56 protein-coding genes, 1 tRNA gene and 2 rRNA genes are annotated in these 53,981 nt (G+C 36.9%); 3 read left to right on the plus strand and 56 right to left on the minus strand.

Translation table 11 applies throughout. The features are described 5' to 3' along the window. The 18 genes from ACK3CR_RS26565 to spoIIE all read right to left on the minus strand — a co-directional run. Positions 1-85 (minus strand): 16S ribosomal RNA (locus tag ACK3CR_RS26565); the annotation flags it as partial. A 359-nt stretch (positions 86-444) separates the two neighbouring features. Further along, positions 445-1,935, minus strand: coding sequence for a lysine--tRNA ligase (gene lysS / locus ACK3CR_RS26570; protein ID WP_488976348.1), 1,491 nt, complete (start codon positions 1,933-1,935; stop codon positions 445-447). A 112-nt stretch (positions 1,936-2,047) separates the two neighbouring features. Beyond that, positions 2,048-3,046 (minus strand): tRNA dihydrouridine synthase DusB, encoded by a 999-nt coding sequence (gene dusB, locus ACK3CR_RS26575; RefSeq protein WP_268585335.1) that lies wholly within the window; start codon positions 3,044-3,046, stop codon positions 2,048-2,050. Positions 3,047-3,147: 101 nt separating this feature from the next. Further along, a complete protein-coding gene (gene folK / locus ACK3CR_RS26580; RefSeq protein ID WP_268585336.1) occupies positions 3,148-3,678 on the minus strand; it encodes a 2-amino-4-hydroxy-6-hydroxymethyldihydropteridine diphosphokinase in 531 nt (176 codons plus the stop codon). Further along, positions 3,675-4,037 (minus strand): dihydroneopterin aldolase, encoded by a 363-nt coding sequence (gene folB / locus ACK3CR_RS26585; RefSeq protein ID WP_268585337.1) that lies wholly within the window; start codon positions 4,035-4,037, stop codon positions 3,675-3,677. The genes folK and folB overlap by 4 nt, the downstream gene beginning before the upstream one ends. Beyond that, positions 4,030-4,890, minus strand: a complete 861-nt coding sequence (gene folP, locus ACK3CR_RS26590) for a dihydropteroate synthase (protein ID WP_243515966.1) — start codon at positions 4,888-4,890, stop codon at positions 4,030-4,032. The genes folB and folP overlap by 8 nt, the downstream gene beginning before the upstream one ends. Before the next feature lie 6 nt (positions 4,891-4,896). Then, positions 4,897-5,757: an aminodeoxychorismate lyase gene (pabC, locus tag ACK3CR_RS26595; RefSeq protein WP_243515968.1), complete on the minus strand. Its 861-nt coding sequence runs from the start codon at positions 5,755-5,757 to the stop codon at positions 4,897-4,899. A gap of 2 nt (positions 5,758-5,759) precedes the next feature. After that, positions 5,760-6,341, minus strand: a complete 582-nt coding sequence (gene pabA / locus ACK3CR_RS26600) for an aminodeoxychorismate/anthranilate synthase component II (protein ID WP_243515969.1) — start codon at positions 6,339-6,341, stop codon at positions 5,760-5,762. After that, on the minus strand, positions 6,338-7,765 hold the full coding sequence (gene trpE / locus ACK3CR_RS26605) for an anthranilate synthase component I (RefSeq protein WP_488976349.1): 1,428 nt from the start codon (positions 7,763-7,765) through the stop codon (positions 6,338-6,340). Before trpE ends, pabA begins: the two co-directional genes overlap by 4 nt. Before the next feature lie 130 nt (positions 7,766-7,895). Further along, entirely contained in the window at positions 7,896-8,840 is a 945-nt protein-coding gene (gene cysK / locus ACK3CR_RS26610; RefSeq protein WP_019395100.1) for a cysteine synthase A, read from the minus strand. 131 nt (positions 8,841-8,971) lie between these two features. Beyond that, positions 8,972-9,853: an Hsp33 family molecular chaperone HslO gene (gene hslO / locus ACK3CR_RS26615; protein WP_488976350.1), complete on the minus strand. Its 882-nt coding sequence runs from the start codon at positions 9,851-9,853 to the stop codon at positions 8,972-8,974. A 23-nt stretch (positions 9,854-9,876) separates the two neighbouring features. Beyond that, a complete protein-coding gene (locus ACK3CR_RS26620; RefSeq protein ID WP_488976351.1) occupies positions 9,877-10,650 on the minus strand; it encodes a type III pantothenate kinase in 774 nt (257 codons plus the stop codon). A gap of 142 nt (positions 10,651-10,792) precedes the next feature. Then, on the minus strand, positions 10,793-12,733 hold the full coding sequence (gene ftsH / locus ACK3CR_RS26625; RefSeq protein ID WP_243515976.1) for an ATP-dependent zinc metalloprotease FtsH: 1,941 nt from the start codon (positions 12,731-12,733) through the stop codon (positions 10,793-10,795). 97 nt (positions 12,734-12,830) lie between these two features. After that, positions 12,831-13,370, minus strand: a complete 540-nt coding sequence (gene hpt / locus ACK3CR_RS26630) for a hypoxanthine phosphoribosyltransferase (RefSeq protein ID WP_040059959.1) — start codon at positions 13,368-13,370, stop codon at positions 12,831-12,833. Between the two features lie 29 nt (positions 13,371-13,399). Further along, positions 13,400-14,788 carry a tRNA lysidine(34) synthetase TilS gene (tilS, locus tag ACK3CR_RS26635; protein ID WP_488976352.1) on the minus strand — a complete coding sequence of 463 codons (1,389 nt, stop codon included), beginning with the start codon at positions 14,786-14,788 and terminating at the stop codon, positions 13,400-13,402. Between the two features lie 81 nt (positions 14,789-14,869). Beyond that, positions 14,870-15,850: a protein kinase domain-containing protein gene (locus tag ACK3CR_RS26640; protein WP_488976353.1), complete on the minus strand. Its 981-nt coding sequence runs from the start codon at positions 15,848-15,850 to the stop codon at positions 14,870-14,872. After that, on the minus strand, positions 15,816-16,556 hold the full coding sequence (locus tag ACK3CR_RS26645; RefSeq protein WP_019395107.1) for a vWA domain-containing protein: 741 nt from the start codon (positions 16,554-16,556) through the stop codon (positions 15,816-15,818). The genes ACK3CR_RS26640 and ACK3CR_RS26645 overlap by 35 nt, the downstream gene beginning before the upstream one ends. 84 nt (positions 16,557-16,640) lie before the next feature. Next, entirely contained in the window at positions 16,641-19,118 is a 2,478-nt protein-coding gene (gene spoIIE, locus ACK3CR_RS26650; protein ID WP_430240416.1) for a stage II sporulation protein E, read from the minus strand. Positions 19,119-19,382: 264 nt separating this feature from the next. Between spoIIE and ACK3CR_RS26655 the strand changes: the two genes are divergently transcribed. Together ACK3CR_RS26655 and bioB are read left to right on the plus strand one after the other, a co-directional pair. Continuing rightward, a tRNA-Met gene (locus tag ACK3CR_RS26655) sits at positions 19,383-19,456 on the plus strand. A 346-nt stretch (positions 19,457-19,802) separates the two neighbouring features. Next, positions 19,803-20,783: a biotin synthase BioB gene (bioB, locus tag ACK3CR_RS26660; protein WP_243515990.1), complete on the plus strand. Its 981-nt coding sequence runs from the start codon at positions 19,803-19,805 to the stop codon at positions 20,781-20,783. A gap of 99 nt (positions 20,784-20,882) precedes the next feature. Here bioB and ACK3CR_RS26665 read toward each other — a convergent pair whose 3' ends face one another. The 26 genes from ACK3CR_RS26665 to metG all read right to left on the minus strand — a co-directional run bounded on the left by ACK3CR_RS26665 (position 20,883) and on the right by metG (position 45,339). Further along, entirely contained in the window at positions 20,883-21,284 is a 402-nt protein-coding gene (locus ACK3CR_RS26665; RefSeq protein WP_019395110.1) for a S1 domain-containing RNA-binding protein, read from the minus strand. 93 nt (positions 21,285-21,377) lie between these two features. Continuing rightward, complete coding sequence (locus ACK3CR_RS26670) at positions 21,378-21,746, minus strand: FtsB family cell division protein (protein WP_197233069.1); 369 nt, start codon at positions 21,744-21,746, stop codon at positions 21,378-21,380. A 5-nt stretch (positions 21,747-21,751) separates the two neighbouring features. Then, positions 21,752-22,375, minus strand: a complete 624-nt coding sequence (gene yabQ / locus ACK3CR_RS26675) for a spore cortex biosynthesis protein YabQ (RefSeq protein WP_243515999.1) — start codon at positions 22,373-22,375, stop codon at positions 21,752-21,754. Continuing rightward, positions 22,372-22,680, minus strand: a complete 309-nt coding sequence (gene yabP / locus ACK3CR_RS26680) for a sporulation protein YabP (protein ID WP_019395113.1) — start codon at positions 22,678-22,680, stop codon at positions 22,372-22,374. Before yabP ends, yabQ begins: the two co-directional genes overlap by 4 nt. Positions 22,681-22,772: 92 nt before the next feature. Next, positions 22,773-23,039, minus strand: coding sequence for an RNA-binding S4 domain-containing protein (locus ACK3CR_RS26685; protein WP_061803142.1), 267 nt, complete (start codon positions 23,037-23,039; stop codon positions 22,773-22,775). 17 nt (positions 23,040-23,056) lie between these two features. After that, a complete protein-coding gene (gene yabN, locus ACK3CR_RS26690; RefSeq protein ID WP_243516001.1) occupies positions 23,057-24,523 on the minus strand; it encodes a bifunctional methyltransferase/pyrophosphohydrolase YabN in 1,467 nt (488 codons plus the stop codon). Between the two features lie 4 nt (positions 24,524-24,527). Continuing rightward, positions 24,528-26,117, minus strand: a complete 1,590-nt coding sequence (locus ACK3CR_RS26695) for a putative polysaccharide biosynthesis protein (RefSeq protein WP_243516003.1) — start codon at positions 26,115-26,117, stop codon at positions 24,528-24,530. A 193-nt stretch (positions 26,118-26,310) separates the two neighbouring features. Then, positions 26,311-26,847: a stage V sporulation protein T gene (spoVT, locus tag ACK3CR_RS26700; RefSeq protein ID WP_019395117.1), complete on the minus strand. Its 537-nt coding sequence runs from the start codon at positions 26,845-26,847 to the stop codon at positions 26,311-26,313. 301 nt (positions 26,848-27,148) lie between these two features. Then, a complete protein-coding gene (gene mfd, locus ACK3CR_RS26705) occupies positions 27,149-30,688 on the minus strand; it encodes a transcription-repair coupling factor (protein ID WP_488976356.1) in 3,540 nt (1,179 codons plus the stop codon). 71 nt (positions 30,689-30,759) lie between these two features. Continuing rightward, a complete protein-coding gene (gene fin / locus ACK3CR_RS26710; protein ID WP_046218470.1) occupies positions 30,760-30,990 on the minus strand; it encodes an anti-sigma-F factor Fin in 231 nt (76 codons plus the stop codon). Between the two features lie 59 nt (positions 30,991-31,049). Then, positions 31,050-31,610 (minus strand): aminoacyl-tRNA hydrolase, encoded by a 561-nt coding sequence (pth, locus tag ACK3CR_RS26715; RefSeq protein WP_328123925.1) that lies wholly within the window; start codon positions 31,608-31,610, stop codon positions 31,050-31,052. Positions 31,611-31,769: 159 nt separating this feature from the next. Then, positions 31,770-32,393: a 50S ribosomal protein L25/general stress protein Ctc gene (locus ACK3CR_RS26720; RefSeq protein WP_243516009.1), complete on the minus strand. Its 624-nt coding sequence runs from the start codon at positions 32,391-32,393 to the stop codon at positions 31,770-31,772. A gap of 104 nt (positions 32,394-32,497) precedes the next feature. Then, on the minus strand, positions 32,498-33,451 hold the full coding sequence (locus tag ACK3CR_RS26725) for a ribose-phosphate diphosphokinase (RefSeq protein WP_019395122.1): 954 nt from the start codon (positions 33,449-33,451) through the stop codon (positions 32,498-32,500). A gap of 18 nt (positions 33,452-33,469) precedes the next feature. Beyond that, positions 33,470-34,846: a bifunctional UDP-N-acetylglucosamine diphosphorylase/glucosamine-1-phosphate N-acetyltransferase GlmU gene (gene glmU, locus ACK3CR_RS26730; RefSeq protein ID WP_488976354.1), complete on the minus strand. Its 1,377-nt coding sequence runs from the start codon at positions 34,844-34,846 to the stop codon at positions 33,470-33,472. A 185-nt stretch (positions 34,847-35,031) separates the two neighbouring features. Continuing rightward, positions 35,032-35,322, minus strand: coding sequence for a septation regulator SpoVG (spoVG, locus tag ACK3CR_RS26735; protein ID WP_019395124.1), 291 nt, complete (start codon positions 35,320-35,322; stop codon positions 35,032-35,034). 214 nt (positions 35,323-35,536) lie between these two features. Then, positions 35,537-35,911: a RidA family protein gene (locus tag ACK3CR_RS26740; RefSeq protein ID WP_040059949.1), complete on the minus strand. Its 375-nt coding sequence runs from the start codon at positions 35,909-35,911 to the stop codon at positions 35,537-35,539. 21 nt (positions 35,912-35,932) lie between these two features. Next, a complete protein-coding gene (gene purR / locus ACK3CR_RS26745) occupies positions 35,933-36,757 on the minus strand; it encodes a pur operon repressor (protein WP_019395126.1) in 825 nt (274 codons plus the stop codon). A 55-nt stretch (positions 36,758-36,812) separates the two neighbouring features. Continuing rightward, the gene (ispE, locus tag ACK3CR_RS26750; RefSeq protein ID WP_019395127.1) at positions 36,813-37,679 is read right to left on the minus strand and encodes a 4-(cytidine 5'-diphospho)-2-C-methyl-D-erythritol kinase; all 867 of its coding nucleotides are present in this window, start codon (positions 37,677-37,679) and stop codon (positions 36,813-36,815) included. 142 nt (positions 37,680-37,821) lie between these two features. Continuing rightward, a complete protein-coding gene (locus ACK3CR_RS26755; RefSeq protein WP_019395128.1) occupies positions 37,822-37,995 on the minus strand; it encodes a small, acid-soluble spore protein, alpha/beta type in 174 nt (57 codons plus the stop codon). 112 nt (positions 37,996-38,107) lie between these two features. Continuing rightward, positions 38,108-38,365: a biofilm formation stimulator Veg gene (veg, locus tag ACK3CR_RS26760; RefSeq protein WP_019395129.1), complete on the minus strand. Its 258-nt coding sequence runs from the start codon at positions 38,363-38,365 to the stop codon at positions 38,108-38,110. 182 nt (positions 38,366-38,547) lie between these two features. After that, complete coding sequence (gene yabG, locus ACK3CR_RS26765; RefSeq protein WP_488976355.1) at positions 38,548-39,411, minus strand: sporulation peptidase YabG; 864 nt, start codon at positions 39,409-39,411, stop codon at positions 38,548-38,550. Positions 39,412-39,514: 103 nt separating this feature from the next. Continuing rightward, positions 39,515-40,390 carry a 16S rRNA (adenine(1518)-N(6)/adenine(1519)-N(6))-dimethyltransferase RsmA gene (gene rsmA, locus ACK3CR_RS26770; RefSeq protein WP_243516017.1) on the minus strand — a complete coding sequence of 292 codons (876 nt, stop codon included), beginning with the start codon at positions 40,388-40,390 and terminating at the stop codon, positions 39,515-39,517. Position 40,391: 1 nt separating this feature from the next. Then, on the minus strand, positions 40,392-40,946 hold the full coding sequence (gene rnmV, locus ACK3CR_RS26775) for a ribonuclease M5 (protein WP_243516019.1): 555 nt from the start codon (positions 40,944-40,946) through the stop codon (positions 40,392-40,394). A 122-nt stretch (positions 40,947-41,068) separates the two neighbouring features. Further along, positions 41,069-42,283: a ubiquitin-like domain-containing protein gene (locus tag ACK3CR_RS26780; RefSeq protein ID WP_328123922.1), complete on the minus strand. Its 1,215-nt coding sequence runs from the start codon at positions 42,281-42,283 to the stop codon at positions 41,069-41,071. 222 nt (positions 42,284-42,505) lie between these two features. Then, on the minus strand, positions 42,506-43,276 hold the full coding sequence (locus ACK3CR_RS26785) for a TatD family hydrolase (protein WP_328123921.1): 771 nt from the start codon (positions 43,274-43,276) through the stop codon (positions 42,506-42,508). Between the two features lie 98 nt (positions 43,277-43,374). Next, the gene (metG, locus tag ACK3CR_RS26790) at positions 43,375-45,339 is read right to left on the minus strand and encodes a methionine--tRNA ligase (protein WP_328123920.1); all 1,965 of its coding nucleotides are present in this window, start codon (positions 45,337-45,339) and stop codon (positions 43,375-43,377) included. Between the two features lie 647 nt (positions 45,340-45,986). On the opposite strand from metG, the gene abrB reads away from it, so the two are divergent. After that, positions 45,987-46,271 carry a transition state genes transcriptional regulator AbrB gene (gene abrB, locus ACK3CR_RS26795; protein WP_019395137.1) on the plus strand — a complete coding sequence of 95 codons (285 nt, stop codon included), beginning with the start codon at positions 45,987-45,989 and terminating at the stop codon, positions 46,269-46,271. A 27-nt stretch (positions 46,272-46,298) separates the two neighbouring features. On the opposite strand, the gene rsmI is transcribed toward abrB, so the two are convergent. From rsmI to rrf, 12 genes are all read right to left on the minus strand, one after another. Next, the gene (gene rsmI, locus ACK3CR_RS26800) at positions 46,299-47,171 is read right to left on the minus strand and encodes a 16S rRNA (cytidine(1402)-2'-O)-methyltransferase (protein WP_243521016.1); all 873 of its coding nucleotides are present in this window, start codon (positions 47,169-47,171) and stop codon (positions 46,299-46,301) included. Further along, complete coding sequence (locus ACK3CR_RS26805; RefSeq protein ID WP_328123919.1) at positions 47,171-47,428, minus strand: GIY-YIG nuclease family protein; 258 nt, start codon at positions 47,426-47,428, stop codon at positions 47,171-47,173. The genes rsmI and ACK3CR_RS26805 overlap by 1 nt, the downstream gene beginning before the upstream one ends. Beyond that, the gene (locus tag ACK3CR_RS26810) at positions 47,421-48,161 is read right to left on the minus strand and encodes a tRNA1(Val) (adenine(37)-N6)-methyltransferase (RefSeq protein ID WP_243516031.1); all 741 of its coding nucleotides are present in this window, start codon (positions 48,159-48,161) and stop codon (positions 47,421-47,423) included. Before ACK3CR_RS26810 ends, ACK3CR_RS26805 begins: the two co-directional genes overlap by 8 nt. Positions 48,162-48,219: 58 nt before the next feature. After that, entirely contained in the window at positions 48,220-48,564 is a 345-nt protein-coding gene (gene yabA, locus ACK3CR_RS26815; RefSeq protein ID WP_019395141.1) for a DNA replication initiation control protein YabA, read from the minus strand. Positions 48,565-48,575: 11 nt separating this feature from the next. Then, positions 48,576-49,406 (minus strand): PSP1 domain-containing protein, encoded by an 831-nt coding sequence (locus tag ACK3CR_RS26820; protein WP_019395142.1) that lies wholly within the window; start codon positions 49,404-49,406, stop codon positions 48,576-48,578. A 4-nt stretch (positions 49,407-49,410) separates the two neighbouring features. Continuing rightward, positions 49,411-50,403, minus strand: coding sequence for a DNA polymerase III subunit delta' (gene holB / locus ACK3CR_RS26825; RefSeq protein ID WP_243521018.1), 993 nt, complete (start codon positions 50,401-50,403; stop codon positions 49,411-49,413). A 16-nt stretch (positions 50,404-50,419) separates the two neighbouring features. Continuing rightward, positions 50,420-50,860, minus strand: coding sequence for a YaaR family protein (locus tag ACK3CR_RS26830; protein ID WP_243516034.1), 441 nt, complete (start codon positions 50,858-50,860; stop codon positions 50,420-50,422). A 15-nt stretch (positions 50,861-50,875) separates the two neighbouring features. After that, entirely contained in the window at positions 50,876-51,205 is a 330-nt protein-coding gene (locus tag ACK3CR_RS26835; RefSeq protein ID WP_124052828.1) for a cyclic di-AMP receptor DarA, read from the minus strand. An 85-nt stretch (positions 51,206-51,290) separates the two neighbouring features. Further along, positions 51,291-51,920, minus strand: a complete 630-nt coding sequence (gene tmk, locus ACK3CR_RS26840; RefSeq protein ID WP_243516036.1) for a dTMP kinase — start codon at positions 51,918-51,920, stop codon at positions 51,291-51,293. Next, positions 51,917-53,368: an aminotransferase class I/II-fold pyridoxal phosphate-dependent enzyme gene (locus ACK3CR_RS26845; RefSeq protein ID WP_243516045.1), complete on the minus strand. Its 1,452-nt coding sequence runs from the start codon at positions 53,366-53,368 to the stop codon at positions 51,917-51,919. The genes tmk and ACK3CR_RS26845 overlap by 4 nt, the downstream gene beginning before the upstream one ends. A gap of 114 nt (positions 53,369-53,482) precedes the next feature. Further along, positions 53,483-53,674 (minus strand): sigma factor G inhibitor Gin, encoded by a 192-nt coding sequence (locus tag ACK3CR_RS26850; protein ID WP_113754014.1) that lies wholly within the window; start codon positions 53,672-53,674, stop codon positions 53,483-53,485. A gap of 220 nt (positions 53,675-53,894) precedes the next feature. After that, positions 53,895-53,981, minus strand: a 5S ribosomal RNA gene (rrf, locus tag ACK3CR_RS26855); the annotation flags it as partial.

Raw genomic sequence — 53,981 nt, forward strand, 5'->3', positions numbered from 1 at the left:
CAAGCTTTTCAAAACTCCGCTCGACTTGCATGTATTAGGCACGCCGCCAGCGTTCGTCCTGAGCCAGGATCAAACTCTCCATAGAAAGTTTGGTTTCATCTTTCGATGTCCATAGCTTTTTGTTTCTATAAGAAACGTTGTTTTAAAAATAAAATAGAATTAACGTTGACGTATTTTGTTCAGTTTTCAAAGGTCAATCACCATTGCTTATCAACAGCAACTTTTATATCTTATCATGTTAACTTTTCAAAGTCAACATCTTTTTTTAGAAGTTTTGTTAACTTCTTATTTTTTGTGCTGTCTCATTAGCGACAATTAATAATATATCATCAATTAAATAATGCGTCAATAAGTTTTATAATATTTTTTTAAAAAAAGGTATTCAAGCGAAGTTTTATTCCACTTGAATACCTTACTACCCTTCTAAAGTAGTTATAAAACCACTTATTTTTGACGCATTTGAGGGAACAGAAGAACGTCACGAATAGAAGGAGAATTTGTTAAAAGCATAACTAGACGATCGATTCCAATACCAAGTCCTCCAGTTGGAGCCATTCCATACTCTAATGCTTCAATAAAATCGTCATCCATCTCGTGAGCTTCATCATTTCCTTGTTCACGCTCTTTAAGCTGAGCTTCGAAACGTTCACGTTGGTCGATTGGATCATTTAATTCTGTAAAGGCATTTGCATGCTCACGACGTACAATAAATAGCTCAAAACGATCTGTAAAACGTGGGTCTTCGTCATTTTTCTTCGCTAACGGAGAAATCTCAACCGGATGACCGTAGATGAATGTTGGTTGTACAAGTTCATGCTCTACCTTTTGTTCGAAGAATTCATTTAAAACATGACCAAACTGCATATGTTCCGTTACTGCTACACCGTGTTCCTTGGCAAGAGCATGAGCTTCCTCATCAGTCATCTCTTTCCAAAAATCAACACCTGTATATTGCTTAACAGCGTCAGCCATATGAAGTCTTGTCCATTGTGGAGCAAGGTTAATTTCATCTTCTCCATATTGAACAGTTGTTGTACCAAGAACTTCTTGAGCAATATGAGCAATCATGTTCTCAGTTAAGCTCATTACGTCTTTATAATCTGCATATGCTTCGTAAAGCTCTAGCATTGTAAATTCAGGGTTATGACGTGTTGAAACTCCTTCATTACGGAATACACGACCAATTTCATAGACTCTCTCTAATCCACCTACAATTAGACGTTTAAGGTGTAATTCAATGGCAATACGCATATAAAGTTCAATATCAAGAGCATTATGATGAGTCACAAATGGACGAGCAGATGCTCCACCAGCGATAGAGTGCATCATTGGTGTTTCCACTTCTAAGAACCCTTGTCCATCAAGGTAGCGACGCATAGATTGAATAATACGGCTGCGCGTTACAAACGTTTGACGACTTTCTGGATTTGTAATCAAGTCTAGGTAACGTTGACGATAACGTTGCTCAATATCTTTTAATCCATGATATTTATCTGGAAGTGGACGTAATGCTTTTGAAAGAAGTGTGAAAGAAGTAGCTTTAATAGAAAGCTCTCCTACTTTCGTTTTGAACATAACTCCCTCAATTCCGACAATATCCCCAATATCAGCGTTTTTGAAAAGCTCATACTGCTCTTCTCCTACACTATCTTTACGCACGTAGATTTGGATTTGGCCATTCAAATCTTGAACATGAGCAAATCCAGCTTTTCCTTTACCACGCTTTGTCATAATACGCCCAGCAAAACTAATTGAAGTTTCTTCTTCTTTTTCTACTAGTTCTTCTTTTGAAAATTGATCATAAGCTTCTAGAAGTTCATTTGAACTATGTGAACGCTCAAAACGTTTACCAAATGGATCAATTCCTTGCTCTTGAAGTTCTTTCATTTTTTCACGACGCACTATCAGTTGGTCATTTAATTCTTCCTGACTCATTTCATCATCTCCATCTATTTTTTAAATCTTAAACAGAAAAAAGACCAGCAAATCACTGGCAATCAGCGTACATTCTTCTGTTCGTAATTATAGGTGAACACTGTTTTATGTGTCAAATAGCTTGAGAGTCTTTTTGTTTTGCTTCTACTTCTTCTGCAAAAGTATCCACTAGTTTTACAAGACTCTCTCTTGTTTCACATTGATTAATCTCATTTCGCACTCTTGCATTGCCTCGAACACCTTTTAAGTACCAAGCGGCATGTTTACGCATTTCACGCACAGCTACATTTTCGCCTTTTAGGTCGATTAAACGATCAAGGTGGAGCTTACAAATGTCCATTTTCTCTCTTACTGTTGGTTCTGGAGCTAATTCACCTGTTTTTAGGTATTGAACAGTACGATAAATCATCCATGGATCACCAAGAGCAGCACGACCTATCATTACGCCGTCAACCCCTGTTTCATCAAGCATTCTTTTTGCATCTTGCGGTGTTTTTACATCTCCGTTTCCGATAACAGGAATAGAGACTGATTGTTTTACGTCACGAATGATATCCCAATTTGCTGTTCCTTCATACATTTGTACACGAGTACGTCCATGAAGAGCAACAGCTTTTCCGCCTGCACGTTCTACTGCTCTTGCATTTTCAATTGCAAAGATATGGTCTTCATCCCAGCCCATACGCATTTTTACAGTAACAGGTTTATCTACAGCATCTACGACTGCTGAAACCATTTCATAAATTTTATTTGGATCTAGAAGCCATTTTGCCCCTGCATCACATTTAGTGATTTTAGGTACCGGACATCCCATATTAATGTCAATGATGTCTGCTGTTGTATTTTTATCTACAAACTGAGCCGCTTCCACAAGGGTTTCTTTTTTTCCACCAAAGATTTGTAAACTCATTGGCTTTTCACGTGGATCTATATGAAGCATTCCCATTGTCCTAGCATTTTTATAAAGAATGGCCTTATCACTCACCATTTCAGCACAAACTAATCCTGCGCCAAATTCTTTTACTGTAAGGCGAAATGCTGCATTACAAACACCTGCCATTGGTGCTAAAACAACTGGATTATCAAATTTGATATCTCCAATTTGAAGCATGATTGTACCTCCTATTGTATTACATGCATATAGACAAGTAATCTCTTAGAAGATTACTTGTCATCTCAAAAAAATAAAGTATAAGTTCTATTGTAAACACATTAATTTGTTTCTAAAAGAGAAAAGGTATCTTTCTCATCTCTTAGCTTCCATATTTCAATGCCTTGCTCAGCCGAAAGTTTAGAAGAGAGAGAAGATAGAAAATGACTATCTCCTAAAATGCAAGCTGAAGGAGCAATTTCCACGAGGGGAGCAAGCACAAAAGCCCGTTCAAGAATCCGCGGATGGGGAACAGATAAATTCTCCTCTTTTATATCTTCATTATTATAAAGCAAAATGTCAAGGTCTAGCGTTCGTGGCCCCCACCGAATAATCCGCTCTCTATGACAAGCTGCCTCAACTTTTTGCAAACAAGATAACAGTTCTTGAGGATTATACGTTGTTTCAACTTCTACAACCATGTTTAAAAAAGCAGCCTGCTCTGTATACCCAACAGGAGCTGTTTCATAAATCGAAGAAAGGTTTGTTAGTGTAATGTTTTTCTCTTTACACAGCAAGAGAATACCTTGCTTTAAATAATTAAATCTGTCTTCCATATTAGAACCCAATCCAATATATGCTATATTCTTCATGGACGACTCCTTTGAATCTCAACTCCAACTGAGTCATAGTGTCCATTAATTGGTGGGCTTTTCTTATATATTTTAACTGTACATGCCTCAACTGAAGAAAACTTTTCAAAGACTTCAGAGGCAATTGTTTCAGCTACTGTCTCGACAAGCTTAAAAACCCTGTTCTCCATAACGTCTTTGCAAAGATTAAAAAGCTCTGCATAATTGACCGTTGCCTCAAGATCATCACTTTGTCCAGCTTTTCTTAAATCTTGCTCTACTGTTAAGTCCACTTCAAAAGGCTGTCCAAGCTTGTTCTCTTCTGAAAAAACGCCATGGTAACCATAAAATTGCATTTTATTTAAAAAGATCTTATCCACGCGGAATGTCTCCTTTACCAACAAGCACATCCATCATCTTAGAAAAACGTGCAATTTCTAATACATCATGCACACGTACAATATCTGTGCCTTTCGAAATCCCTAGGCCCACTGTTGCAGCAGTACCCTCCATACGATCTGCAGGATTTTCTAGATCGAGTACTTTTCCGATCATTCCTTTGCGAGATGTTCCGAGTAATACAGGATAACCAAGCGATTGGAATTGATCTAAGTTCCTCATAACGATAATATTTTCTTCTAATCCTTTAGCAAATCCGATTCCAGGGTCTAGAATGATTTTCTCATCCTTTACACCTGCTGCCTTTACGATTTTGATACTCTCATAAAGGTCCGCAATAACATCCGCCATCAAGTTTGTATAATTACGATTTTCTCTATTATGCATAATTACAATAGGCACGTTGTATGAAGCTGCAACTTCCGCCATTTTAGGATCTGCTTTTGCTCCCCAAATATCATTAATAATATGGGCCCCAGCTTCTAATGCCTGACGAGCAACTTCTGCCTTGTACGTATCAACTGATATTGGGATTTTCACATTTTTACTAATGGCTTCAACAGCAGGAACTACACGACGAAGCTCTTCTTCTAAGCCCACTGGTTCATAACCTGGTCTTGTGGATTCCCCACCAAGGTCGATAATATCTGCTCCCTGATCTACCATAAGCTGCGCATGTTCAATAGCACGATCAAGGTGATTATACTTTCCACCATCTGAGAAAGAATCAGGCGTTACATTCAAAATTCCCATAATGAGCGTTTTATTATGATAATCTAGTTGAAAAGGGTGTGCATTAATGACGCCTTTTCTCGGTAGCGTATTTACAGTCATTTTCTTTTACTTCCTCCCTATATCCTTATAACTCCAGTTTGTCTGTGTCATCTGCTTATAATGATTCCGAAGAACACTAGCTAACGAACTGTCCCCATAGTGGTATCTTCTATCTCCAATATTAGAAATTGAAAAAATCTCTTGAATGGAATTCGTCATAAAGATTTCATCACTCTCAAGCAATTTCTCTAACGAAAAGAATCCTTCATGAACAGGAATAGATAGCGATGTTAAAAGTGCCATAACAAATTGCCTTGTTACACCACCTAAAATCCCTGTTTTAAGAGATGGTGTATAAACAGCTCCATTTTTCACAAAGAACAGATTAGAAACAATCCCTTCTGCTATGTCTCCGTCTTCTGTTAGAAAAATTCCTTCTTGCTTCACACTGCTAAGCTCTCGTTTAGCAAGTACGTTATTCAAATAATGATGAGACTTCAAACGATAGTTTCCTTCAGGAGTATTACGCCTTGTTTTTAAAATAACCCCCTCTTTTTCAAGAAGAGGATTCTTTGGAAGCTCCTTCATATAGACGATGATTGTTGGTTCCTCATACATGTCTGTTGAAAGACCGAGGTCATCAACTCCTGCTGATATATTCAAACGAATGTAAGCATTCTGTAGATTATTTTTATGTGAGAGATCTTTAAACCAAGAAAGAACATCTTTCTTTGAGTATCTCCATTTTATATTCAGTTCCTTCAAACCATTTTCTAGACGTTCTAAATGATCATCAAGGAGAAAAGGATGTCCATCATAAAGTCGGAGCGTCTCAAACACCCCTAAACCATACAAGAAGCCATGATCATAAGGAGAAATCATAGCTTCTTGTTTCTGAACCAATTTATTATTTAAAAAAATATGCATAATTATTGCACTTCTCTTTGATACGTATTAATAAAGCTTCTTAGCATCTCTTTCCCAAAAGAAGTCATGATGGATTCTGGGTGAAATTGGACACCTTCAATGGGAAGCGACTTATGACGAATAGCCATAATTTCTCCTTTATCAGTTTCTGCCGTTATTTCAAAGCAGTCTGGGAGCGTTTCTCTTTCAACAATTAAAGAATGATAACGTGTCGCTGTAAAAGGATTAGCTAACTCCTTAAAAATGGTTTCTCCATTATGAGAAATCTCTGATGTTTTACCATGCATAAGATATTCAGCACGAATCACCTGCCCACCAAAAGCTTGGGCAATCGATTGGTGACCTAGACAAACTCCAAAAATCGGGATTTCTCCTGCAAATCGAGAAATGGCTTCAAGACTTATTCCAGCTTCATTTGGACTACAAGGACCTGGAGAAATCATCAAAAAGTCAGGACGCATTGCTTCAATTTCATCCAGCGTAATTTCGTCATTACGCTTTACAACTAGTTCTTCACCTAATTCACCTAGATACTGTACTAAATTAAATGTAAATGAATCATAATTATCAATCATTAAAATCATACTCTGCTACCTCCACTCAGCTCATATTCACTCAACTCTTTTGCACGCCATAAGGCTTCTGCTTTCTTTAAAGACTCTTTATACTCATATTGCGGATGTGAATCAATTACAATACCAGCTCCTGCTTGCACATGTGCTTGTCCGTCTTTTACAACCATAGAACGAATAGCAATATTCAACTCGATGTTTTCATCAAAGCCAATCCAACCAATTGAGCCTGTATAAACTCCTCTTCTCACCGGTTCAATTTCTTCAATGATTTCCATCGTACGCACTTTGGGTGCCCCTGTAATTGTGCCTCCCGGAAATGTTGCATCAACAACGTCAGTCCACTCATTCTCTTCTGCAAGCTGTCCTTTCACGTTAGAGACGATATGCATAACATGAGAATATCGCTCAATTGTCATTAATTCATCTACTTCTACAGTACCATATTTACAAACTCTCCCCAAGTCATTTCGCTCTAAATCTACAAGCATGATATGCTCAGCGCGTTCTTTCTCATTTGAGAGTAGTTCTTCTGCAAGCTGCTCATCTTCTTCAGCTGTTCGACCTCTAGAACGAGTGCCTGCAATTGGTCTTGTGCTTACTTCATTTTTACGCTTCTTCACTAAAAGTTCAGGTGAAGCACTCACAATTTGGAAATCTTCAAACTGTAAGTAAGACATATAAGGAGAAGGATTTAATAAACGAAGCTGCTCATACACTTCCATTGGATGCGACTTGAGCTGTCTTGTTTGACGAACTGCAATATTTACCTGAAATACATCACCCGAAGAGATGTATTCATGAATATCGTGAACAGCTTTTGAAAACTTTTCTTCATCCATCGAAAATTCATCTTTTTTCCGTTCTTCCATAAAATAGTTATGCTCATATGAAATGGGTTGAACAGGTGCCTCAAGCCACATATTCATATGATGACTAAGTCGCAATTGAGCTTGGGTTATATTTTCTTCCTCATCTGTTACAATCATCCAAAGCTGTTCTGTTGAATGGTCATAAACAAAGACATCTTGGAAAATGAAGAAATGAAGCTCTGGCAGATTCAAATCATCAGCTGCTAACTCTGGCAGCTTTTCAATATAGCGCACATAATCATAACTAATATACCCAATAGCTCCACCTTGAAAAGGAGGAAGTTCACTATTTGTCTCTATACGATATTGAGCTAACCAGTCCTTCATTGCATGCAGAGGATTTCCTTCTATCACCATCGTCTCCCCATTTTTCTCGACAGTAAGCATATTATTCTTACCTTTTAATGATGCTATTGGATCTAATCCAATCATACTGTAGCGGCCACTGCGTCCGCTCTCTAACACCATATGTTTTTTATGGTTTTTTGCCAGAAACTGAAATTTCTTGAACCAGTGTTCTTTTGGGATGGAAACCGCTTCTCCCCAAGCTTTTCTCTGTTGCACACCTTCACGCTCCTACACCATTTTTGCTATTTTATCTCTTTACTTTTCATTGTACATGATTCTTTATTTTTCTTCACTAGGAGTTTCTACTAATAAAAAACCTCCCTACTAGTAGGGAGGTTTTTAAGCTTTATTTTGTGCTTTGTTCTTCTTCCTCAAATTTATAAAGAGGTGTACTTAAGTAACGCTCACCGTTACTTGGGATAATTGCTAAAACTTTCTTACCTTTACCCAATTCTTTTGCTACTTTTAACGCTGCATAAATAGCTGCTCCAGAAGAAATACCACCTAGGATTCCTTCATTTCTAGCTGCTTTACGCGCATATTCAAATGCCGCTTCATTCTCTACTGGAATAACTCCGTCATACACTTCTGTATCTAACGTATTTGGAACAAATCCAGCTCCAATTCCTTGAATTTTATGAGGACCAGGCTGACCTCCTGATAATACAGGTGAACCTGTTGGCTCAACAGCATAGATTTTCACGTTCTCGTACTTCTCTTTTAATACGCTTCCAGCACCTGATACTGTTCCACCTGTACCAACACCAGCGATAAATGCATCAAGTTGGTCACCCATTTGTTCTACAATTTCTTTTCCTGTTGTTTCACGATGCACTTTTGGGTTTGCTTCATTCTTAAACTGCTGTGGCATAAAGTAACCATGTGCATTAGAAAGCTCCTCTGCTTTCTTAATAGCTCCGTTCATTCCTTCAGCACCAGGAGTAAGAACAAGATCTGCTCCATATGCACGAAGAAGGTTACGACGCTCCATACTCATCGTATCTGGCATTACTAAAATAGCTTTGTAGCCTTTTGCAGCAGCAACCATCGCAAGACCAATTCCCGTGTTTCCACTTGTTGGCTCAATGATTGTGTCCCCAGCTTTTAAAACGCCCTCTTGCTCAGCACTTTCAATCATCGCAAGACCAATACGGTCTTTTACACTACTTCCAGGATTCATAAATTCAAGTTTTAAATACACATCTGCCATATCTTCTTCAACAATGCGATTTAATTTAACAATTGGTGTTTGACCAATTAAGTCTGTAATTGAATTTCCTACACGTGTCATAAGATCACCTCTATAATCCCTAGTATTTTTATTGGTTTTATAGAGAATATATCAATTATTATATGAATTGTCAATCTATTTACCCATTTTTTTAAAGAAAAAGGAAAGCGCATGCTTCCATGCGCTTTCCTTTAGGCTTTCGCTTGAGCTTTCAATTCTTCAAGTTCTTCTTTTGTGAACTGATACTCTTCATTACAGAAATGGCATTGAGCTTCTGCTCCACCATCTTCATCAATCATTGCCTGAAGTTCTTCTACACCTAGGCTAATAAGAGCATTTGAAAGACGCTCTCTTGAACAATGACAAGAAAACTCAACAGGCATTGTTTCCAATACTTCTACATTTTCTTTTCCTAAAAGTTTTTCTAGAATTTCCTCAGGAGACAATCCTTCTTGAATAAGCTTAGAAATTGGCGGCACTTTACTTAGACTTTCTTCAATTGCTGTGATTGTTTCCTCATCAGTACCAGGCATAAGCTGAATAATAAATCCTCCTGCAGCTAAGATGCTGTTATCTGGATTTACAAGCACCCCTAATCCAACAGATGAAGGCACTTGTTCAGATGATGCAAAGTAGTACGTAAAGTCATCTCCAAGTTCTCCAGATGCAAGGGGAACTTGACCTGTAAAATGATCTCTTAACCCCAAGTCTTTTACAACGGTAAGCATTCCTGTTGAGCCAACAGCTCTTGAAACATCTAATTTGCCTGGCGCTTTAGAAGGAAAGTGTGTTTGAGGTTTTGAAACATAACCACGTACATGTCCTTTTGCATCGCTATCAACAATGATTGCGCCAATCGGACCTCCTCCTTCTACCTTTACCGTAATTTTGTGTTCACCTTTTAACATAGCTCCCATCATAACGCTCGCTGTCATTGCACGCCCAAGGGCTGCCGAGGCTGTTGGCCATGAATTATGTCTTCGTTGAGCTTCTCCAACTGTTTCAGTTGTCTGAACTGCATATGCGCGAATTTGGCCATTATAAGCCAACGCTTTTACAAGATAATCTTTCATCCGTTTAAAACACCTTCCTTGGTTTAAATTAGCTCAAAATTACGAGCATATATTAACTGAAGTCCCTTTAACGTTAAGAACGGGTCCACAATATCAATCATATCTGACTCTGTTGCAATTAAATTAGCTAATCCTCCTGTAGCAATTACTTTTGTGTCAGGAGGAGCTTGAGCTTTCATACGGGACACAATTCCTTCTACTTGTCCTACATATCCATATAAGATACCAGATTGCATTGCTGTAACCGTATTTGTACCAATAACACTTTCAGGTTGCACAATCTCAATCCGAGGAAGCTTTGAAGTTCTAGAATAAAGAGCTTCTGTAGAAATATTAATTCCTGGCGCAATTGCGCCTCCTCTATAATGTTTCTTTTCATCAACATAGCAATACGTAGTGGCTGTACCAAAATCAATAATAATTAAAGGAGTTCCATAATGATGAATGGCTCCTACAGCATTAACAATGCGGTCTGCTCCTACTTCTCTTGGGTTGTCATACTTAATGTTTAAGCCTGTCTTCACTCCTGGACCTACTATAACAGGTTTGAGATGAAAATACTTTAGACACATTCTTTCAAGTGAAAACATTATAGGGGGAACAACAGAAGAAATGATAATTCCTTCTATTGAAGCAAACGTTAATCCAACATGATTAAAAAGCTCTTTAATTACCATGCCAAATTCATCTTCTGTTTTATTACGGCCCGTTTCGATACGCCAATGATATTTTAACTCATTTCCTTCATAAACACCTAATACTGTGTTTGTATTTCCCACATCTATAACAAAAATCAACGCCCATCACCACTTTATCTTTATTTCTATCCTCATCTCACTCTATATTACATAAAAAAATCGGGCGTTTCTATTCTTTCATAATTTACCCGTTCATCACCTATGTTAATAATAAAAAGGCGCTCAGTTGAGCGCCTTTTTTTTATTCGTTCTTATCTTCTTGATCTTCATCTTCTTTTTTCGGTTGGATGTTTACTTTCACATCTTCCCCATTTTCCTCAGGCTGAGGTTTTTTAAGAGATAAATTACGGTCTCCTTCTGGAAGCTTACCATCTTCGAAAAGACTACGGATTTGCTTCGCTTCTAATGTTTCAACCTCAAGAAGTGTGTTTGCAATCAAGTCAAATTGTTCACGATGATTAACAATGATCTCTTTTGCACGTGCATAACATTCTTTAATGATACGCTGAACTTCTAAGTCAATTTCATGAGCAATTGCATCACTGTAGTTTTGTTCGCTATTGATATCGCGTCCTAGGAACACTTGACCACCTTGTGATTGACCAAACTGCATTGGCCCAAGCTTATCACTCATTCCGTATTCAGTAACCATTTTACGAGCAATACTTGTTGCACGTTGGAAGTCATTGTGAGCTCCTGTGCTTACTTCGCCAAATGTTACTTCCTCAGCTACACGTCCACCAAGTAGACCTGTAATCTTATCAAGAAGCTCTGGCTTCGTCATGAAGTAACGATCTTCTTTTGGAAGCATTACAGCATAACCACCAGCTTGGCCACGAGGCACGATTGTTACTTTATGAACCATATCAGCTTCATCAAGAACAAGTCCAATGATTGTATGACCTGATTCATGGAAGGCAACAATATTACGCTCTTTCTTCGAAATAACGCGGCTCTTCTTCGCAGGACCTGCGATAACACGATCTGTCGCTTCATCGATATCAGTCATATCAATTTTCTTCTTATCAAGGCGGGCAGCTACTAGAGCAGCTTCGTTTAATAAGTTTTCAAGATCGGCACCAGAGAATCCTGGTGTACGAAGAGCAATCGTACGTAAATCAACAGACTCATCAAGCGGCTTGTTGCGAGCATGTACACGAAGTACTGCTTCACGGCCATTTACATCTGGACGATCTACCGTAATTTGACGGTCAAAGCGTCCTGGACGTAGTAATGCAGGGTCTAGAATATCAGGGCGGTTTGTTGCAGCAATAATGATAATTCCTTCATTCGCTCCGAAACCATCCATTTCAACAAGCAATTGGTTTAGCGTTTGTTCACGCTCGTCATGGCCGCCGCCTAATCCAGCGCCACGTTGACGACCTACTGCATCAATCTCATCTATAAAGATAATACACGGTGCATTTTTCTTCGCATTTTCAAACAAGTCACGAACACGAGAAGCTCCGACACCGACAAACATTTCAACGAAATCAGAACCACTGATGGAGAAGAATGGTGTTCCTGCTTCACCAGCTACAGCACGAGCAAGTAATGTTTTACCTGTCCCTGGAGGTCCAACAAGAAGAACCCCTTTTGGAATACGTGCCCCTACTTCTGAGAATTTGCGAGGATCCTTCAAGAAATCAACAACTTCAACAAGTTCTTGCTTCTCTTCGTCAGCACCCGCTACGTCTTTAAACTTAACTTTTTTCTTCTCTTCGCTATAAAGTTTAGCTTTACTTTTACCAAAGTTCATTACACGACTGCCGCCGCCTTGAGCTTGGTTAAGTAAGAAGAAGAAGAGAATAAAGATAATAATAAACGGAATGATGGAAGTAAAGAAAGTCACCCATCCGCTTGTTTCCTCAGCTGGTTTATAATCAACATCTGCTGATTGAAGTTTATTATCTAGTTTTTCAACAATTTGACCTGTATCTGGTACAAACGTAACAAATTCTTGGTCTTTGCTATATGAATCTAATTGACCTCGAACTTCCAGCACACCTCGCTCAGGTTTTAAAGTAACGTGGTCTACTTCACCTTTATCAAGATGTTCGATAAATTTATTGTAATTAAGCTGTGTTGTTTGGTTATTTGAACCACTAAAAATGCTAACAACACCAATAATTACCAAAAATATCAGTAAATAAAATATGGTATTACGGAAGATCCGATTCATTACTTACCTCCTCCCACAGTAAACAAATCATACTCAATAGTATCATAGAAAATTCAACCTATACAACAAATACACCCTGCCATAGACCCTTATGTTCTTATGATGAATATACTTCTGGTTTTAAGACGCCAATGTAAGGCAGGTTGCGGTATTTCTCTTGATAATCAAGACCATAACCAACAACAAATGCGTTTGGCACTTCAAATCCAATATAGTCTGCTTCAATATCAGATTTACGTCCTGATGGCTTATCAAGAAGTGTTACAATTTTGATTGATTTAGCTTTGCGGTAACGGAAAAGCTCGACTAAGTAACTTAGTGTTAATCCACTATCAATAATATCTTCGATAATTAGGATGTCGCGTCCTTCAACAGATGTGTCTAAATCTTTAATAATCTTGACTTCGCCTGAAGAAACGGTAGAATTCCCATAGCTTGACACATCCATAAAGTCCATTTCTAAGTATGTATCTACTCGTTTGAGTAAATCACCCATAAATGGCATAGCACCTTTTAAGACGCCAATAGCGAGTGGGAAACGATCTTTGTACTCTTCTGATAATACTTTCCCTAATTCTTTTACTTTTTCTTGCAACTGTTCTTCACTAATTAATACTTCTTTAATGTCTTCCTTCATGTACCTGCTTGCCTCCTAGAAGTTGTTTGCTACTTATAGTATAAGGTAACATACTTTTGTTCCTGTATGTTGTCTACCTCATAATGGGATTTTTTCAATCCTGGTATCCAAAGGATTTCCTCGTTATCCAACACAATAATTGGCCAAGCTTCACGTTCAGATTTCGGAATTTTGTTATCAATGAAGATATCCTTTACTTTTTTCCTCCCATTCATACCTTTTAAACGTATTTTATCACCTGTTTTTCGACTTCTTACAATCAAATTTGGTAATTTTGCTTTTTCGTTTAAAGGTAAATGAAAAAAGTCGTGGCCTTTCTTAAGCTTTCCTGTTTCAGTTTTATGTATTTCACAAACAATTTCGCGACCTGTTGGTAACGTAACTCTTCCAGGTATGTGCAAGGAAAAACAGTACGGCTCGACTCTTGGCTTTTCAAAAGTAAATAAACATGTTTCATAAGAGCGAATAACATATAAGCCTTTAGGGAAATGAAGCATCCCAGAAGGTTGCTCCTCTTTGAAAAAAGCGAAAAGCTGATCGATATGCGCCGAGGATAAAGCTAGAGGAATCTCTTTATAGAGATAGTTTAATATTAGTTGAATCCCCCTCCTTTGTAAAGGTTTCCGCATTCTTAAAAAGTCCTGCCGTAAAAGCTTTACATATTCAGGCGTTTTATCAACTATTACTGTATTCATCATATCATAAGTTAATTCCTCTAAATAGCTTTGATCTTCTAATAAATTTTCACTAAATTGCTGAAAATGTGTATGAACATGCTCATTTTCTTTTTTAAAGAATGGAAGAAGCTTTCGAAAGCGATTTCTTGTGTATTTATCATCACTATTCGATGGATCTATGCGTGGGTGCAATTCATAGTGTTGACAATATACTTCAATCTCATCCTTTTTCAGAGTTAAAAAAGGGCGAATGAGAGATCCACCGGCAAAAGAGCGTGAAGGAGCCATTCCTGCCGCCCCTTTCATTGTCGTTCCTCTTGTCAACCTCATTAAAATTGTTTCAACTTGATCATCTCCATGATGAGCAAGAGCCAATTTTGTCCCTTTGTGCTTTTTCATTACATCTTCATAAAACTGATAACGACATTCTCTCGCTGCAATTTGAGAACTCAAATGGTATTTTTTCTTATATGCTTCTACATCTATACTTATAGCTTCACATGGGATATCATACTTAAAGCAAAAATTTTTCACATATAGAAGATCCTCTCTAGATTGTTCTCCTCGGAACATATGGTCAAGGTGAGCTGCTACCACTTCGATATTCCACTCTTTTTTTAGGCTCCAAAGCAAGTGTAAAAGAGCTAGAGAATCAGGTCCTCCCGAAACTCCTACAATAACATTATCATTTTCTTTCAGTAAACAATGTTTTCTTATAAACTTTTCAACTTTTGTCTTCATCTTTGTCATCCTTATACTTTGTGTCTCTCTCTAGAGTAAATGATGAGGAAGTATGAATAAAGAATTTTGTTCAAATAATAACTACCAAACTTGTATAAAAAAATAAACAAAATAAGCAATAGCTACAGATATAAGAAGAAAGAACGTTTCAGCTGTTCGTTTCTTTTTACGCTTGATGCGCCTTCTACGCCCTGTCGTTGCATAAGTAGTGTTGTTTGCAGAGGATGAAGATTGAGGTTCTTTATCTCCTCCTTTAACAACGTTTAAAATATCATTTTTCATGTGACTTGCTGCACTATATTCCCCTTTTAAGGCTTTCATAAGCGGCTTTTTATATGGACGAAGAATCTTTTTTTCATCAATACACCTTTCAAGCTGCTTTAATGGCTGCTCTTGCTTTGAGAACTGCTTTGGATAAGCTCCATTAATAAAAATCATAGCAACAGCAAATAAATCGTAAGGTCCATCTGCTTTCCTTGATCCTAATCCCCAATATCCACGATCAAAGAATTCGGTAAACTCTTTAATAGCTCTACCATGCTGTGTCGTTCCTCCAACATCTAACAAGCGAAGTCTAAATGGATTTGTGGTTACAATTAAATTGTCGGGCTTTAGATCTCCGAATGTCCAACCTGCTTGATGTAAACCTTCCAAGTCTCCGAGAAGCTGAAGAACAAGAACGCTTAACCATTCCTCCCCTTTGCGAGAAATAAAGGGAAGAAAACCTTCTCCTTTTAAATATTCCATTACATAAAAAGAAAGCATCACCGTTCCTTGTTTTACCGCCCAGTCATCTACATCTAACAAAGAAGGTCCAAGGACTTTGCCATGGACCTTACTTAGCTGTTTTAGCACATTTACCTCTGCTGTTACAGACATATTTGCAAAGCTAATTTTTAAAGCTACCTGTTCGTCCTTCTCATTTTGAGCAAGATACACAACTCCTGTTGCACCTTCTCCTAATTTACGTACAATGTAGTATTTATGAGAATGCCATTTTCCTAAAATAGCTGTCCCTGATTTTATATTACAAACCTGATTCCTCAATTGATCTCTCATCATATTCTTCAAGCCGCCCTCTCGTTGAGCGTTTTTTCTTAAAATGTTTTACTGCTTCTTCAAGTGCTGGACCTGTTGGGGTAATGCCTCCAGCTGTGAGCTTTGGAAAAATTGCTGAAACTTTATTAAGATTAGGGGTCCAGTCCAGAAGCTTCTCTACATCTTTCTTTTTCCCAGGAAATAAAAAGATAGAGTAATTGTTATATCCAATTCGTGCATTTAAACTTAGCGATAAATCAAGCAGCGCCTCTTTAACCGTTGGTAGTTTACTTTTCATACTTGCACTCATATCTACCAGAATGAGAATATCTAAATTGGATGTTTCACCTAAATCATCTACAACTTCCATCACTTCCCCACGCTTCTCTGGAGGAAGGTCTTCCAAATTCGTTTCAGATCCTAAAATTTGTTGAAGTTCTTTGTTTACAACCCCATGAATAGTTTGAGTCATCGCTTGGCGTGTAACCATCTGGACTGTTTGAGATAAATTTTGTGCATAGACAACTTGACTAACGCCTCCACCAGACATTGCGATGTTCTCAATCTCATTTGTACTCTGTTCATCAATCAAATCCTTTTCCATAACTCCAATGACATTTACAGTAATGCCTTGTTCTTTTGCAAGAGCAGCCATTGCAACTGGATCTTCCCCAGTGTTTGAATAACCATCTGTAATTAATAGAATTTGTTTAATTGTCCCGTTTCGCACAAGATCTCCTCCTCAAATTCGGTATTACCATCATGGACGAAAATGTCTAGGTATATACCTTATAAGAGAAGGAGATCTCATTGTTTATGCTTGTTTTTGGGTTTGAGAATGAACAGGGATCGATGACCATTTTGGAATGTTATGCTGAATCTTTGTCACAACAACCGTCATATCATCATCAATCACTCCTGCTTTTGTTCTAATCACTTCTTCCATGATAATGTCCGCTACTTCTTGTGGATGATCTGTTTCAATCTCGCTAATCTTGCGTTTCATCCACATTTCGTAATTTTCAACGTGGCGAGGTCCTTCAAATACCCCGTCACTCATCATAATAAGCAAATCTCCAGCCTTTAGTTTCTCACTTACAACATCAACTTCAAATTCGTCAATAATTCCAATTGGTAGATTATTAGCTTGTATTTTAATAATTTTGTTCCCGCGCTTGATAAAACTTGGAATTGAACCAATCTTAAGGAATTTGGCATTCGCATCTTGTAAATCTACCATAGCAAGATCAAGCGTTGAGTACATCTCCTCATTTGTTCTTAATGCCAAAATAGAATTCACAGATTTAATGGCCATTTTTTCTTCAATACCTGTTTTGAGAATTTGTTTTAAAAGCTGAAGCGTATCTGTACTTTCACAATGCGCACGCTCCCCATTTCCCATTCCATCACTAATTGCAATAGCGTGTTTATTGCGACTAAGTTCAATGATGGAATAACTATCCCCAGAAATAAATCCACCGCCTTTTGCCGCATGAGCTACCCCTGTTTCTACAACATAAGCTTGTGCAGAACAGAAGGACGCATGACAATATCCTTGAGGATATGGAGCACATTTTTCCTCTTTTACAATTACAGTTTCATTTAAAATATCTGAAAGAAGCGGTGCAATAAGTTTTTCACATTCCCCACGTCCTTCACAATAAGGAACCCACATTTCAATATCAACATTTCCTTGTTCAAGATTATAGATTTCAATCTGATTCACTTCTATCCCAAACCCTTTTAAAGCCTCAACAATCTGCTCCTCTTGAATATAAAGGTGCTGACGCTCTTTTTGAATCTCATCAGCAAAATCCTTCATTACTTGAGAAACACCTGAGAGCTGCTCTGCCACAATTTTGCGACTTTCAATAATTTGTTGCTTGAGCTGCTTGTTCGCATAGAAATAGGTGAGTTCCTTTTCCATTGTCTCAATCATTTTTTTCGATTTCACACAATGCTTGTCCCATTCACGATTCAAGCGTTGATTTGTTTTCATCGTTCCATTCTCAACTTCTTGCATAATCTCTGTCATATAATCATATGTTGTATCAAGCTGTGCTCCCCAGCACTGCTCTTTCTTAAAACATAATTGACACGTTTTTTCCGTCACATTACTTAAAAAATAGTCAACTTCCTTTTCTTCATTCTGCTCGTTATCATAAAATGTATTTTTAGAAAAACTAGAAGACAAGGCTTCAAATACATTTGAGAACTGTTCAACACGATTAGCTGTTACATCACGTACTTTTCGTAAATATTGCTGTTGCTCATTGCTGTGTTCAGCTGTTCCAGGAACAAGTTTGCTAATTTTGCCGATTATCCCTTTTGGTGTCAGTAAAAATAAGCCAACAGCAACAAGTGATTCGTATAAGTTGAGTGAAAGAATCTCATCTGGCTTGCTGTACAAGCTAATAAGCAATGTTCCAACGATAAGACCTAACGATACGCCAAGTTTCTTCCCGTCCTTTAATAATCCCCCTAGAAGACCTGAAAAAGCAAGCAAACTCATTTCATACAAACTTGAGACATTTGCGAGACTTAGAATTAAACCTGTCACAACCCCAACTGTTGAGCCAACAGTTGCTCCTGCTACAAAAGCAAAAACAATAACCAAGTACCGAGATAAAATATGTTCAACGGAAAGCCCATAAATTTCCCATCCAATTGTTCCTGTCATAACAGAAGCAAGAAGGATGATTAAACAAATTACTTCTTCTATCTTTAAAGCATGTGGATTAATCTTTTGTGAGATAAGTGGAATACTTTGAAGGAAAATCATTGTTAAAATAAAGCTTAAGCCTGACTCTACAACTGCAAGTGTAACGTCATATACTGTAAGCGTCCAAGCTGATGTGTAAGAAAGAGAGAGGTTCACAATAAGCATTGTCACAAAAACGATAAGCGGTAGTTTTCGCGCAGGTTCAACTGAGAGAAATCCACTTACTTTGTATAAAATGAGGAAGGCAAAAACGCATAACAGGACAAAGGCACCTTTCTCAACGGAAATGGTAAATGCCCCACCTAGAACGGCTAAAGCACTTACCCCGAGCTTCTCTTTCTTCATAACATAAACCGCTGCTACAAATGGAAGAGCAAACGGCATAATCTCCATAAGAATAAGAGCTCGTCCTAATAAAAAACCGGTAATCAGGATGAGTAAACCACTTTGAAACAGCAGATTCTCCAACTTAAGCTGAAGACCTAGGAAAAATTTTGACGTCTCCTTCTTTGTTCGATCTGCTACTAAATTCGGGATTGGACTGGCATAGTTTCTTTCTGTCTTCTCCACTTCGTTCACCACCTGTATAGAAATACTTAGTGCTCATTATACAGAGGACAACTTCTTTTTTTTGTCAAAAGAAGGGATTGTTTAAAAAAATCGTTCGACTCTTTTCTACTGAACTTTCAAAAACTATACAAAATGTTAGACTCTTCTCTATTAAGCTCTAAGATAAATGACGTAACTCGTTATAAAAGTGGTTTATTTCTCTTTATGTACCAAATGTATTGACACTTCTCTATAGTCATAGTATGATTTAACTTGTCTTTAATTGGCGGTGTAGCTCAGCTGGCTAGAGCGTACGGTTCATACCCGTGAGGTCGGGGGTTCGATCCCCTCCGCCGCTATTTCTACAAAAACCCCTTCGTACATTGTCGTACGAAGGGGTTTTTTCGTTTTTCCGCTTTTTCTGCATTCCTTTAATAATACTATATCTCCTAACATTTCAATTTTCTCATTTTCCGAAAATAAAATTCTTTCTTTATTTCTTATATTGAAATAAAATCTTACTTCTTAAAAATCCTATTAATTAAAAGATATAAATATAAAATAAACTTTCCTAAAATATTAAATTGATTATTAATTTATTAAATCCATGGATTAGCGACACGTTTTGATAATTGTCAGTCTCCTCACTAAATGTTAACCTTTATTATTATAAAGTTAACATTTAGCAGAAATGGAGTGAAAGCTATGTCAAAATGGACTAATTTAGCTAGAAAAGTATTAGAAGGTGAACTACTAGAAAAGAAAGAGGCACTAGAAATTCTTGAAGCTCCTAATGATGAAGTTCTCTCAATCATGGATGCTGCTTATACTATTCGCTCTCGTTATTTTGGGAACAAAGTAAAGCTCAATATGATTATTAATGCCAAAAGCGGACTCTGTCCTGAAAATTGTGGATACTGCTCACAGTCTATTGTGTCAAACGCTCCTATTGAGAAATACCCTATGCTAGACAAGGAAACAATTATAGCAGGAGCACAGGAAGCTATAAAACGTCAAGCAGGAACCTACTGTATTGTGGCAAGTGGTAGAGCCCCTTCAAAACGAGACGTGGAGGAAGTTGCTGGGGCTGTGGAAGAAATTACAAAGACAACCTCTCTAAAAATTTGTGCATGTTTAGGATTTCTTAATGAAGAAAAAGCACAAAGACTACAGCAAGCTGGTGTTCATCGTTATAATCACAATCTCAATACCCATCGAGATAACCATTCTTCCATTGTATCTACTCATACATATGAAGATAGAGTAAATACAGTGAACGAAGTGAAGAAATCAGGGATTTCTCCTTGCTCAGGCTGTATTTTTGGGATGGGTGAAACAAATGAACAAATCTATGAGATTGCTGTTTCACTGAGGAATCTTGATGTTGATTCAATTCCTGTTAATTTTCTTCATGCAATCAAAGGTACTCCCTTGCAGGACCAAAAACCGCTAGAACCATTAGCATGCTTAAAAATCCTTGCTCTCGTGAGATTTATCAATCCAAGCAAAGAGATTCGTATTTCAGGTGGTCGTGAAGTAAACCTTCGCTCTCTTCAGCCTCTAGGGCTCTATGCAGCTAATTCTATTTTTGTTGGTGATTATTTAACAACAGATGGACAAGAGGCAGAATATGACCATAAAATGATTGAAGATTTGGGGTTTGAAATTGAGGAATGTGCACTATAAAAAAAGAGCAGCCTAATCATTAGGCTGCTCTTATGCGTATCTATAAAAGATGAGCATTATTACTCACAGTAGTTCATTTATCGCTTCATCAGCAGCAAGTTAACCTCTTCTCGCTCCACGACCGCCACGTTTTGACTCTGTGTTACGTTTTAGGGAAGCAAGACGATCTTCACTATCCTTTAAAAAACGCGACATTTTTTGCTCAAAGTTCTCTGTATTTGGACGATTGTTAGGACGTTCTTGACGCTTTCTTGGTGGACGATATGAATCTTTTGCTTTCTTAATTGATAAGCCGATCTTTCCATCTTTCTCGATATTGATGACCTTTACTTCTACTTGATCACCAACTTGAAGATGTTCGCGAATGTCTTTTACATAGTTGTCAGCTACTTCACTAATGTGAACAAGTCCAGTTGTACCTTCTGAAAGCTCAACAAACGCTCCGAAATGTGTAATACCTGTTACTTTACCTTGTAACTTGCTGCCTACTTCGATTGACATAAAAAAAATGCTCCTCCTTAAAATGTAAAAAAGTCAATTTATTATATATTATACAAAACTAAATTTCACGCTGTCAACGCACATAAGGTGCCGTTAATCTTTTACATTGAAAATAATTTGTCCATCTTCAGTTAAGAAATAATCTTTTCCTGCTAGCTTCTTTATATAATCATCGTCGTTCAACTGCTTAATCTCTGTATTGAGGCTTTTCTCTTTCTTCTCAAGCTTCGTTAATTCTTCTGTTAACTGCTTATGTTCTGCTTTCTTCTCTTCAATGGCTGACTGCTGGGAAAAAAGCTTTACAGTAATAAAGATACTAAAGATGAGAGCAAAGATGCCAAAAACAGTGAGACGCCTAATAAGTCCAATGCGGCGACGACTTTTGGAATCCAGTTGTTTTTGTTGGGTTTCCACATGACTTGAAGGTAGCGAGGTTACATTTTTACTTTTTCTTACTCCCACGTTCACTACTCCTCCTTTTTCCGTTTCCAGAACAGCAAGTACTGTTTAAGCCCAATTGTTATATTCTTGATTTTTACGGAAAATCCTTTTAAAGATTGAAAAAAACGGTAACAAAATTGTTGGACTGAAGTTGGCAACATTCTCCAAATGATTCTGAGAAGCCAAGCTATGGGGAATAAGAAAATCTTCAACACAGTAAGTGTTACAGTGAAAAGAAGATTACCTACATAAAGTACGATGGCAATAAGAGCCTGGATAATGAACCATATTGGTTTAACAACAAGTCCTTTTATAAGTCGAACGACAAATAAGTATAGAGAAACGACGGCTCGTACAAGAAAGGTTAACAGCGATTGATACGGTTTCTTAAATAAGCTTTGATATGCGGCAAAACCACATAAAAGGGCAAGAAAAATATAGAACCGTAGCTCCCCTTCATTTACAACGAACAATACATAGAAGATAAGAACGGCTTGCAGAAGCCAAAATACAATATCATGGCAAAATACAATCCAGCGAGAAACTAACTGTCGATTAAAGAAAAAACGATACGTATCAATGGCAGCCCCAAGATATGATCCTGTGAGCGCCATTGCTACCATCGTATAAAACTGAACATTTAGGGTCATCGGAACAGCTTGCTAAAGAATCCTTTAGCTTTCTCCGACTGGTTTGCTTCTAGATACACTATATCAAAAATTTTACCTTTAATCGATACGATTCCCTTATCTACATCTAAGTTCTTCATTTGTAAATTTTGTCCTCTTATTGAAAGGAAACCCATTACTGTCTCAAGCAAGAATTCTTCTGTATCAAAACTCTCCACTTGCTTTACACCTGTAATATCAAGAAGTCTACGGCCTTTCATCACTATATCGTGGTTGGGTGCACTTGTATCCTTCGTGCCCCCTGTCATATCATGATATTGATTCATTGTCCCCTCACCTCATCTAATAAATTCATGAGATCCTCACACGAATCTTTTCACATTAGGTATATGAGGTGGAAGGGCTATTTAGAACAAGCCTACTTTCTTTCTGATGTATACTCTTCTTTTACAATTGTATAAAGAGAAGAGGCTTCTTCTTTTTTAGCTGTTTCTTGAAGTGCATTAATTTTTACCGTCACTTCTTTTGTGCCAAATTTAATCTTTAAAACATCATTCTCTTTTAATTTCGTACTAGCTTTTGCTTCTTGGTCGTTAACAGTGATACGACCTTGATCTGCCACTTCTTTTGCTAATGTACGACGTTTTATTAATCTTGATACTTTAAGAAATTTATCAAGTCTCATGTTACTCACCTTTCTATCTATAAACCTTTTTTCTTTGCTTCATTCCAGAACTCATCAAGCTGCTCAAGAGAAAAATCTCTAAAGTTCGCCCCTCGTTCTTTTACCCGTTCTTCAATATAATTGAACCTATTTATGAATTTTGCATTGCTTTTAGCCAAGGCTACTTCAGGATCGATTTTATAATAGCGAGCCACATTAACAATGGCTGTTAAAATGTCACCGAACTCTTCCATCATTTCTTCGGTCACTTCTGTTGATTTTTTAACTTCTTGTTTAAATTCCTCGAGCTCTTCTTGTACTTTATCGTACATTGGAGAAACATCATCCCAGTCAAAGCCCACTTTAGACACTTTTTTCTGAATATGATAAGCCTTTAAGAGTGAAGGCATTGATTGTGGAATTCCGTCTAAAATAGACTCACGCTCTTGCTTTTCTTGTTTTTTAATTTCTTCCCAATTTGTTAACACATCTTCCACATTATTTGCTTCTTTCTTGCCAAAAACGTGGGGATGGCGACGAACCATTTTCGCAGATATACCTTCAATCACATCATCAACCGTAAACATGCCTTCATCTTCTCCAATTTGAGCATGCAGCATTACTTGAAGAAGGATGTCTCCGAGCTCTTCTACAATATGATCATCATCCCCATTATCAATTGCTTCAATAAGCTCGTACGCTTCCTCTAACACGTATGATCGTAGTGACTCATGTGTTTGCTTTTGATCCCACGGACAGCCTTCAGGACCCCTTAATGTTGCAATAATAGAGCGAAGTGTTGGAAACTGTTTGTACAACACTTCTTCATCTTTCACAGGAGGTATGTAAAGCGTTAAAAGATTATCAACCTCTCGAATATGATGATCAAGTTCGTATAAATGCACTTTTTGAACGTTTTCGTTCTGACTTCCTGCTGACCTTACAATATAAACGGGATACTCGTCAGGAAGTTTCTCCATTAGAACAAGTTTTACATCTGAAGCAACAAATCCATCATAAACTTGAGCAATGATTACGTGTTGTGTAACTTGAATTTCTTCCTTCTTTAGGCTTGTTCCATCAAGAAGTTGAAATCCTTCGATAGGATCTATTTCCACTGCCGTAAATAACGGATCTAAAAAGCTTTGGCCTCCGCTAATTTCAATTTCCACTTCTTTCTCTTTCCCTTTTTGCAAAAGAAGCTGTACAGTCTGTTCCGCAACCATCGGATGGCCTGGTACAACGTATAATACATCTTCTTTTTCAGCTTTTTCAATTAAGACATTTGAGATATGTTCATATACTTCCTCAAATGTCTTAAACGCTTCATAACTATCATCGAAAGATTGGAAAGTAATCCCCTCTGCTTCTAATTGAGAGACGAGTGGATGGTGCTTTGTTCTAATATATCCTTCTTTTGTTCCTTGAAGAATTTTTAATGTGCCAATTGTCAGTTGATCATAGTCACCTGCACCTAGACCAAGTACTTTAATCTTTTTTGCCATTTTATCACCTTTCTTCTCTCTTCCGTCCTAACTTTGCAAGCTTGCTTCCAAGTGGAAGCATTGCAAGTTCCTCTAATGTAAACATCCCCATCTTCAAAATTGTACTCATATAAACTAGACCTCCAAGTACAACACTCGTTAGGGCAACTAGTGCATGTTGATTTCCTTCGTCTCTCAATATAACTGGCCATAAGAGTTGATAAACTATTAGAACAACCGCCATAACCAATAATGCTTTCAACACTGTATAAAGTGAGGAAAAAGAGAGCCTTGGAAGCACACGCACAACTCGCAAATACGTTACATTTCCAAATGTAATGAAAGCAAAGCACATCACAGAAGCAAACGCAGCTCCTTTTGTCCCAAAGGAAGGAACTAAAAATTCGTTTAATTGCCACTTAACAATGATACCTATCAGTACTGAGAGAGCTGGTATATAGACTCTATTCATCCCTTGAATAATAGCTGAGCTTGTTGCAGCTAGAGTTGTGAATGCCACTGTAATACTTAATATAGCAAGAACATCAGAGCCTCTGTAATCTCCATAAAGCATAGCATTTGTTGGTTTAATAATAAGACATAAACCACCAGCTGCTCCAAAGCCAACAACCGTTCCTACACGTAGAGCTAAGCTTGCCTTATACTGAAGAAGTCTTCGATCCTTCTGTAGAAAAGCTGTTGAAATAACAGGAACAAGGGATAAAGAGAAAGCCGTGCCAACAACCGTTCCAAGCTGAATAAGAGGCAATCCTCTATCATATACTCCCTTTAATACTTTAGCCGTAATCTCATCAATTCCTCCTGAGGTTAGCTCGCCATATAGGGTAAATGAATCAATAAGCTGCATAAACAAAAGACTCATTCCGCTTAAGCAAACCCAAAACCCTTGAGAAACTAATTTCCTTATAATTCGAAAAGAGCCTAACAGACGTACGGATCCTAGTTTCTCTCTCCTTAATCGAAGTACAAAGGAAAGCAAAACAATTAGTGCTGCTCCGCTGCCGATTAATGAACCTAATATAGCAGCAGCCCCTACATCGTAAATACTTTGTCTTGTTTGGATGAAAAGATACACAAAAAGCAAGATACATCCTACTCGAACGAACTGTTCCGTCACTTGTGATAGAGCGGTTGGAAACATATTATTCTCACCTTGATAATATCCTCTAATCACAGCCATGAATGGAATAAACAAGTAGGAAAGAGATACAAGCTGAATAAGAGGAGTAAGTCCTTTATCTTCCATTGCTTCTGCAATATAATCAGCTGTTGTATATTGAAAAAGTGCAAGAAATCCACTAAATAGGAGGAGAAATACAAAGGAAACTTTAACAACTTCTCTTCGCTCTCTCTCTGAATTTTGTTCTGTTAACAATTTTGAAATGACAACAGGAAAACCAAATGTACTTAAAAACACAGAAATGCCGTAAAACGGATAAATTTGTTGATAAATATAAAATCCAATATCACCTGATAAGTAGTGATATGGAATACGATATACAGCACTTAACACTTTAGTAATGAGCCCTGAAATCGTAAGGATAATCGCTCCATTCCAAATCATTGAAGAACGAATTTTGTTTTTTCTTTTCATATCGTCTACCTTCTTTAGCCCATTTACAACACCTGTATTATATCACGCTACTTTCTATTATGCTCTATATCCCTTCACCTAAAAAAAGAAGAGATACCTAAGCAGCAAAGTGCTTGTTGATATCTCTTCTTTCGTTTATACGCTTAAGTATCTGTTTTATAAAGATAGATAAAAATAAGTAGACCTTTACTAATTATTGTTCCATTTGACGAGAAAGGAATCCAGCTGCTGTCTGAACAGCCTTGTGCTCAATTTCTGAGACTGTTCCTTCTTTTGAGAAGATAACGACAGCTCCAATTGGATCTCCATTGGCAATAATAGGTCCAATTGTATATGACGATACTTTTTCTTCATGACCGTCTGCAAGCTCAATTGTCTTCTCTTCTGTAACAATAGTAGAACTACGATTTTCCATCGTTGTCTCAAGAAGCTGACCTACACTTTTGTTCAGATAATCCTTTTTAGATGCTCCTGCAATTGCAATGAAGTAATCTCGGTCACAAACTAAGATCGGGTTACCTAAACTGTCATATAATGCTTCAGCGTATTCTTTCGCAAAGTCACTTAATTCGCTGATTGGCGAGTATTTCTTTAAAATTACTTCACCATCGCGATCAACGAAAATCTCAAGTGGATCTCCTTCGCGAATCCTTAATGTTCTTCTAATTTCTTTTGGGATTACAACACGCCCCAAATCATCAATTCTGCGAACTATACCTGTTGCTTTCATGAAACAAAGCCTCACTTTCATAAGATGATGAATAATTGGTCATGGTTGAATTTATCACCAATGTTGAAGTTAGTATCCTTCACATATTAACTTCTATACGTAAATAGTTGGTTTTTTTTATAAAAAGCGACGTTTTATACGATTTTATGCCACATTTAGTCATTACTACCCCATTATGGAGTGTTTTGAACAGAAAGACAATCGTTGTTAACATAATATTGGTTACTTGTAATATTTTAATTTTAATGTCATATTTGTCATTAATGTATCATTCTAGAAAGAGTGCTTTGTTCATAAAAAGTTAGACAGATTTCACCTTTTGTTCTTTTCGAACATCTTTTAGATTTTTTACGAATTTCAAAATCATTGGAAGCCATTCAGCTTCTTTTAGACGGTTAATATTTGCTACAACTTTGACACGGTTTCCTTCCATACCAAACCCCATCATTCGTCCAAACTCATTTCCTAACTGAAATAGCTTCTGTCCATCAATCTCAGCACTTGCCTTCTCAGTTAGGAGAATAGCGATTTCCGTCTTAGATTGCATAACAGATTCTACTCCATTCTCAGCTGCGTACACTTTCATTTCAGCAACTTTAAATAAGTAGCCCACCTCAGCAGGATAATCACCAAAGCGATCAATCATTTCTTCTTTCAAATCTTCAAGATCTTCGAGACTTTCAATACCGCGGAATCGTTTGTACATATCAATTTTCATTCTACCATCTACAATATACTGATCTGGAATGTAGGCATCAAGATTAATATTAATCTCAACATCCACTTTCTCTTCTTCACCGCTGCCTTGTCTCTCTTCAATTGCTTCTTTAAGCATTTGAGAGTATAAATCAAAACCAACAGAGTCAATAAAGCCATGCTGCTGGGCTCCTAGTAAGTTCCCTGCTCCACGAATGGATAAATCACGCATTGCAATCTTAAATCCAGAACCAAGCTCCGTAAACTCTTTAATTGCTTGTAATCTTTGCTCAGCTACTTCGCTTAGAGCTTTATCTTTACGGTATGTGAAATAAGCATATGCAACTCGATTTGAACGACCAACACGTCCACGTAGCTGATAAAGCTGTGAAAGGCCCATACGATCTGCATCATGTACAATCAATGTATTAACATTTGGAATATCAACACCTGTTTCAATGATAGTTGTACTTACTAAAACGTCATATTCTCCTTCTAAGAAACTTAACACAGCTGCTTCAAGCTCCGTTTCGTTCATCTTACCGTGTGCATAAGCAACACGTGCATCAGGAACAAGGTTTGAGATTTCTTCTGCTTTACGCTCAATATCTTCTACACGGTTATAAAGGAAGTACACTTGCCCATCTCTAGCAAGTTCGCGTTCAATTGCTTCCCTTACAAGTGGAGGGTTATATTCAAGCACATAAGTTTGCACAGGAAAACGGTTTTCAGGAGGTGTTTCAATAACAGATAAATCGCGAACTCCAAGCATCGACATATGCAGTGTTCTTGGAATTGGCGTTGCTGTCAATGTTAGAACATCAATATTAGCTTTTAGCTGTTTTATTTTTTCCTTATGTGTAACACCAAAGCGCTGTTCTTCATCAATAATAAGTAACCCTAAATCTTTATACTTAATATCTTTAGAAAGCAAGCGATGTGTTCCAATTACAATATCTACAACCCCTGATTTTAGTCCTTTTGCTGTTTCTTGTTGCTGCTTTCTTGTTCTAAAACGGCTTAAAAGACCAATATTTATTGGATATTCTTGAAATCTTTCACGGATTGTTTCATAATGCTGCTGAGCTAGTATTGTAGTCGGCACAAGAAAAGCCACTTGTTTTCCTTCATGAATGGCTTTGAATGCTGCTCTTATAGCAACTTCGGTCTTTCCGTATCCAACATCTCCACAAAGAAGACGATCCATAGGACGGATGCGTTCCATATCCTTTTTCACTTCCGCAATTGAGCGCAGTTGATCTTCTGTTTCTTGATATGGGAAAGATGCCTCAAATGCACGCTGCATATCACTATCAGGAGCAAATGGATATCCCTTACTTGCTTCACGTTCTGCATAAAGTTTAATAAGATCATCTGCAATATCTTGAACAGATGCCTCTACTTTACGCTTCACTTTCCTCCAGTCGTTACCGCCCAATTTATAGAGTTTAGGCTCTTTGCCTTCAGAACCAACATATTTCTGTACTTGATCAATCTGTTCAACAGGTACGTATAGTTTATCTGTACCTTCATATCGGATATTCAGATAGTCTTTGTGAAGACCGTTGATTTCTAGCGTTTCAATACCCAGATATTTACCGATTCCGTGATTTACGTGAACAACATAATCGCCAACATTAAGTTCTGAATAACTTTTAATTCGCTCTGCGTTTGAAAGCTTTTGACGTCTCTTTGATTTTTTAACTCGTTTCTTAAATAACTCTTCTTCTGTAATCACAACAAGCTTCTGCATTGGAAGCTCAAATCCAGATTGTAAATCACCTTCTACAATTTGAATTGTGCCTGGAATAAGCTGAGAATCTTCTTTCAAAATAATAGAGTCAAGATCATAGTCACGAAGAACCGACTCCAGCTTATCTACTCGTTCCAATGTTGGACCAAGCACAACAATCGTAAAGTTGTTTTTAACCCAACGCTCTACTTCTCCCTTGAACAAATTCATCTGTCCGTGAAACTGCTGCATTGCTTTAAACGAGATATTTATAATGTTTTGCGGACTTGTGTTTGGAACATGCTTCAAAAATAGCGACATATAGATAAATGGTGCTTTATGCTTTTGAAGAAGGTTTGCCATATTGTGAGACAGTGGGATGTCATGTACAAATTCTCCAACCATAAGCTGATTTGTAACCCAATCAGCTTCATCCTTTTTCAACTGTTCTGATGCTTCATGTACTCTTGTAATTTCGTCGAAGAACACAGCCCCATTTTCAGGTAGGTAATCTAGTAAACTAGCTGGTTCTTCATAAAGAAGATGAAAATATTTTGAGACATCATCAAAAATCTGCTTATTTTTTAGTTGTTCAATTTCATATTGAACTTTTTCAACAAGCTTCTCTTTTACAGTTTCATCCTTCACTTTCTTTAAAGTTTTCGAAAGAGCTGCTTCTAGTGACTTTGCCCCTTGAATAAGCTGTTCTTCTGTAAGAAGTAGTTCTGTTGCAGGGCCAATTGTAATGCTCTCTAGCTTATCTACTGAACGTTGCTCTTCAGCTGTGAAAGTTCGAATGGAATCTACCTCGGTATCAAACAATTCAATTCTGACTGGATTTTCTTCTGTAAGAGGGTAAATATCAATAATGCCTCCGCGTACGCTAAACTCTCCTGGTGTTGAAACCATTGAAGCTCGTTCATAACCAAGTTCGTTAATCTTTGTAATAGCATACTCTACATCAATGTCTACACCAACTTGAAATGTAAGCTGATTTTTATTCCAAACAGACTTAGGTGGAAGAAGTTGCAATATCCCCTGCAATGGAGCAACAACAACTCCTTTTTCTTCTCTGTTCCAGAAGTTTAACACTTCTAAGCGCTGTGCTCTTAATTCAGGACTTGCCGTACCAAATTCTGAAGCAAGTACGTCGTTTACAGGATAGAGAAATACGTCTTGTTCAGGCAGCAGATTTGTAAGATCATCATGTACCTTCTGTGCTTGATATAAGTTATGGGTTACAACTAAAAGAGGCCGTTTCCCTTCCTCTTTTTCATAGAGACTTGCCATCAATACTGCGCGTGCAGAACCCGAGATCCCCGTAACAAGCTGCTCTTTAATTCCTTCTTGGACTCCATTTAAAATTCCTTCGATTTCTTTATGATGCTCGAAGTGTCTCTTTAATCCTTGCAACATCGTCTCCTCCTCTTTAAAACAACGTAACTCAAATAGAAAATGCTTTGGTATATTACAACCAAAGCGTATTACTGTATAAATGTTGAATACTGATGAAAATCTGGATTTCGTTCTAAAGCTTCTTGGCAATCTTCGCAAATTACATTCACTGACATACTTCCGTCTTCTGCATATTGAATGAACGAAGTTCGTTCCTCATTTGTTAAATGATTAAATCCTAACTTCTCTGTATCAACGACTTTTTCCTCTAACGTACCTACTTTATGTCCGCAGTGTCTGCATACATAGTGAATAGACATAAAAGGTCCTCCTAAGTATTTTACCCTTAGTATGGACATGTTCTCTATATCTTATTCTATTAGCTATTGTACGTATTCATAACATTTAGAAACGGTTCATTTAGCCATTTCTCACAAGCTAGGATAGAACGTTCCATAGCTTCCTTCATGCTTATCATCTCATCATCTGTAAATCGGCCAAGAACGTAATCAACAACCTTCATATTTGTTTGAGGGCGACCAATTCCAACACGAACTCGTTTGAATTGATCAGTGTGTACGTGCTGAATAATGGACTTAATTCCATTATGACCTCCTGGGCTACCCTTCTGCCTTAAACGAATTTTACCCGCTGGTAAATCTAAATCATCATAGATAACAACAATATCTTCAATCTCCACATCATAGTAATCCATAAGCGGACGAAGAGATTCGCCAGATAAATTCATATATGTAAGAGGCTTTAACAAGCATACTTTTTCGCCTTGAACATGCCCCATCCCAAACATTCCATTAAACTTTGTTTGATTCAAAGGAATATTGAAACGATCAGAGAGTTCATCAACAATCATAAATCCAATATTGTGGCGTGTATGCTCATATTGTTTCCCAGGGTTCCCTAAACCTACAATCACTTTCAACTTTTGGTACCCCTTTCACCTGTTATTAAGTTTATTGTGCTTCTTTTATTTTAGCACAAATTGGCTCTTTCCACACAAGTAACTATCCATTTCTCTTTTAGCTACAGTTACTAGTTCATAGCAAAAGACGTAACCATTAAAAGGTTACGTCCTGTGCTTTTATTCTTGATCTTTTGCTTCTTCAGTTTGTTCTGTCTCTTCTGCCGCTGTTTCATCTTCAACTTCCTCTACTTGTCGAGGAGGAAGTACAGAAGCAATTGTTTCTTCTAAGTCTTCATTTGTAATTTCGTACTTGCCTTCTTTTGGGATGTCCGAAATTGTAATAGAGTCATTGATGCTTAAATGAGATACATCTACTTCAATCACAGACGGAACATCATTTGGAAGAGCCCGAACTGAAATTTCGTTTAATGCTTGTGATAACACTCCGCCATCTTTAACTCCTGCTGGCTCTCCTACAAGAGAGATCGTCACTTCTGCATCTACTTCTTCTTTCATGTTTACAACATAAAAGTCAGCATGTACAACTTGATCTTTTAATGGATCAACCTGAACATCATGTAGCATTACAGGAAACTTATCTTTCTCGACAACAAGTGTTAGCACACCGTTTCGACCTACTTCACGCATTGTTTTAATGAAGTCTATAGAATCAAGAAAAATAGACTTTGAATTTTGATTATATCCATATACAACAGCAGGAACACTGCCATTTTCACGTAATTTTCTAGTTGCTGAACGTTTTAAATCTTCACGTACTTGTGCTTGTAATTGATTACTCAATCTACTTCACCTTCCATGTTTTAGTTTCTCTTTATTTGTGTACAGTATTAGAAATACCCTTTTTTAAAGATTGCTAAACATGAAAGGTAAAATACAATTACAAATCAATCAAAAAGTGTACTAACAGATTGATCTTCATAAACGCGAATAATTGCTTCTCCAATTAGAGGTGCAACAGATAGCTGTGTTACTTTATCAATTTTCTTTTCGTCTGTAAGTGCAATAGAGTTTGTAACAACAAGCTCTTTGATTTTAGAGTTTTGGATACGATCAATCGCAGGGCCTGAAAGCACTGGGTGTGTACAACAAGCATAAACTTGTGTTGCTCCTGCTTCTACAAGTGCATTTGCAGCAAGTGTGATTGTACCTGCTGTATCAATCATATCATCAATTAAGATTGCTGTTTTTCCTTCAACTTGTCCAACGATGTTCATAACTTCTGCTACGTTTGGACGTGGGCGACGCTTATCAATAATCGCAATCGGAGCTTTTAAGCGATCTGCAAGCTTTCTTGCTCTTGTTACACCGCCGTGGTCTGGAGAAACGATTACAATATCATCTAACTCTTTTCCTTTAAAGTACTCTCCTAGGATAGGTACTGCCATAAGGTGATCAATTAAGATGTCAAAGAAACCTTGAATTTGAGGAGCATGTAAATCAAGTGCAATCACGCGATGCGCTCCTGCTGTTTCAAGAAGGTTTGCTACAAGCTTAGCTGTGATTGGCTCACGAGCACGAGCTTTACGATCTTGACGAGCATAACCGTAGTAAGGGATAACAATTGTGATTGTTTTAGCTGCTGCACGCTTAAGTGCATCAATCATAATAAGAAGTTCCATTAGTCGTTCGTTAACAGGTGCACTCGTAGACTGAACAATAAAAACATCACAGCCGCGAATACTTTCTTCAATGTTAACTTGAACTTCTCCATCACTAAAACGAGTAACCGAACATTTCCCTAGCCCAACTCCAATTACTTTAGCAATTTCTTCTGCTAAAGCAGGATTTGAATTTAAGGAAAAAACTTTAATTTTTTCAGAAGTATAATCTCTTGACATAATAATGAGTACCCTCCGTTAGGACTTTTTGTTATTTATTTTATTTGCATAGCCTTCTTTATTCACTTGTTTCGCACGAGCAATAGATAGTGCTTCGCCTGGTACATCATCTGTGATTGTTGAACCAGCCGCTACATATGCTCCACTTCCTACTGTAACAGGAGCAATTAAGTTAGAGTTGCACCCAACAAAAGCACCGTCTTCGATCTTGGTTAAGAATTTATTTTTCCCATCATAATTTACAGTGATTGAACCACAACCAAGGTTCACATCTTTGCCAACTTCTGCATCACCAATATAGCTTAAGTGAGAAGCTTTGCTTCCTTTACCAAAAGTAGCTTTCTTAATCTCTACAAAATTGCCTACACGTACCTCATCACCAATTGAAGATTGAGGACGAATGTGAGCAAAAGGACCAATATTTACTTTATTACCTACTTCACTATCGTGCACAACTGATTGACGAATTGTTGTTTCTTCACCAATTTGGCAATCTTTCAATTCAGAGTGTGGTCCAATAACGCTGCGTTCACCAATTGATACTTTACCATTAATTACAACGCCAGGTAATAGAACTGTATCACGGCCAATTTCTGCATCAGCTGAAATATATGTGTTTGCAGGGTCTTGAATCGTAACCCCATTTAACATATGTTTCTTATTAATACGCGCGCGCATTGTAGCTTCTGCTTGTGAAAGTGCGTAGCGATCATTAACACCTAGTGTTTCCGCAAAATCATCTGTTTGATATGCTAACACTTTTTCACCTTTTGATTGAAGAATCTCAACAACATCAGGTAAGTAATATTCTCCCTGAACATTATCATTTGATACTTGAGAAAGCACAGAAAATAAGAATTCATTGTCAAAGCAATACGTTCCAGTATTGATTTCACCAATTTCTCTCTCTTGCTCTGTTGCATCTTTGTGTTCCACGATCTTTAAAACATGACCTTCTTCATTGCGGACAATACGACCATATCCTGTTGGATTATCCGTGTGTGCTGTTAGAATTGTTGCTTTTGCTTCATTTTGATCATGATAATTTAGAACAGCTTCAATTGTTTCGCTTGTAATAAGCGGTGTGTCTCCACAAACAACAATCGTTGTTCCTTTCTTATCTTTCAAAACTGAATCTGCCTGCATTACTGCATGAGCCGTTCCAAGCTGTTCTTCCTGTAGTGCATAAAGGCTACGATCACCAAGCTGTGTTTTCACCATTTCTGCACCATGCCCAACAATTGTTACAATGCTGTCAAGGTTTAGAGTTCTTAGCTGATCTACAACATGTTCAACCATAGGTTTTCCACATACAGGGTGCAACACCTTGTAAAGAGATGATTTCATCCTTGTTCCTTGCCCAGCAGCCAATATAACCGCATATCTATTTGTCATAATGGACCTCCAGTTTGTCCTTTTTATCCATTAAAAATATATCTCAAATATGAAGGTATTTCAAGAAAACGATGAAAAGTACATATTTTTTACAGAGTTTTTTGTGAAGAAAGGGGTTACAAGAAGGTTTTGGAGGAAAAAACCAAAAATAAGAGCCTATAAACATAGGCTCTTTTTAAATATCATTATGAAGCTCCTGCTTCTTCAAATTCAACTTCTAGTTCACCTAATCGGTGATATTCTGCTAAAACAGCATCTTGAATTTTACCTCGAGTAGTTGAGTTGATTGGATGGGCAATATCACGGAACTCTCCATCTGGAGTGCGTTTGCTTGGCATAGCTACAAACAATCCGTTATTTCCATCGATGACTCTAATATCATGTACTACGAACTCGTTGTCCAATGTGATTGAAGCGATAGCTCGCATACGTCCGTCTGTGTTAACACGGCGTAATCTTACGTCAGTTACTTCCATCCTGTTCACCACCTTTTCATGAAGCTTTACCATAATAATTCCACAGAATTTTCTAATCTCCTTCTCTTCTACAAAAATTTTTCCTAAAAATCAGAAAAAATAGACCATTATCTTTTATTATTTTAAAAATACATGGATTTTTCTTCTTTTCAAGGTGATAAAACAAAAAAAGCTCCCCACAAATTACAATTTGTGGGGAGCTTTTTTTGCTTTCTTACTTTACAAGAGCAATAACTTCAATTTCAATTCCTACTCCTTTAGGAAGGTTCGCAACTTCTACACAAGAACGAGCTGGTTTATGTTCAGCAAAGTAACGGCCATACACTTCATTTACAGCTTGAAAGTCATTGATATCATCTAGAAAGACCATTGTTTTAACAACTGTATCAAATGAAGCTCCTGCTTCTTCTAGAATCGCTTGAAGATTTGCAAAGACTTGTTCTGTTTGCTCTTCAATACTTCCTTCAACAAGTGTTCCATCTGCTCTTAATGGAATTTGTCCTGAGCTATAAAGCATATTATTTACAATAATTCCTTGTGAATATGGTCCAATTGCTTGTGGTGCTTGATCTGTTTGTATGTAGCGCATACATTTTCCCCCTCAGGTTTCTTATGAATAATATTGAAAGTAATTGCCTTCTGTTACTCTTACTTGTTTTCCTCTTGTATCAACATCACAAAGTTTCACAAGAGAAATATATTCATCAACAAGACGTTCCTCAATGTCTTCTGATTCGACAAGAACGCCAATGCCTTCAACTGTAGCCTGAAATTCTTCAAGCAAGCTTATCATTCCATTTACAGTCCCGCCTGCTTTCATAAAATCATCAATAATAAGAACGCGAGACCCAATGCTTAAGCTTCTTTTAGCAAGCAGCATTGTTTGAATGCGCTTAGAAGATCCTGAAACATAATTAATGCTCACTGTTGAACCTTCTGTTACTTTACTATCCTTACGTACAATTACAACAGGTACGTTTAAATATTGAGCAACAGCATATGCAAGCGGAATTCCTTTTGTAGCTACTGTCATTACAACATCGATATCTCGATTCGCAAAAGTCGAAGCAAACAAACGTCCAATTTTGTTTACAACTTTTGGGTTACCTAAGATATCTGTTAAATATAAGTAGCCACCAGGAAGTAAACGTTCAGGGCTTTCAATCATTTCGCACAAATCATCAACAAAAGCTTTCGCTTCTTCTTTTGATGTTTTTGGAATGAATTTCACGCCTCCTGCAGCTCCTGGAAGCGTAATCAATGTTCCGATGCCTTGCTGTTCAAAAGTTTGTTTGACAATAACCATGTCTTCACTAATAGATGATTTTGCTGATTTATACTTATCGGCAAAGTATGTTAATGGAATAAGCCGTCTTGGATGCTGAAGAAAATAATGAGTCATATCAATAAGTCGTCCACTGCGTCTAAACTTCATCTCTTCCTCCTAAAATCCGTATGTTTTAAAGTAAATATAACACTATGATACGGTTTTAATCAACTACTCTTTCTCCTATGATGCGTACAGCGTACACTTTATCGCAAAAACCTTTCAACCCGTTGTACACACGTTGCATACGAGAATCATATTGAACAAGACCAAAAACAGTGGGACCACTTCCGCTCATTAAAACAGCATCTGCGCCAAACTTAATCATCTGTTCTTTAATCTGAGATACTTCTGGATAAAGATTTAATGTTACAGTTTCCAATACATTTCCAACAAGGTTACACATTTTATCGTAATCTTTCTCTTTTAATGCATCAACCATTCCATGTACATCAGGATGCTCGATGTTTTTCAGATTCAAGTTACGGTAAACTTCTGCGGTTGAAACCCCAAGTTCAGGTTTTGCTAATACTACCCAACACTTTGGAGGATGATCAATATGTTGAATCACTTCTCCACGACCTGTTGCAAGAGCTGTTCCTCCGTATACGCAAAATGAAACATCAGAACCAATCTCTGCTCCAATTTCAGCTAACTGATCTACTGACAAACCTAAATTCCATAAACGGTTTAGTCCTTTTAAAGTAGCGGCTGCATCACTGCTTCCTCCAGCTAATCCTGCTGCAACAGGGATAATTTTTGTGATTGTAATCGTTACCCCTCTTGAAACTTTGAAGCGCTCTTTCAATAGTTGCGCTGCCTGATAAGCCAAATTCCGCTGATCATCTGGTACATATCGATTGTGAGAAGAAACATATATTTTTCCATCATATCTATCTTCAAGCTCAATTCGATCTGAAAGATCAATTGTAGTCATAATCATTTCTACTTCGTGAAACCCATCAGGACGTTTGCCTAATACATCTAATGATAAATTTATTTTTGCTGGTGCTTTCATTGAAAGCTTCATTCTCTTCACCTACTCCACGTACTACAAGTTTAAGGCTATTTTATCATAAATTATACAATTTGAATGTCTTTAATTCGACAAATTCGTGCCTACACAAAAAAGCCAAAGCGTATCGCTTTGACTTTTTCTCTTTCTTTCCAATTTATACTTGTTTATTGAGCCCTGCTTTTGCAATCTCGACTGCTCTTTTCACAATGTTTCCTGCATCCTTCGAAGTTATGGCTCCATACCCTTGTTCTTTCACAGTATCATAGAACCCAAGTTCTTTTGCTATTTCCTCTTTTGCTTTATTCGAAAGTATTGGTCTTCTAGCCATACTAACCCTCCTTCAAAACTACACTCATAGACATCAAAGGGATGTCTTATTTTAGTATGTACAAGAAGAACAAAATAAAAAGCAGCAAACAAAAGTTTACTGCCCGCTTATGCTATGCTAAACCGTTAGCTGGATCTTCAAAGAACTTTAGTTGAACCGTATCCGTTAAAATATCTGTGTAGCTATAAGACACTCGCTCAAGAGAGTTTTCAGCCTGGTCTAGCTCTACGATAAAAACAGACGGATATGTTTCTGTTAAAACCCCAGAACGTTCAATGGTTTTTCTTCTTCCACCATTTGCTTTTAAAGTAAGGCGCTTTCCCAATTGCAAATCCAATGTTTGCTTAATCTCTGCCAAAGTTTTTCCCATGCTATCCACCTCGCTGACTTCATTATAGCACGTATTGTGCAATGAGTCAAATTTAAAATTATAACAATTGTACATAGATATTGTCAATATGTATTTCGCCTATATCCTATCAAAATTATTATTTTCTATTTTTCAAAATTTATGTACAAAAAAAGTCCCCTAGGCATGCAGCCTGAGAGGACTTATTCTTCTAAGATATTATAAGGCATACCAGTACGAAGAAGACCTTTTGTTTCTATCCCGCCTATTCCTTTTTCCCCTGTCAACGTATTGCGTAATACATCCCATACCCGAATGCGCTCAGTAAAGGGTGTAAAGCTAATTTTAGCCACAATATACACAGGATCTAGAGCATGAATGTTCACTCGAGAGGGAGAACTTGCAAAATTTGCTCCAACTCCAATAAGGGACTCAAAGTGTGATTGACAAGCTCCTGCAAAGATAACAAGCTGATCTAAATTAGGAACTCTTCTGCGCACTGCATGCACTGTCTCCACAAAATGTTTTGAGTGTCTATAGGCCTCAATTTCCCCTTTTTTCCCCTTTGATTTAGAATAAGCATCATGCCCTGTAATAACAAGGATATCAGGACGTATTTCGTCAATTAAAGCAGGGACTTTTTGAGGCATTTCCTTCTCCAAGCAATGCACTCCATAAACAGGAATGTTAAGCTTTTCATAAAAAGTTAAACACTTTTGTAAGTAGCTAGCATCTCCGTCGACGTGAAGTACTTTGCCTGGAAGTTGAAAAAAACGTTTTTCTTCCTCATACCCATTTGTTGCTTCATATTCATTTTGCTCTCGTGTTAGTTCATAATCTTGTTTAATAAGGGAAAAAGAGCGCTGGATGCGCTGCTCTTCTTTGGACTTTCTATCCATATACTCTTGCTTCTGAACTGCTTCTAGGTCATCAAGTGGAGCATCTGCCACTAGCCTCACTTCTTCTCCATATAAAACAGCAATTCCTCCCTGAATATCAATTACTCTAAATAGTACATCTCTGTTATAAGAAGATCTTGCAACGATATCACCAACATTAATATTCATGTTATTCACTCCGTCACAGCCTCAAAGTCGATTTGTTATAACAAACTTATCTAACCATAGAGTATGAACATGAGTGGAAAAGGTGATTGCCTACTCGTTATTTTTATCCAATCGTGCGTTTTAACGTATTACTTAAAAGAGCAAACTCTTCAATTGTCAATGTTTCTCCTCGACGCTTTGGATCAATATTTGTAGATTGAAGAGCCCCTTCAATTTCTTTTTTATATTTCTTTCCGTCTTCTAAATTATTTGTTAAATTATTCAATATTGTTTTACGACGTTGTCCAAAACAAGCACGAACGACCGTAAAGAAATAAGCTGAATCATCAAGTTCAACAGGTGGAGTCTTACGCATTTTTAAGCGAATAACAGATGAATCAACGTTTGGTTGCGGGTTAAATACCGTTTTTGGCACTGTCATAACTGTTTCAGGTTCAGAATAGTATTGAATAGCTACTGAAAGAGATCCATAACTTTTTGTACCAGGTTTAGCCGAAATGCGGTCTCCGACTTCTTTTTGAAGCATAACAACAATACCTTCAAGCGGAAGCTCTTCTTCTAATAGTTTCATCAAAATAGGAGTTGTCACATAGTAAGGAAGGTTTGCTACAACCATAATATCTTCTATTCCTGCAAACTGTTCTTCTAATACACTTTTGAGATCTGCCTTTAGAACATCTTGGTTCAAGACTTCCACGTTATCATAAGGAGCTAATGTTTCATCTAGAATAGGAAGCAAACGTTGATCAATTTCAAAGGCTACAACCTTCTGCGCAGTCCTTGCCAAATGCTCTGTTAATGCTCCAATTCCCGGTCCAATCTCAATTGCACCTTTTTTATCATCAAGCTCTGCATAACGAACAATACTTGTTAAAATATTAGGATCTATAAGAAAATTTTGACCTAAACTTTTTTTAAATGTGAATCCGTATTTTTTTAATATTTCATTTGTTCTCGATGGGGTTGCGATATCTTTCATCTTACTTTTCCTCCTCTAGCACACGTACCATTGCTTCTTTGAATTGTTCTTTTGTAATTTGAAACATGAGAAGTCGTTTATGCAGCTGTTTTCCATTTGCATAGCCAATCTTCAGAAACTGTCCTAGTATTTCTCTTCTTTTTTTTGCTGTACTGCCACCAATCAAACCTGCAATCATAAGATCTTGATGTGTAATCTCTTCCTCAATATCAATAAATTCTTCATACACATTTTGAAGAGCAACACGAATATCTTTTCTAGAAGCATGTTCAACACCAAGACCTCTTCCTTTCTTCGGCTTTGCTTGCTGTTTTGGTAAAAAGGCATGCTTACATCCTTTAACATGTTCACTAATAATTTTACGTATCCGTTCTCCTGGATAATCAGGATCTGTGAATACGATAACACCTCTTGTTTCTTGAGCAAGTTTAATTTTTGCAATGGTAGCTTTATTAATAGCGGAACCATTAGTCTCAATTGTATCTGCTTCAACAGCTTGTTGTACAGCCGTAGTATCATCTCTTCCTTCAACAACAATAATTTCTTTAATTTTCATTTTTTCCTCCATATGGTGAAACTTTCCTAAAACTGTTTCGTCTTATATATTAGAACATACATTATTTTAACCTAAAAAAGACAGAGGAGAAAAATCCCCTCTGTATCTTTCAACTATTAATATTAGTTTACAACTCGGACGGTTATATTTCGACGACCCCATTTATAGGCCTGTGATTTATCAGCAAAAAACACATCAATTCGGTGACCTTTAATAGCTCCACCTGTGTCTGCAGCTGTTGCATATCCATAACCTTCTACATATACCTTACTTCCAAGTGGGATAACGTTTGGATCAACAGCAATAACTTTTGCATTTGGGTTTGCTTTTAAATTCATGCCGTTTGCTGTTGTACCTGAACACCCATTACATGAAGCTGTATATGCTGTTGCTGAAACCGTAATTTCTTTTCCAGACTGTCCTTTTGAAGACACATTTACGACACCAGCTGTCTGGGAAACTGGTTTATCAACTTTTGCACCAACAGCAATAACACGGTCCTGTTTCTCTTTTAAAGGCTCTTCTGTTAATAGCTCTTTCGAAACATTTTGACCGTTTTCTTTCGTAATCTCATATTCCTTCTTTACAACCCCATCTTGTCCTTCTTTAAGAACCTTCTCTTGCCCTTTAGGCAGCATTGGGTCTTCTTTTTTCACAACAGCATGATTCACTGGTTCTTCCACTACATCGGTGACTTTTTCAATATCTGTATACGTTACATTCATACCTGGTTCGACTTTAGTAGATAAACTTGGATTCACTTGATCCATATCGTCCTTTTGTATTTTATGATGGGCTAAAAAGTCAGCGACCGTAGTCGAAGTTGACCACACTTTCTTTGTTTCTCCTTTATAGTTGAAAGTGAATTGAAAGGCTTTGTTGATTTGAACTTGGTCGTTTTTTTCAATACTTTTCTTAAGGCTAGGACTTACTTGGTCATGTTCGTTCAACTTTATTCCTTCTCGTTTTAATAATCCTTCTACTGTATCCGCTGTTGTCCATACCTTTTCCTTCTTGTCATCAATAGTCAACTGTATGGGGCGAGATGGTATCCAAGATACGTTCATCCCTTCCTTAAGATGTGTTGATAATTTATGTGATAGATAATCTTGATCCTTGACTTTGATATGTTGTTCTTCCAGCAATTCTTCTACTGTATCGGCATTTGTCCTTAATTTCTCTTTTTTGCCGTCTGCGCTGAAAGAAACAGAAGTTTGGCTCGCCTTAAAACCGGCGAATCCTACTAAACATAAAAAGGCTGCGACACTCACTGCAATCGTCAAAAACCTTTTGTTTAGAGTAGGATTAGGTAACAGCTTTTTCATACTTCTTAACACGATGAAAAACGCCTCCTTCTCTCGCGAAGATTATATAGAGTCCTCTACAACTTGTCAACCCTCCACTAACCATGCTAAGGATATAGTATATTATGTCTAAAAGGCTAGTGGAATGGAAGAACAACTTGTCGACAAGGTTATCCTATGAGAAGAAGGAGACGAGTAGAACCCTTTTTAAACATTGAGTTTACGGACAGCTCTGTTTAAGAAGGGGTAAAAAATTTATCGATTTATGCCGAATAATTTTTGGGCATTCTCTGTTGTTTTTTCTGTTAGCTCTTGGTAACTAATACCTCTTAATTCAGCAATTTGTTCAGCTACAAGTGTAACGTAACTCGGTTCATTTCGCTTTCCACGATTTGGGTGTGGAGCAAGATAAGGACAATCTGTTTCGATTAATAATCGATCAAGTGGGATCTCTGCTGCAACTTCTTTCGGTTTTTTTGCATTTTTAAATGTAACCGGTCCACCAAATGAGATATGCATGTTCATATCTATACACTGTTTAGCTGTTTCAAGGCTTCCACTGAAGCAGTGCATAATCCCGCCAACTTCTTCAACTTTCTCTTCTTTTAAAATCTCGACCACATCTTCTGTTGCTTCACGATTATGAATGATGATAGGAAGATTTACTTTACGAGCTAAACGAACCTGACGACGAAAAACTTCTTTTTGCACATCTTTTGGCGACTTATCCCAATGATAATCTAATCCCATTTCTCCGATTGCTACAACTTTTGGATGTGCTGCTAGCTCTTCAATCCATTCTAAATCTTCGTCTTTCATATCAATTGCATCAACAGGATGCCAACCAACACTTGCATATAGGAAATCATATTTTTCTACAAGCTCCATTGCTTTTGTAATTGTTGGACGGTCAAATCCAACAACAACCATTTGCTTAACATCTACTTCAAGAGCTCGATTAATCACTTCTTCTAAGTCTTCATCAAATTGATTTGCATTTAAGTGAACATGTGTATCAAATAACAAAATTAACACCTCTTCTATCTTTTTCGTTTCACATGAAACTACGTCTATTTTAAAGTAAAAAAGGAGCCTCTTCAAAAATTGAAGAGGCTGATTCATCTTTACTTCACACGGGCACCATTTTCTAGTGTTTGATCAACAGAAGCTAGAGACAATATGCCGTTTTCTTCTCCTGCTAAAATCATACCTTGTGAAAGTTCTCCGCGAAGTTTAACAGGTTTTAAGTTAGTTACACAAATAACTTTTTTCCCTACCAAATCTTCAGGTTTATAAAACTTTGCAATACCTGACACAACTTGACGCTGTTCATAGCCAAGATCAAGTTGAATTTTTAGTAGCTTGTCTGCTTTTTTAACAGGTTCTGCTTTTAGAACTTGAGCAACACGAAGATCCACTTTCATAAAATCATCAATTGTGATTTCTGGGCTCTCCTGCTTTTCTTCTGTCTTGTCTTTCTTCTCTTCCTTTGGAGCTGGAGCGCTGCCCTGCATTTGCTCTTTAATATAAGCTACCTCAGCTTCCACATCTAAACGTGGGAAAAGAGGCTGCCCTTTTTTCACCACTTTTACACCTGGTGGGATTGTTCCAAATTGTTGAAGGCTTTCCCATGCTTGAAGTTTCTCATCTTCAAGTCCAAGCTGAGCAAAAATGCCTTTCGGTGCTTGAGTTAAGAAAGGTTGTAAAAGAATCGCCATATGACGAATAGATTCTGCCAAATGAGCCATAACAGATGCAAGATTCGTTTTATCCTCTTCTTTTGCAAGAACCCATGGCTGTGTTTCATCAATATACTTATTCGTACGGCTTACAAATTGCCATAGAGCGGTTAGAGCAACAGAGAACTCCATTTTTTCCATTGCTTCTTCATATTTTGTAACCGTTTGTTTTTGGAATGCAGAAAGAGTTTCATCAAATTCTGTTACAGGTCCACTGTAAGCCGGGATTTCACCATCAAAATACTTGTTAATCATCGCAATTGTACGATTCACAAGATTTCCTAAGTCGTTTGCTAAATCAAAGTTTGTACGCTCAACAAATCCCTCTGGTGTAAAGACTCCATCAGAACCAAATGGAACTTCACGTAATAGATAATAGCGTAATGCATCTAATCCATAGCGATCAATAAGAGTAACAGGATCAACAACATTTCCTTTTGATTTTGACATCTTTCCATCTTTCATTAATAACCAACCATGTGCAAATACTTTGTTTGGCAATGGTAAATCTAATGCCATTAACATAATTGGCCAATAAATAGTATGGAAACGTACAATTTCTTTTCCAACAAGATGAACGTTTGCTGGCCAATATTTTTGGTATTTTGTATCATCATCTGTTCCATAGCCAAGTGCTGTAATATAGTTTGATAGAGCATCAATCCATACGTACACAACATGCTTAGGATTATTTGGAACTTTAATTCCCCACTCAAAGCTTGTACGAGAAACCGCTAAATCTTCAAGACCTGGTTTAATAAAGTTATTGATCATTTCATTTTTACGAGATTCTGGTTGAATGAACGTTGGATTTTCTTCATAAAATTGTAGTAAACGATCTGCATATTTACTCATTTTAAAGAAATAAGATTCTTCTCGAACCTTCTCTACTGGACGGCCACAATCTGGACATTTTCCATCCTCAAGCTGACGATCTGTAAAGAATGATTCACAAGGAGTACAGTACCATCCTTCATATTCATCTAAATAGATGTCTCCTTGTTTTACAAGTTGATCAAAAATCTTTTCAACAACAACTTTATGGCGTTCTTCTGTTGTACGGATAAAGTCATTATATGAAATATCCAATTTACTCCAAAGAGATTTAATACCAGATACAATATTGTCTACATACTCAATAGGAGTAATCCCTTGCTCTTCTGCTTTACGCTGAATTTTTTGTCCATGCTCATCTGTTCCTGTAAGATAATATACGTCAAACCCCTTTAAACGTTTATAGCGAGCCATCGCATCCCCAGCTACTGTCGTATAAGCATGTCCAATATGCAGGTTACCACTTGGATAATAGATAGGGGTCGTAATGTAAAAACTTTGTTTCTGCTCTGTCATATGTCGCCAAACCTCCATTAATTTCTTTATCAATATAATGTCGAATGTATTTATGAGCCGTCTTGATACGAGTGTTATATCATAGAAAAAGTAAAAGCGCACACATAAAGCTCTTTCTCTACGCTTTTTTCCTTTGCCGGCATTGAGAAAGTTTTCTCACTTTTATATGAATGAAATAAATTTCTTCTATATACTATATTACTATTTTCTCAATGCTTTTTAAAAGGGGTATCTTCAATAGAATTAAGCTAGCTTTCTTTATAAGAGATAGTCCCTTATCATCCTCTCCTACTTTCTTTAAAGATACACCTCTCCTTTCATTTTGTTTTAAGGGTAATTTTAAAAAATCAACTTTGTCGTTTTATGTCGAAATATGCATATTCCTTGTCAAACTTTGCTTAATTCAATAAAATATAATTAAAGTAAATATTAGGCTTATTTTAAACAATTTTAAACCTTATAAGGTACTTTATCCCTTTAAATATCCTATTTTTGCTGAAATTAGCTTTTTTTAAATAAATTAGCTCAATTTCGAAATAAATTATTGACTGCTTTTGGAAATCCTGATATGATAAATCAGAGAAGAAAATGTCGAATATTGACGAAATTATATAGAGAAAGCTTATTCATGGGAGGAGAAACTAATTATGAAATCTACAGGTATTGTTCGTAAAGTTGATGAATTGGGTCGTGTGGTAATTCCAATCGAATTACGTCGTACACTTGGTATTGCTGAAAAGGATGCTCTTGAAATTTATGTGGATGAGGACCGCATTATCCTTAAAAAGTACAAACCAAACATGACTTGCCAAGTAACAGGTGAAGTTTCTGACGATAACATGCAAATTGCTAACGGTCGTCTAATCTTAAGCCGTGAAGGTGCAGAACAAATTATTAAAGAAATTCAAGATAACTTAGAGTCTTCAAAATAAAAAAAAGAGAGGAATTCCTCTCTTTTTTTATTTTATATGATAGTCTTGATAAACTTCTCTTTTGGATATTCCCCGATCTTTTGCAACACTTTTTAGTGCTTCCTTATTTGATTGACCTTTATGTATATAATGATCAACATGTTCAATTATCGATAGAGAAACCCACCAGACTTCCTCGTCATCTTTTATAACTCCTTGATTCCCTTCAACTATAACGCAAAATTCCCCGCGTACTTCTCCATTATTACACCAATCAATTAGCTCTTCTAGTGAACCTCTAATAAACTCTTCAAATTTCTTCGTAAGCTCTCGGGAAATAACGGCTTTGCGGTTTCCCATGCCATCATGAATAGCTAGAAGCATTTCTTTTAATCTATGTGGAGCTTCATAAAAAATAAGAGTTCTTCTTTCTTTATTGAGCTCTTCTATAATTTCCTTACGGTGTTTCTTTTGACGAGGTAAAAATCCGTAAAACATAAAATGCTCTGTATTTAAGCCGGAAGCAATAAGAGACGTTAGAGCTGCATTTGCACCTGGTAATGGGATAACGGCAATTTCTTCTTGTAAAGCTAGTTCAACAAGATCAACTCCAGGGTCTGAGATACACGGCATACCTGCATCGCTTACAAGAGCGACTGTTTTACCTTGCAGCAAATCATCAATGATTTCTTTTCCTTTTTGCTGTTTATTATGTTCATGGTAGCTTATAATGCTCTTCTCAATCTCAAAATGGTTGCAGAGCTTCCTCGTTTGTCTCGTATCTTCTGCTGCAATGTAATCTGCTTCTTTTAATGAACGAATAGCACGAAATGTCATATCTTCTAGATTTCCAATTGGAGTTGGAACTAAATATAATGACCCTTTTTCACTATTTTGCTGATAGCTTTTTTGTTGCCACATCATTCATTCTTCCTTTCTTCTAAAAACCGTTCTTTTTCTCTTCTTGTTAGTTTTTTGAAAGCATATTCTGCTTTCATTGCCTCACTTTTTGTTTCAAATGCTTCTTTGTACAATAAAATAACAGGACGGCGGGCACGAGTATACTTTGCACCTTTACCTTCATTATGCACTGTTAATCGTCTTTCCATGTTATTTGTATATCCACCATAAAAACTCTTATCCCGACATTCTAAAACATAGAAAAAATGCTCATCCATAAAGAATTTTGTTTAATTCCTTCGTATATTCATTTTTTTCATTGTACACAAATAGAGGCGGTAAGATTTTTAAGTCAGGCTTTCCATCTTTTATTCCTTCTACAAGGAGGGTATTCGCTTCTTTCCCTTCCTTTGGATAAACAAATTGAATTCTTTTTGGTTCCAAACGATACTCTCTCATTAAGGTAATAATATCTAATAAACGTCCTGGTCTATGAACAAGCGCTACTTTTCCCCCTTGTTTTACAAGGGCACTACTCGCTTTTATAACATCTTCTAAATCACATAAAATCTCGTGTCTTGCAATAGCATAATGTTCATTTTTATTTCTTTCTTCCTTTTGAGGAGTTGGAAAATATGGGGGATTGCATGTTACAACATCATATTTTCCTGTTCCAAGCATTGCTGGCATCTCTTTTAAGTCACCTAAAATAAAAGAGATTTGCTTTTGTAGCTCATTATATTTATTACTTCTATTAGCCATATCATAGAGTCGCTCCTGAATTTCAACTCCAGTAATTGATGCTTTAGAACGTGTTGATAAAAGAAAAGGAATAACTCCATTTCCCGTACATAAATCGATAATATTTCCTTTTTGAATTGGCACATATGTGAATTTAGCCAACAAAACGGCATCTAAAGAAAAGGAGAAGACGGTTGGACTTTGAATAATACGCAAACGCTCTTCTCCTAATAAGTAATCCAAACGCTCATCATGTTTTAAATTGACCATTATCATTTCCCTTTCTTGCTTTTAAAGCCGTATAAAAGGGTGCCCTTAGGCACCCCTTTTACTTTTTATTTAGAAAAGATAAGCAAAAAAGACAATCTTCTTTCCGAACACTTCCGTAGTGAACATTGCAAATATGAAAACCTTCTTGATACAAACGAGCTAAATTATCATATCCTTCACCAATATCAATTTGTTTTTGTACATTTTCTTTTGGTTTTTTGGATTTTAATTTGGTTTCCGTTCTTTCAAGTCTCTCTCGTAGATGTTTATTCTCTAACGTCATGTGGTGGTTTTCTTCAATGAGTTCAGCAAGATGTTCTTTTAAGCTTCCTAGTTGTTTTGACAGATATCCAATCTGCTCTTCCATACCCATTACAGAATCTAATATCTCTTTCTTATCCAAACCTATACACCTCATTGATCAGTGGCTTGAATGGAAATAGCCCCTTCATGCATAATTTCATCTAACGTATATTCCACAACTCGCTCTCGGTCAGAGAGTTCTACTTGTAAAATACGTTCTAGTAAGTTCAGCCCAACAACGCGCCCTTTTCCATTTGGCGTATTAATAGACTCTCCTACATCAGGTAATTCTTCTTTTGCACTCTCATACTCATCGTTCTCATATTTTAAGCAGCACATCAAACGGCCACATAACCCTGAAATTTTTGTAGGATTTAAAGATAAACTTTGGTCTTTTGCCATCTTAATAGATACAGGCTCAAAGTCTCCTAAAAATGTAGAACAACAAAGCATGCGACCACAAGGTCCGATACCACCTAAAAGCTTGGCTTCATCCCTTACACCAATCTGGCGAAGTTCAATCCGCGTTCTAAAAATAGAAGCTAAGTCTTTAACTAATTCACGGAAATCAATGCGTCCGTCCGCAGTAAAATAAAAAATTACTTTATTTCGATCAAACGTATACTCAACGTCTACAAGTTTCATTTCAAGTTTATGATAAGCAATTTTCTCTACGCATATCTCATAAGCTTTCTTTGTTGCTTGTCGGTTTTCTTCTACGCTCAATTTATCTTTTACATTAGCAATTCGAATCACTTTCTTCAGTGGAAGAACAATATCATCCTCTTCAACTTTTTTGCTGCCAATGACTACTTTTCCGAACTCGACCCCTCGAACAGTTTCAACGATAACATATTCCCCATTATCAACCTTAAGCTCTCCTGGATCAAAATAATATATTTTTCCCGCTTTCTTAAAGCGAACACCTACTACTTCATACAAGCTCCTATCCCTCCTGTAATTCCAACACCAGCTCCTCTATTAATAGCTGTGGATTCATATTGGAGCTTAGCTTCTGCTTAGCTTTTAGCACAGCTTCCAAACGTTGAACACTTTTTCTTTGTGTTGTTTGCAAAGCCTGCTTCTTAAGTTGTTCTCTATAACCTATAAAAGCGATAGTCTGTTCATTATCAGCCTGTAACTGCACTAAATCTCTATACAATAGTAAAAGGAGATGCAAGCCTTTCTCATACTGCTCTTTATCCTTGAAATGGGAAATCCACTGCTCCTGGATAAAAAACAGAGCTTGCTCTGGTCTTGTTACTAATGTTTCATTTAATTTTATCACTAACTTTCGTGCAAGTCCAAACCATTCATCTTCATTTAACTGTAAAGCTTCTTCAAGGCTATTTGTTAAGTGAGATAATAACTGCGCAGTAGAAGGAGAGACGCTATGTTCAACAAGGGTATCAACTAAAACCTGTGGAGTAAGTGGTTGAAATGAAAGTACTTGGCATCTTGACACAATTGTATCAAGTAACTGATGAATCTGCTCAGTTAATAAGATAGCATATGTGTCTGCATGCGGTTCTTCTAAAAATTTCAATAAGCTGTTTGCTGCGTTTGGCGTCATCTTGTTAACATGTTCGATAATATAGAGCTTCTTTCTTGACTCTACACCCGTCCTCTGAAACTCTGCTTGTAAATATTGAATTTGCTCTTTTTTAATAGACTGACCTTCAGGAGAAATGAAATGAACGTCAGGGTGATTCTGTGATTCAATCCGTCTACAATTTGAACAAGTAGAACAAGGTTTAGCTCCATCCCTATTTGTACAAAACAAACTTTTAGCCATTTGAAAGCTTACATCTTTCTTTCCTGTGCCCCGTCCGCCTTCAAATAAGTATGCATGTGAGACACGTTCCTTATTTAAACTGTTCTCAATCATTTTCATCACTTTTGGTTGAATATTTTCAAGTTCTCTCCAGTTTTTCACGATTCTCACTCACTTCAAATTACATATATAAATTAATTAAAAGGCCTTTAATTTCACCTAACTTTTTTAGTAAAGAGATTGAGTCTGCTTGTTGATTTGTTATAGCCTTAGTAAGCTCCATTAACTTTTCATCAATCTCTTCAACCGTTATTAGTTTTTGGGTCTGTCCATCATAACTAAAACTTCTAGAATCCTTAAGATCCAATCCAAATTCTACAGCTTCCTTAATAAAACGCCTTATAAGCATCTTATATTTAGCCATTTCCCTTAATGTTTGAGAGCGAGCAAGGCGCTGTCCTTGGTCTTCAATTCCTGCCATAAGCTGCTGTAGCTGTTGTAGCTGTAGTTTATTTGCCTGTTTCCCAACGAGATCCTGAAATTTTAGCGGGGAAGACGTGACCTTCTGACTTTGTTGTCTATCTTGCTCAATATATAATGGAGCATCTTGATTAATTTTCATTTTTATCCCTTCATTTTAGAACTGATGAAAAGCTTCAACTGGTAATACAAAGACTGTTGCACCACCAACTTCTACTTCTACAGGATATGGAATATAAGAATCTACGTTACCACCCATAGGTGAAAGTGGAGAAACGAATTTCTTGCGGTTTTGGCAGTTATTCTTAATTACCTCTAAAAGCTCATCAATACGATCATCATCTGTACCAATCATAAGCGTTGTATTTCCAGATTTCAAGAAACCCCCTGAACTCGAAAGCTTTGTAGAACGAAAATTATTTTCTACGAGCGCATCTAAAAATTTTGTGCTGTCTGTATCCTGAACCACTACTATAACAAGTTTCATTTTACATACTCCCTTTCCATAAGGTTATATAGTTCTCATATTTCCCTTTATTATATCAAGAAATTTTCTCTAATGACGAAATGTTTCAGAGTTTATACTTCCTTTGCAAATGATAAAGTACATCTTCAAAAACTTCAGAAACTGTTCGATTTGCATCAATCTTTATGATTCTTTCTGGAAATTTCTCTTTAAGAATTAGATAACCTTCTCTAACTTTCCTATGAAAACTTAATGTTTCTAGATCAAGACGATTTACCTCTCGATCTTTATTTTGATTTATTCTTTCTAATCCGGCTTCAACATCAAGGTCTAAGTAAAATGTAATATCAGGCATATAGCCATCAACTGCAAAAGAATTAATGGAAAAAATATCTTCTAGGCCAATTTCTCTTGCGTAACCTTGATAAGCTAAAGAACTATCAATAAACCTGTCACATATAACATACTTTCCCTCTTTTAAAGAAGGTATAACCTTTTCAACTAAATGTTGACGTCTTGCTGCGGCATAAAGAAGAGCTTCTGTTCTGCCATCCATTGTTGTATGCTCTTTGTCTAGAATGATACTTCTAATCTTTTCGGAGATTTCAATCCCTCCAGGTTCTCTTGTAAAAATAGCTGGAATACTGCGACTTTCTAATTCTTGCTGTAGCTTATTTATAATAGTAGTTTTCCCTGCTCCTTCAGGTCCTTCAAAGGTAATAAAACGTTCTGTCATACTTTCTCGTCCTCTCGTACAAAAATCTCAATTTCACTTTCAGGCTTTTGTATTCCTTGAATATGTACATTTTCACTTATTAATTTTTTCAAGTAAGAAATCCCCTCTTCCCCTAACTTCTCTCCCTCCATGAAAAGAGGAATCCCTGGTGGATAAGGAATAATATTTCTAGCTGTTACTTTTCCTTTTGCCTCATCTATATGAATCTTTCTTCTTTTCAAGGTTTTCCCTTCTTGATATGTCACATCTAGAGGATGTACATTTTTTCTAAAGTTATGTAAGAAGAAACTTGAAACTGCCTGTTCCTGACATTGAGACACTTGTTGTGTAGCAATCTCTTTAAGGCTATGGATCAATTTTTCATCATAAAAATTTGTTGTTAACGGCAAAATAAGTAGTACGCTCTTTTCATTTGCCAACTCACTATATATACCTCGCTGTTCTAATAAAGCTTGAAGGACATAACCTGATAATCCATCAAGACTTATAGAAAGCTTTAGGGGATCATGACTAATATTAACATAATCAGGCTTTAGAACAGTTATACCATCTATACAAGCTATTTCTTCTCTAAATTTCTTTAATGAATGAAGAATATAATCTTCTTTCCCTAATAAAGAGGCTAGATAAAAGCGAGCTAAATCTAAAGAAGCCATAATAGGATATGAAGGGCTACTTGATTGAAGTATTGATAAAAAATAGGAAAGTTCCTCCTTATCAATAAGGTCACCTTGAGCATGTAAGTATGATCCCATTGTCATTGCTGGTAATGTTTTATGAGCTGATTGAATTACTATATCTGCTCCTAAACCGACAGATGAGATTGGAAAGCCATCTAAAATAAAATGAGCTCCGTGTGCTTCATCTACGATAACTGGTATCTTCTTAGCATGCGCATGTTTAATAATGGAACAAAGATTATTAGAAACACCGTAATAGCTTGGATTTGTAAGTACTATAGCTTTAACGTTTGGATAGTTCTCAATAGCATCCTTTATATCATTTTCTGTTATTCCTAGTGAAAATCCAGTTTGAGAATCAATCTCTGGAGTTAAAAATAAAGGGTGAGCTCCTGTTAACTTCAAAGCATTTAAAATAGATTTATGAGAATCACGTTGAACGAGAATCTGATCACCGTCCTTGCACACTGACATAATTGAAGCAAGATTACCAACCGTTGAACCGTTAACCAAAAAGAAGGTTTGCTCTACTTTATATAGCTCTTTGGCTAATTCCTGTGCTTCTTTAATCACGCCTTCAGGAGCATGAAGGTCATCAAGACCTGTTACTTCTGTTGCGTCTATTTTCAATAAATCTTGAAAAAGTGATTTTCCGAGAAGAGGAAAGACCTCTCCATTTTTATGGCCTGGAACATGATAAGAAGAAGGTTCTGTTCTCATATGATCTACTAATTTAGAATATAATGGAGTGTTTGATTGAGATGTCATTTTTATCAATTCCTTTTTATCTCTCTTAACCAATAGTAGCAAATAAAAAGAACTTGTGAAACAATAGAATAACGATAAAAAAAAGACTGCTTCTTTATTAAAGTAAGAAGCAGACTATAATTCAACTTTAGATGTATTCATTCGCTTTAGTTTTTTCACATAGTAATCATACATTACTTCATTTGTTTCTGTATCCACAATTTCTTTCTCACAATCTCTACATAGGAAAGAAAATAATATCCTAATGCCTTCTTCTCTATATTCCTCACATACCATACATTGTTCTTTTTGATGATTCGCCTTCATTTATTTCTCCCTCCTCTTACTAATACAGTATAACCAGCACTTTAGAGAATATACACATTAAGAGAGTTTAAGATAACTAGATTATAGGCTGAAATACTAATTAGCGTATTATATGAAGAGTACATTCTTCTAGTGCATGGTCCATAAATGAAGACAACCTATCTTTTTTTGTAAATACATAAAAAGGCTGATCTATTATAGATCAGCCTTTTTATATGGTGCCTGGCAACGTCCTACTCTCACAGGGACAAAGTCCCAACTACCATCGGCGTTCAAGAGCTTAACTTCTGTGTTCGGCATGGGAACA

This window comes from Priestia sp. TRM10 (assembly GCF_057808375.1).

What these genes read in the sequence shown, in the direction of transcription:
- yabG (WP_488976355.1), bottom strand. Translation starts at nt 39,411, where the DNA reads ATGAATATTAATGTTGGTGATATCGTTGCAAGATCTTCTTATAACAGA.
- spoVG (WP_019395124.1), bottom strand. Translation starts at nt 35,322, where the DNA reads ATGGAAGTAACTGACGTAAGATTACGCCGTGTTAACACAGACGGACGT.
- dusB (WP_268585335.1), bottom strand. Translation starts at nt 3,046, where the DNA reads ATGCTTCAAATTGGAGATATCAAATTTGATAATCCAGTTGTTTTAGCA.
- folK (WP_268585336.1), bottom strand. Translation starts at nt 3,678, where the DNA reads ATGAAGAATATAGCATATATTGGATTGGGTTCTAATATGGAAGACAGA.
- ftsH (WP_243515976.1), bottom strand. Translation starts at nt 12,733, where the DNA reads ATGAATCGGATCTTCCGTAATACCATATTTTATTTACTGATATTTTTG.
- pabC (WP_243515968.1), bottom strand. Translation starts at nt 5,757, where the DNA reads ATGCATATTTTTTTAAATAATAAATTGGTTCAGAAACAAGAAGCTATG.
- bioB (WP_243515990.1), top strand. Translation starts at nt 19,803, where the DNA reads ATGTCAAAATGGACTAATTTAGCTAGAAAAGTATTAGAAGGTGAACTA.
- pabA (WP_243515969.1), bottom strand. Translation starts at nt 6,341, where the DNA reads ATGATTTTAATGATTGATAATTATGATTCATTTACATTTAATTTAGTA.
- rsmA (WP_243516017.1), bottom strand. Translation starts at nt 40,390, where the DNA reads ATGAAAGATATCGCAACCCCATCGAGAACAAATGAAATATTAAAAAAA.
- yabP (WP_019395113.1), bottom strand. Translation starts at nt 22,680, where the DNA reads ATGAATCAATATCATGATATGACAGGGGGCACGAAGGATACAAGTGCA.
- ACK3CR_RS26640 (WP_488976353.1), bottom strand. Translation starts at nt 15,850, where the DNA reads ATGATGAGAGATCAATTGAGGAATCAGGTTTGTAATATAAAATCAGGG.
- fin (WP_046218470.1), bottom strand. Translation starts at nt 30,990, where the DNA reads ATGTCTATTCACTATGTATGCAGACACTGCGGACATAAAGTAGGTACG.
- hpt (WP_040059959.1), bottom strand. Translation starts at nt 13,370, where the DNA reads ATGAAGGAAGACATTAAAGAAGTATTAATTAGTGAAGAACAGTTGCAA.
- ACK3CR_RS26810 (WP_243516031.1), bottom strand. Translation starts at nt 48,161, where the DNA reads ATGGTCAATTTAAAACATGATGAGCGTTTGGATTACTTATTAGGAGAA.
- ACK3CR_RS26665 (WP_019395110.1), bottom strand. Translation starts at nt 21,284, where the DNA reads ATGTCAATCGAAGTAGGCAGCAAGTTACAAGGTAAAGTAACAGGTATT.
- veg (WP_019395129.1), bottom strand. Translation starts at nt 38,365, where the DNA reads ATGGGAAAAACTTTGGCAGAGATTAAGCAAACATTGGATTTGCAATTG.
- hslO (WP_488976350.1), bottom strand. Translation starts at nt 9,853, where the DNA reads ATGAAAGATTATCTTGTAAAAGCGTTGGCTTATAATGGCCAAATTCGC.
- ACK3CR_RS26835 (WP_124052828.1), bottom strand. Translation starts at nt 51,205, where the DNA reads ATGAAACTTGTTATAGTAGTGGTTCAGGATACAGACAGCACAAAATTT.
- rsmI (WP_243521016.1), bottom strand. Translation starts at nt 47,171, where the DNA reads ATGTGGCAACAAAAAAGCTATCAGCAAAATAGTGAAAAAGGGTCATTA.
- metG (WP_328123920.1), bottom strand. Translation starts at nt 45,339, where the DNA reads ATGACAGAGCAGAAACAAAGTTTTTACATTACGACCCCTATCTATTAT.
- folP (WP_243515966.1), bottom strand. Translation starts at nt 4,890, where the DNA reads ATGACTGTAAATACGCTACCGAGAAAAGGCGTCATTAATGCACACCCT.
- ACK3CR_RS26755 (WP_019395128.1), bottom strand. Translation starts at nt 37,995, where the DNA reads ATGGCTAGAAGACCAATACTTTCGAATAAAGCAAAAGAGGAAATAGCA.
- yabN (WP_243516001.1), bottom strand. Translation starts at nt 24,523, where the DNA reads ATGGCAAAAAAGATTAAAGTACTTGGTCTAGGTGCAGGTGACTATGAT.
- glmU (WP_488976354.1), bottom strand. Translation starts at nt 34,846, where the DNA reads ATGACAAATAGATATGCGGTTATATTGGCTGCTGGGCAAGGAACAAGG.
- tilS (WP_488976352.1), bottom strand. Translation starts at nt 14,788, where the DNA reads ATGAAGACAAAAGTTGAAAAGTTTATAAGAAAACATTGTTTACTGAAA.
- lysS (WP_488976348.1), bottom strand. Translation starts at nt 1,935, where the DNA reads ATGAGTCAGGAAGAATTAAATGACCAACTGATAGTGCGTCGTGAAAAA.
- tmk (WP_243516036.1), bottom strand. Translation starts at nt 51,920, where the DNA reads ATGACAGAACGTTTTATTACCTTTGAAGGACCTGAAGGAGCAGGGAAA.
- ACK3CR_RS26685 (WP_061803142.1), bottom strand. Translation starts at nt 23,039, where the DNA reads ATGAGACTTGATAAATTTCTTAAAGTATCAAGATTAATAAAACGTCGT.
- purR (WP_019395126.1), bottom strand. Translation starts at nt 36,757, where the DNA reads ATGAAGTTTAGACGCAGTGGACGACTTATTGATATGACTCATTATTTT.
- ACK3CR_RS26695 (WP_243516003.1), bottom strand. Translation starts at nt 26,117, where the DNA reads ATGAAAAGAAAAAACAAAATTCGTTCTTCAATGATTTGGAATGGAGCG.
- cysK (WP_019395100.1), bottom strand. Translation starts at nt 8,840, where the DNA reads ATGACACGTGTAGGAAATTCAATTACAGACTTAATTGGTCAAACACCA.
- spoVT (WP_019395117.1), bottom strand. Translation starts at nt 26,847, where the DNA reads ATGAAAGCAACAGGTATAGTTCGCAGAATTGATGATTTGGGGCGTGTT.
- rnmV (WP_243516019.1), bottom strand. Translation starts at nt 40,946, where the DNA reads ATGAAAATTAAAGAAATTATTGTTGTTGAAGGAAGAGATGATACTACG.
- abrB (WP_019395137.1), top strand. Translation starts at nt 45,987, where the DNA reads ATGAAATCTACAGGTATTGTTCGTAAAGTTGATGAATTGGGTCGTGTG.
- ACK3CR_RS26805 (WP_328123919.1), bottom strand. Translation starts at nt 47,428, where the DNA reads ATGGATGAGCATTTTTTCTATGTTTTAGAATGTCGGGATAAGAGTTTT.
- ACK3CR_RS26845 (WP_243516045.1), bottom strand. Translation starts at nt 53,368, where the DNA reads ATGACATCTCAATCAAACACTCCATTATATTCTAAATTAGTAGATCAT.
- ACK3CR_RS26850 (WP_113754014.1), bottom strand. Translation starts at nt 53,674, where the DNA reads ATGAAGGCGAATCATCAAAAAGAACAATGTATGGTATGTGAGGAATAT.
- ACK3CR_RS26725 (WP_019395122.1), bottom strand. Translation starts at nt 33,451, where the DNA reads ATGTCAAGAGATTATACTTCTGAAAAAATTAAAGTTTTTTCCTTAAAT.
- yabQ (WP_243515999.1), bottom strand. Translation starts at nt 22,375, where the DNA reads ATGACCCTAAATGTTCAGTTTTATACGATGGTAGCAATGGCGCTCACA.
- ACK3CR_RS26830 (WP_243516034.1), bottom strand. Translation starts at nt 50,860, where the DNA reads ATGAAAATTAATCAAGATGCTCCATTATATATTGAGCAAGATAGACAA.
- ispE (WP_019395127.1), bottom strand. Translation starts at nt 37,679, where the DNA reads ATGAAGCTTTCAATGAAAGCACCAGCAAAAATAAATTTATCATTAGAT.
- ACK3CR_RS26740 (WP_040059949.1), bottom strand. Translation starts at nt 35,911, where the DNA reads ATGCGCTACATACAAACAGATCAAGCACCACAAGCAATTGGACCATAT.